Origin of the sequence: Salipiger mucosus DSM 16094, assembly GCF_000442255.1 — a bacterium.
Classification (GTDB): Bacteria; Pseudomonadota; Alphaproteobacteria; order Rhodobacterales; family Rhodobacteraceae; genus Salipiger; species Salipiger mucosus.
The window spans coordinates 423,712-480,338 of record NZ_KE557275.1 but is presented as its reverse complement, the minus strand read 5'-3'; the positions used below and the strand labels follow the sequence as shown (position 1 = coordinate 480,338).

The 56,627-nt window shown below is 69.2% G+C and carries 50 protein-coding genes and 1 pseudogene (1 of these 51 running past the window's edge); 29 read left to right on the top strand and 22 right to left on the bottom strand.

Annotation, left to right across the window (positions count from 1 at the left end; translation table 11 throughout):
- Both infB and SALMUC_RS31075 read left to right on the top strand, forming a co-directional pair.
- A protein-coding gene (infB, locus tag SALMUC_RS11595) for a translation initiation factor IF-2 (protein WP_020040517.1) crosses the window boundary here: on the top strand, nt 1–851 show its end. 1,645 nt of this gene lie to the left of the window's left edge; only the last 851 of its 2,496 coding nucleotides appear in the window; the start codon falls outside the window, past its left edge; its stop codon occupies nt 849–851.
- A 41-nt stretch (nt 852–892) separates the two neighbouring features.
- Nucleotides 893–1,795: a VPLPA-CTERM sorting domain-containing protein gene (locus SALMUC_RS31075; protein WP_245584696.1), complete on the top strand. Its 903-nt coding sequence runs from the start codon at nt 893–895 to the stop codon at nt 1,793–1,795.
- Nucleotides 1,796–1,884: 89 nt separating this feature from the next.
- On the opposite strand, the gene SALMUC_RS31535 is transcribed toward SALMUC_RS31075, so the two are convergent.
- From SALMUC_RS31535 to SALMUC_RS11570, 4 genes are all read right to left on the bottom strand, one after another.
- Nucleotides 1,885–2,013, bottom strand: a complete 129-nt coding sequence (locus SALMUC_RS31535; protein WP_020040519.1) for a hypothetical protein — start codon at nt 2,011–2,013, stop codon at nt 1,885–1,887.
- Nucleotides 2,014–2,175: 162 nt separating this feature from the next.
- Complete coding sequence (gene mutT / locus SALMUC_RS11580) at nt 2,176–2,577, bottom strand: 8-oxo-dGTP diphosphatase MutT (RefSeq protein ID WP_037371737.1); 402 nt, start codon at nt 2,575–2,577, stop codon at nt 2,176–2,178.
- Between the two features lie 82 nt (nt 2,578–2,659).
- Nucleotides 2,660–3,889 (bottom strand): bifunctional glutamate N-acetyltransferase/amino-acid acetyltransferase ArgJ, encoded by a 1,230-nt coding sequence (argJ, locus tag SALMUC_RS11575; protein ID WP_020040521.1) that lies wholly within the window; start codon nt 3,887–3,889, stop codon nt 2,660–2,662.
- On the bottom strand, nt 3,890–4,741 hold the full coding sequence (locus tag SALMUC_RS11570) for a peptidylprolyl isomerase (RefSeq protein WP_020040522.1): 852 nt from the start codon (nt 4,739–4,741) through the stop codon (nt 3,890–3,892).
- A gap of 192 nt (nt 4,742–4,933) precedes the next feature.
- Here SALMUC_RS11570 and secA point away from each other — a divergent pair, with 192 nt between their 5' ends.
- The 3 genes from secA (at nt 4,934) to SALMUC_RS11555 (ending at nt 10,338) form a co-directional block, all read left to right on the top strand.
- Nucleotides 4,934–7,672: a preprotein translocase subunit SecA gene (secA, locus tag SALMUC_RS11565; protein ID WP_020040523.1), complete on the top strand. Its 2,739-nt coding sequence runs from the start codon at nt 4,934–4,936 to the stop codon at nt 7,670–7,672.
- A gap of 113 nt (nt 7,673–7,785) precedes the next feature.
- The gene (locus tag SALMUC_RS11560) at nt 7,786–8,757 is read left to right on the top strand and encodes a hypothetical protein (RefSeq protein ID WP_020040524.1); all 972 of its coding nucleotides are present in this window, start codon (nt 7,786–7,788) and stop codon (nt 8,755–8,757) included.
- 24 nt (nt 8,758–8,781) lie between these two features.
- Entirely contained in the window at nt 8,782–10,338 is a 1,557-nt protein-coding gene (locus SALMUC_RS11555) for a phosphate ABC transporter substrate-binding/OmpA family protein (RefSeq protein ID WP_020040525.1), read from the top strand.
- A 6-nt stretch (nt 10,339–10,344) separates the two neighbouring features.
- Here SALMUC_RS11555 and radC read toward each other — a convergent pair whose 3' ends face one another.
- The 3 genes from radC to dnaK form a co-directional block, all read right to left on the bottom strand.
- Nucleotides 10,345–11,103, bottom strand: a complete 759-nt coding sequence (gene radC / locus SALMUC_RS11550; RefSeq protein WP_021120272.1) for a RadC family protein — start codon at nt 11,101–11,103, stop codon at nt 10,345–10,347.
- Between the two features lie 423 nt (nt 11,104–11,526).
- Nucleotides 11,527–12,681 carry a molecular chaperone DnaJ gene (dnaJ, locus tag SALMUC_RS11545; protein WP_020040527.1) on the bottom strand — a complete coding sequence of 385 codons (1,155 nt, stop codon included), beginning with the start codon at nt 12,679–12,681 and terminating at the stop codon, nt 11,527–11,529.
- A 76-nt stretch (nt 12,682–12,757) separates the two neighbouring features.
- A complete protein-coding gene (gene dnaK, locus SALMUC_RS11540; protein ID WP_020040528.1) occupies nt 12,758–14,686 on the bottom strand; it encodes a molecular chaperone DnaK in 1,929 nt (642 codons plus the stop codon).
- Between the two features lie 220 nt (nt 14,687–14,906).
- Between dnaK and SALMUC_RS11535 the strand changes: the two genes are divergently transcribed.
- On the top strand, nt 14,907–15,512 hold the full coding sequence (locus SALMUC_RS11535; RefSeq protein WP_021120271.1) for an alpha-ketoglutarate-dependent dioxygenase AlkB family protein: 606 nt from the start codon (nt 14,907–14,909) through the stop codon (nt 15,510–15,512).
- 7 nt (nt 15,513–15,519) lie between these two features.
- Here SALMUC_RS11535 and SALMUC_RS11530 read toward each other — a convergent pair whose 3' ends face one another.
- Both SALMUC_RS11530 and SALMUC_RS11525 read right to left on the bottom strand, forming a co-directional pair.
- Nucleotides 15,520–16,125, bottom strand: coding sequence for a COG3650 family protein (locus SALMUC_RS11530; protein WP_021120270.1), 606 nt, complete (start codon nt 16,123–16,125; stop codon nt 15,520–15,522).
- 24 nt (nt 16,126–16,149) lie between these two features.
- A complete protein-coding gene (locus tag SALMUC_RS11525) occupies nt 16,150–16,980 on the bottom strand; it encodes an ABC transporter permease (protein WP_020040531.1) in 831 nt (276 codons plus the stop codon).
- Between the two features lie 127 nt (nt 16,981–17,107).
- On the opposite strand from SALMUC_RS11525, the gene cysQ reads away from it, so the two are divergent.
- From cysQ to SALMUC_RS11485, 8 genes are all read left to right on the top strand, one after another.
- Nucleotides 17,108–17,905, top strand: a complete 798-nt coding sequence (cysQ, locus tag SALMUC_RS11520; protein WP_020040532.1) for a 3'(2'),5'-bisphosphate nucleotidase CysQ — start codon at nt 17,108–17,110, stop codon at nt 17,903–17,905.
- A gap of 6 nt (nt 17,906–17,911) precedes the next feature.
- Nucleotides 17,912–19,192 (top strand): glycosyltransferase family 2 protein, encoded by a 1,281-nt coding sequence (locus SALMUC_RS11515; protein WP_021120269.1) that lies wholly within the window; start codon nt 17,912–17,914, stop codon nt 19,190–19,192.
- A gap of 85 nt (nt 19,193–19,277) precedes the next feature.
- The gene (gene galU, locus SALMUC_RS11510) at nt 19,278–20,174 is read left to right on the top strand and encodes a UTP--glucose-1-phosphate uridylyltransferase GalU (protein ID WP_020040534.1); all 897 of its coding nucleotides are present in this window, start codon (nt 19,278–19,280) and stop codon (nt 20,172–20,174) included.
- Nucleotides 20,175–20,180: 6 nt separating this feature from the next.
- Nucleotides 20,181–21,164, top strand: coding sequence for a UDP-glucose 4-epimerase GalE (gene galE / locus SALMUC_RS11505; RefSeq protein WP_020040535.1), 984 nt, complete (start codon nt 20,181–20,183; stop codon nt 21,162–21,164).
- Nucleotides 21,145–22,335 carry a glycosyltransferase family 4 protein gene (locus SALMUC_RS11500; protein WP_037371733.1) on the top strand — a complete coding sequence of 397 codons (1,191 nt, stop codon included), beginning with the start codon at nt 21,145–21,147 and terminating at the stop codon, nt 22,333–22,335. The genes galE and SALMUC_RS11500 overlap by 20 nt, the downstream gene beginning before the upstream one ends.
- A 41-nt stretch (nt 22,336–22,376) precedes the next feature.
- Complete coding sequence (locus SALMUC_RS11495; protein ID WP_020040537.1) at nt 22,377–23,387, top strand: glycosyltransferase family 2 protein; 1,011 nt, start codon at nt 22,377–22,379, stop codon at nt 23,385–23,387.
- A complete protein-coding gene (locus SALMUC_RS11490; protein WP_020040538.1) occupies nt 23,384–25,084 on the top strand; it encodes a DUF5927 domain-containing protein in 1,701 nt (566 codons plus the stop codon). The genes SALMUC_RS11495 and SALMUC_RS11490 overlap by 4 nt, the downstream gene beginning before the upstream one ends.
- A gap of 6 nt (nt 25,085–25,090) precedes the next feature.
- Nucleotides 25,091–26,521 (top strand): nodulation protein NodH, encoded by a 1,431-nt coding sequence (locus SALMUC_RS11485; RefSeq protein ID WP_020040539.1) that lies wholly within the window; start codon nt 25,091–25,093, stop codon nt 26,519–26,521.
- Nucleotides 26,522–26,746: 225 nt separating this feature from the next.
- On the opposite strand, the gene SALMUC_RS11480 is transcribed toward SALMUC_RS11485, so the two are convergent.
- From SALMUC_RS11480 to SALMUC_RS11455, 6 genes are all read right to left on the bottom strand, one after another.
- Nucleotides 26,747–27,211, bottom strand: a complete 465-nt coding sequence (locus tag SALMUC_RS11480; RefSeq protein ID WP_020040540.1) for a PTS sugar transporter subunit IIA — start codon at nt 27,209–27,211, stop codon at nt 26,747–26,749.
- A gap of 55 nt (nt 27,212–27,266) precedes the next feature.
- Nucleotides 27,267–27,833: a ribosome hibernation-promoting factor, HPF/YfiA family gene (hpf, locus tag SALMUC_RS11475; RefSeq protein WP_020040541.1), complete on the bottom strand. Its 567-nt coding sequence runs from the start codon at nt 27,831–27,833 to the stop codon at nt 27,267–27,269.
- A gap of 245 nt (nt 27,834–28,078) precedes the next feature.
- Nucleotides 28,079–28,837 carry an LPS export ABC transporter ATP-binding protein gene (gene lptB, locus SALMUC_RS11470; protein ID WP_020040542.1) on the bottom strand — a complete coding sequence of 253 codons (759 nt, stop codon included), beginning with the start codon at nt 28,835–28,837 and terminating at the stop codon, nt 28,079–28,081.
- Between the two features lie 4 nt (nt 28,838–28,841).
- Nucleotides 28,842–29,330, bottom strand: coding sequence for a lipopolysaccharide transport periplasmic protein LptA (gene lptA, locus SALMUC_RS11465; RefSeq protein WP_020040543.1), 489 nt, complete (start codon nt 29,328–29,330; stop codon nt 28,842–28,844).
- Nucleotides 29,331–29,340: 10 nt separating this feature from the next.
- Entirely contained in the window at nt 29,341–29,949 is a 609-nt protein-coding gene (locus tag SALMUC_RS11460) for a hypothetical protein (protein ID WP_020040544.1), read from the bottom strand.
- 2 nt (nt 29,950–29,951) lie between these two features.
- Nucleotides 29,952–30,566, bottom strand: a complete 615-nt coding sequence (locus SALMUC_RS11455) for a ribonuclease D (protein ID WP_020040545.1) — start codon at nt 30,564–30,566, stop codon at nt 29,952–29,954.
- Between the two features lie 903 nt (nt 30,567–31,469).
- Here SALMUC_RS11455 and SALMUC_RS11450 point away from each other — a divergent pair.
- Nucleotides 31,470–32,150 carry a sugar transferase gene (locus tag SALMUC_RS11450; protein WP_020040546.1) on the top strand — a complete coding sequence of 227 codons (681 nt, stop codon included), beginning with the start codon at nt 31,470–31,472 and terminating at the stop codon, nt 32,148–32,150.
- A gap of 3 nt (nt 32,151–32,153) precedes the next feature.
- On the opposite strand, the gene SALMUC_RS11445 is transcribed toward SALMUC_RS11450, so the two are convergent.
- The 3 genes from SALMUC_RS11445 to SALMUC_RS11435 form a co-directional block, all read right to left on the bottom strand.
- On the bottom strand, nt 32,154–32,951 hold the full coding sequence (locus SALMUC_RS11445) for an HTD2 family dehydratase (RefSeq protein WP_020040547.1): 798 nt from the start codon (nt 32,949–32,951) through the stop codon (nt 32,154–32,156).
- 73 nt (nt 32,952–33,024) lie between these two features.
- Entirely contained in the window at nt 33,025–33,693 is a 669-nt protein-coding gene (locus SALMUC_RS11440; protein WP_020040548.1) for a YiaD family glycine zipper/OmpA-like lipoprotein, read from the bottom strand.
- A gap of 122 nt (nt 33,694–33,815) precedes the next feature.
- Entirely contained in the window at nt 33,816–34,685 is an 870-nt protein-coding gene (locus SALMUC_RS11435) for a methylated-DNA--[protein]-cysteine S-methyltransferase (RefSeq protein WP_020040549.1), read from the bottom strand.
- Between the two features lie 104 nt (nt 34,686–34,789).
- Here SALMUC_RS11435 and nth point away from each other — a divergent pair, with 104 nt between their 5' ends.
- The 5 genes from nth to SALMUC_RS11410 all read left to right on the top strand — a co-directional run bounded on the left by nth (nt 34,790) and on the right by SALMUC_RS11410 (nt 40,608).
- The gene (gene nth, locus SALMUC_RS11430; RefSeq protein WP_020040550.1) at nt 34,790–35,434 is read left to right on the top strand and encodes an endonuclease III; all 645 of its coding nucleotides are present in this window, start codon (nt 34,790–34,792) and stop codon (nt 35,432–35,434) included.
- Nucleotides 35,431–36,420 (top strand): adenosine kinase, encoded by a 990-nt coding sequence (locus SALMUC_RS11425; RefSeq protein ID WP_020040551.1) that lies wholly within the window; start codon nt 35,431–35,433, stop codon nt 36,418–36,420. The genes nth and SALMUC_RS11425 overlap by 4 nt, the downstream gene beginning before the upstream one ends.
- A 123-nt stretch (nt 36,421–36,543) precedes the next feature.
- Entirely contained in the window at nt 36,544–37,737 is a 1,194-nt protein-coding gene (locus SALMUC_RS11420; protein WP_020040552.1) for a S8 family peptidase, read from the top strand.
- 155 nt (nt 37,738–37,892) lie between these two features.
- Nucleotides 37,893–39,293, top strand: a complete 1,401-nt coding sequence (locus SALMUC_RS11415) for a membrane protein (protein ID WP_020040553.1) — start codon at nt 37,893–37,895, stop codon at nt 39,291–39,293.
- A gap of 10 nt (nt 39,294–39,303) precedes the next feature.
- The gene (locus SALMUC_RS11410) at nt 39,304–40,608 is read left to right on the top strand and encodes a glycosyltransferase family 4 protein (protein WP_020040554.1); all 1,305 of its coding nucleotides are present in this window, start codon (nt 39,304–39,306) and stop codon (nt 40,606–40,608) included.
- On the opposite strand, the gene SALMUC_RS11405 is transcribed toward SALMUC_RS11410, so the two are convergent.
- A complete protein-coding gene (locus tag SALMUC_RS11405; protein ID WP_020040555.1) occupies nt 40,602–41,108 on the bottom strand; it encodes a serine acetyltransferase in 507 nt (168 codons plus the stop codon). The two genes, SALMUC_RS11410 and SALMUC_RS11405, sit on opposite strands and share 7 nt — an antisense overlap.
- 224 nt (nt 41,109–41,332) lie before the next feature.
- On the opposite strand from SALMUC_RS11405, the gene SALMUC_RS11400 reads away from it, so the two are divergent.
- From SALMUC_RS11400 to SALMUC_RS11390, 3 genes are read left to right on the top strand one after another with little or no spacing between them, the layout of a single operon-like run.
- Entirely contained in the window at nt 41,333–43,363 is a 2,031-nt protein-coding gene (locus SALMUC_RS11400; protein ID WP_020040556.1) for an acyltransferase family protein, read from the top strand.
- A complete protein-coding gene (locus SALMUC_RS11395) occupies nt 43,360–44,928 on the top strand; it encodes a GMC oxidoreductase (RefSeq protein ID WP_020040557.1) in 1,569 nt (522 codons plus the stop codon). The genes SALMUC_RS11400 and SALMUC_RS11395 overlap by 4 nt, the downstream gene beginning before the upstream one ends.
- Nucleotides 44,925–45,692, top strand: coding sequence for an SDR family oxidoreductase (locus tag SALMUC_RS11390; protein ID WP_020040558.1), 768 nt, complete (start codon nt 44,925–44,927; stop codon nt 45,690–45,692). The genes SALMUC_RS11395 and SALMUC_RS11390 overlap by 4 nt, the downstream gene beginning before the upstream one ends.
- Nucleotides 45,693–45,698: 6 nt before the next feature.
- On the opposite strand, the gene SALMUC_RS11385 is transcribed toward SALMUC_RS11390, so the two are convergent.
- On the bottom strand, nt 45,699–46,463 hold the full coding sequence (locus SALMUC_RS11385) for a WecB/TagA/CpsF family glycosyltransferase (RefSeq protein ID WP_020040559.1): 765 nt from the start codon (nt 46,461–46,463) through the stop codon (nt 45,699–45,701).
- A 285-nt stretch (nt 46,464–46,748) separates the two neighbouring features.
- Between SALMUC_RS11385 and SALMUC_RS11380 the strand changes: the two genes are divergently transcribed.
- The 6 genes and pseudogenes from SALMUC_RS11380 to SALMUC_RS11355 all read left to right on the top strand — a co-directional run bounded on the left by SALMUC_RS11380 (nt 46,749) and on the right by SALMUC_RS11355 (nt 54,520).
- Complete coding sequence (locus SALMUC_RS11380) at nt 46,749–47,930, top strand: Gfo/Idh/MocA family protein (RefSeq protein ID WP_021120264.1); 1,182 nt, start codon at nt 46,749–46,751, stop codon at nt 47,928–47,930.
- Nucleotides 47,857–48,681, top strand: coding sequence for an NAD-dependent epimerase/dehydratase family protein (locus SALMUC_RS11375; RefSeq protein WP_245584701.1), 825 nt, complete (start codon nt 47,857–47,859; stop codon nt 48,679–48,681). Before SALMUC_RS11380 ends, SALMUC_RS11375 begins: the two co-directional genes overlap by 74 nt.
- Nucleotides 48,678–49,925 (top strand): glycosyltransferase, encoded by a 1,248-nt coding sequence (locus SALMUC_RS11370; protein ID WP_020040562.1) that lies wholly within the window; start codon nt 48,678–48,680, stop codon nt 49,923–49,925. Before SALMUC_RS11375 ends, SALMUC_RS11370 begins: the two co-directional genes overlap by 4 nt.
- Entirely contained in the window at nt 49,922–50,878 is a 957-nt protein-coding gene (locus SALMUC_RS11365; RefSeq protein ID WP_020040563.1) for a glycosyltransferase family 2 protein, read from the top strand. Before SALMUC_RS11370 ends, SALMUC_RS11365 begins: the two co-directional genes overlap by 4 nt.
- Nucleotides 50,879–50,888: 10 nt before the next feature.
- Nucleotides 50,889–52,995: pseudogene (locus tag SALMUC_RS11360) on the top strand (NAD-dependent epimerase/dehydratase family protein).
- A 406-nt stretch (nt 52,996–53,401) separates the two neighbouring features.
- A complete protein-coding gene (locus SALMUC_RS11355; RefSeq protein ID WP_156883477.1) occupies nt 53,402–54,520 on the top strand; it encodes a CpsD/CapB family tyrosine-protein kinase in 1,119 nt (372 codons plus the stop codon).
- Between the two features lie 18 nt (nt 54,521–54,538).
- On the opposite strand, the gene SALMUC_RS11350 is transcribed toward SALMUC_RS11355, so the two are convergent.
- Nucleotides 54,539–55,867: a GumC family protein gene (locus SALMUC_RS11350; protein ID WP_020040566.1), complete on the bottom strand. Its 1,329-nt coding sequence runs from the start codon at nt 55,865–55,867 to the stop codon at nt 54,539–54,541.
- Nucleotides 55,868–56,101: 234 nt separating this feature from the next.
- Nucleotides 56,102–56,627, bottom strand: a 526-nt coding sequence (locus tag SALMUC_RS11345) for a 4'-phosphopantetheinyl transferase family protein (protein ID WP_020040567.1), incomplete at its 5' end; no start/stop codon positions are given.

Here is a 56,627-nt window from a genome sequence, read left to right as displayed (position 1 = left end):
CGCTCATCAACGACAAGGGCGAACGCGTCAAGGAAGCCGGTCCCTCGGTTCCGGTCGAGGTGCTGGGTCTCAACGGCACGCCCGAGGCGGGTGACGTTCTCAACGTCACCGAGACCGAGGCGCAGGCCCGCGAGATCGCCGAGTACCGCCAGAACGCCGCCAAGGAGAAGCGCGCCGCCGCAGGTGCCGCGACGACCCTCGAGCAGCTCATGCAGAAGGCGAAGGAAGACGAGAACGTCTCCGAGCTTCCGGTGCTGGTCAAGGCGGACGTCCAGGGCTCGGCCGAGGCGATCGTGCAGGCGCTGGAGAAGGTCGGCAACGAGGAGGTGCGCGTCCGCGTGCTGCACTCGGGCGTCGGCGCCATCACCGAGACGGATATCGGCCTGGCCGAAGCCTCGGGCGCGCCGGTCATCGGCTTCAACGTCCGGGCCAACGCGCCCGCGCGCAACTCGGCCAACCAGAAGGGCGTCGAGATCCGCTACTACAGCGTGATCTACGACCTCGTGGACGACGTGAAGGCGGCGGCCTCGGGCCTGCTGTCGGCAGAGGTCCGCGAGAACTTCATCGGCTACGCCGAGATCCGCGAGGTCTTCAAGGTCTCGGGCGTCGGCAAGGTGGCGGGCTGCCTCGTCACCGAGGGCATCGCGCGCCGCTCGGCCGGTGTGCGCCTGCTGCGCGACGACGTGGTGATCCACGAGGGCACGCTGAAGACGCTCAAGCGCTTCAAGGACGAGGTGGCCGAAGTCATCTCGGGCCAGGAATGCGGCATGGCCTTCGAGAACTACGAGGACATCCGCCCCGGCGACGTCATCGAGATCTTCGAGCGCGAGGAGGTCGAGCGCACGCTCTGACAGGTGTCGCGGCGGCCCTGGGCCGCCGTCCCGATCATCCATTGGATCGCGCCGCTCCCACGGGGGGCGGCGCGATTTTCTTTGGCACCGTGGCACTTTCGTCCAGTGCCGACGGGTCCGGCGACTTGTCCATCCGCGCCACCTCAGCTAGTTTTTCCTTGTTTTTGTCACAAACTGAAATGGCTTACACGATCATGTTCAAGTACCTGCAGGCTGCGGCCTGCGTTGTTCTGATGCCGCTGGCCGCCCAAGCCGCCACCGTCTCCTCCTTCTACGATTCGAGCTATGTCGATACCAGCCGCGAGGCGCTGAACATCCGTTCCCAGGCCACAACCCTGGGCAACAGCGTCTCGACCTTCACCGGCACGGACCAAGCCAACTGGGCCGCCGCCATGACCGGCGTCGACGCGCTGCTGATACCGGAGCTTGAAAGATCTGCCCTGACGTTGGATTCGGCCACCCGATCCGATGTGGCCGATTTTGTCGGATCCGGCGGCAACCTCGTCGTTTCGGCCTCCTACGCCAACAACGAGGCCGCCCTTCTGAACGCCATCTTCGGCTGGTCGCTTACCGGCGGCAGCGGCTCGGGCGCGATGCAGCTGCAGTCCGCGGCCGCAGGCACGGATTTCGCGGGCGGCCCCGCAACGCTGGCGAGCCTCAACGGAACCTACGACCTGCTGTTGTCGTCGCTGCCCTCGTCGGCCACGGCGATCTACGCCGACAGCAACAGCGCACGCGTCTTTTCGGCGGAGGTCGGCGCGGGTTCGGTCACCTTCCTGGCCTATGACTGGTACGACACCGCCACCGACGCAGACTGGGGCGCCGTGCTGAATACCGCGCTGAACGTCGACGTTTCGCCGGTTCCGCTACCGGCGGGCCTGCCGCTGCTGCTGGCGGGCCTTGGCGGCCTTGTCGCGCTGCGCCGGCGGCAGAGCCGCGACTGATACCGAGCCCTCGGCAGGGCAACGAAAAAGGGGAGGCCGCGCGGCCTCCCCTTCTGTATTTGGCGCTGTTCGCGCGGTTTCCGTGGGGCTTACGCCGCCACCGGATGACCGGTGAAAAGCTGGGTGCCGACGCGGACCGCGATGCGGCCGTCCGGCAAGGTATTTTCGAGAAGTCCCTGAACAGACACGCAGCTGCCCAGAACGATCGTTCGCAACATGTTTCGGTTCCCCATCCAACTATGACGAAAAGATGAATACGGCATAACCGTTAACAAAGCTACAAGCATGGGGCGAATTAATGCCGAAGTATTAAGCAAACGCGCTGAAATTTCAGTATTTTCTGCGCTGCAGCAGGAAATGTCTGGACATTCCCCGAATCGTCAGAGCCAGTCCCGCAGGATCGGGATCAGCGGCAGGTCGGCCGGCGGCATGGGGTAGTCGCGCAGCTCGCGCACGCCGACCCATTTCAGGGCCTGGCCCTCGCGCGATTGCGGCTGGCCCTGCCACTTGCGGCAGGCGAAGAGCGGCATGAGCAGGTGGAAGTCCTCGTAGGCATGCGAGGCGAAGGTCAGCGGCGCGAGGCAGCTTTCCCAGGTGTCGATGCCGAGCTCCTCGTCGAGCTCGCGGATCAGCGCGGCCTCGGGGGTTTCGCCCGCCTCGACCTTGCCCCCGGGGAATTCCCAGAGCCCCTCCATCGACTTGCCCTCGGGCCGCTGCGCGATCAGCACGCGGCCGTCGACGTCGATCAGGGCGACGGCGGAGACGAGGATCATTCGGGACATGCGGCGGCTCCGGTCAGGTGGCGCGCGACGGCGGGACGTCGCGCAGCTTTGCGTATTTGGAGAAAGATGAAGGGGCGGGGCCTCAGGAGCGGTAGTCGGCGTTGATCGAGATGTAGCCGTGCGTGAGGTCGCAGGTCCAGACGGTCGCGCGCCCTTCGCCGAGGCCGATGTCGACCGAGATCTCGATCTCGGGCTGCTTCATCAGCTCGGCGCCGGCCTCCTCGCGGTACTCAGGCGAGACCCAGCCGTTCTCGGCCACGAGCAGCGCGCCGAAGTGGATGGTGAGGCGGTCGCGGTCGGCCGCCGCGCCGGACTTGCCCACGGCCATGACGATGCGGCCCCAGTTGGGGTCCTCGCCGGCGATGGCGGTCTTGACCAGCGGCGAATTGGCGATGGAGAGCGCATGGGTGCGCGCGTCGGCGTCGCTGGCGGCGCCGGTGACGTTGACGGTGATGAACTTGGTCGCGCCCTCGCCGTCGCGGACGACCTGCTGGGCGAGGTCGAGCATGACGCGCTCGAGCGCCTCGGCGAAGGGAGCGTCCTGCGCGGTGACACTGACGCCGGAGGCGCCGGTGGCGCCCATGAGCAGGGTGTCGGAGGTCGAGGTGTCGCTGTCGACGGTGATGCAGTTGAAGGTGCGCGCGTTGATCGCACTGACCATCTGCTGCAGCTCCGCGCGGTCGATCTTCGCGTCGGTGAAGAGGTAGACCAGCATGGTCGCCATGTCCGGGGCGATCATGCCCGAGCCCTTGGCGATGCCGGCGATGCGCACCTCGCCCTGCGGCAGGCTCACCGTCTCGGTGGCGCCCTTGGGGAAGGTGTCGGTGGTCATGATCGCCTGCGCGGCGCCGGCGATGCCCGCGGGGTCGAGCGCGGCGGTCAGTTCGTCGAGCCTGGCGGTGATGCGGTCATGCGGCAGCGGCTCGCCGATGACGCCGGTGGAGGAGGAGAAGACGCGCGCCTCGGGCAGGCCGGTGGCCGCGGCCACGGCCGAGGTCACGGCGCGGGTGGCCTCTTCGCCGTTGCGGCCGGTGAAGGCATTGGCGTTGCCCGAGTTGACCACGATGGCCGCGCCCGCGCCCGACTCGGCACCGATCTTGGCCTGGCAGTCGAGCACGGGGGCGGCGCGGGTGGCCGAGCGGGTGAAGACGCCCGCCACGGTGCTGCCGGGGTCGAGCACCGCCAGCATGACGTCGGTGCGCCCGGCGTAGCGGACGCCCGCCGCGATGCTGGCGAAGCGCAGCCCGCCGATCACCGGAAGGTCGGGAAAGGCGGCGGGCGCCAGCGGCGATCGGGCGAGCGTCCTGGCCACTCAGTCCTCCAGCAGGCCGAAGTCGTTCAGGACCGAGGTGTCGACCTCGGCCTTGTCGGTGCGGGTGACCTCGGCGCTGCCGACCTGGGCGTCGATGTACTCGCGCACGACCTGTTCCTGCACCTGCTGCTCGATCTCGCCGCGCACCTCGTCGAGCGACGGGGCCTCCTGCTGGCGGGTCTCGTTGAGCTTGATGACGTGCCAGCCGAACTGCGTCTGCACCGGGTCGGAGATCGCGCCGGGCTCGAGCCCCTCGACCGCCTCCTGGAAGGCCGGGACCATCATGCCCGCGCCGAACCAGCCGAGCGAGCCGCCGTTGGGGCCGGACGGGCCGGTGGAGTTCTCCCGGGCAAGCTCGGCGAAGTCGGCGCCGCCGCGGGCCTCCTCGGTGAGGGTCCGGGCCTCTTCCTCGGTCTCCACGAGGATGTGGGCGGCGTTGTATTCCTGCCCGGTCTCGCCTGCGGCATATTGCTCGTCGTAGGCGGCCTGCACGGCCTCTTCCGTAACGGCATCCTCGGCGATGGCGGAGATCGCCTCGGCGGCGAGGAGCGCGCGGCGCTCGTTCTCGATGGCGACGCGGACGCGGGTGGTTTCCTCGGCGTTCTCGCTCTGCGACAGAACGGTCTGCTGCACCAGCTGGTCGAGGATGCCCTCCCAGAGGACATCCGGGCCAAGTTGCTGGTATTGCTCGGGGAGGTTGGCGCGGATCACCAGCATGTTCCCCAGCGTGATGTCCTGGCCGTTCACCGTGGCGACCACCGTGTCGGCCGTCATCTCGTCCTGGGCCTGCGCCGGCAGGGCCAGCGCGAGGGCCACGGCGGCGGCGGACAAGGTCTTGAGCGTCTTGGCCATTGTCGGGTCCTTTCCGGGTCTGTCCTGGGTGCCGCCCGGGCGGGCAGCGTTGACACTATTCGGCCCGCCCCTTACATGGCGCCAGAGGCTCTGCAAGGCCGATCGTTCCCCTGTGTCATATGGGCTGTGTGCGAGGCGGGCAAGCAGGTGCCGCGCGCGAAACACGACTTTGTCAGACAGGACGCACAGGCCATGCTCGGGATCGGAAAGCTCACGCGGAAGGTGTTCGGAACGCCCAACGATCGCAAGATCAAGGCGACCCGTCCGCTGGTCGAGAAGATCAACGCGCTGGAAACCGAATACGAGGCGCTGGATGACGCCGGTCTGATCGCGCGGACCGAGGATTTCAAGAAGCGCATTGCCGATGGCGAGAGCCTGGACGCGCTGCTGCCCGAGGCCTTCGCCAACTGCCGCGAGGGCGCCAAGCGGGCGCTGGGGCTGCGGGCCTTCGACGTGCAGCTCATGGGCGGGATCTTCCTGCACCAGGGCAACATCTCGGAGATGAAGACCGGCGAGGGCAAGACGCTGGTCGCGACCTTCCCGGCCTACCTGAACGCGCTCACGGGCAAGGGCGTGCACATCGTCACGGTGAACGACTACCTCGCCCGGCGCGACGCCGAGTGGATGAGCAAGGTCTACGGCGCGCTGGGTCTGACCACCGGCGTGGTCTACCCGCAGCAGCCCGAGGACGAGAAGCGCGAGGCCTATGCCTCGGACATCACCTACGCGACGAACAACGAGCTGGGCTTCGACTACCTGCGCGACAACATGAAGTCCGAGCTGAACCAGATGATGCAGCGCGGGCACAACTACGCCATCGTCGACGAGGTCGACAGCATCCTGATCGACGAGGCGCGGACGCCGCTCATCATCTCGGGGCCGGCGCAGGACCGTTCGGAGCTCTACCAGTCGATCGACCGGCTGATTCCCGAGCTGACCGACGAGCACTTCACCATCGACGAGAAGACGCGCAACGTCACCTTCACCGACGACGGCAACGAGTTCCTCGAAGAGCTGCTGCACAGCCGCGGGCTGCTGCCCGAGGGCCAGTCGCTCTACGATCCCGAGAGCACGACCGTCGTGCACCACGTGAACCAGGGGCTGCGGGCGCACAAGCTCTATACCCGCGACAAGGACTACATCGTCCGCGACGGCAGCGTCGTGCTGATCGACGAGTTCACCGGCCGCATGATGGTGGGCCGGCGCCTGTCCGAGGGTCTGCACCAGGCCATCGAGGCCAAGGAAGGCTGCAAGATCCAGCCCGAGAACGTCACGCTCGCGCAGGTGACCTTCCAGAACTATTTCCGCCTCTACGGCAAGCTCTCGGGCATGACCGGCACGGCCACCACCGAGGCCGAGGAATTCGCCGAGATCTACGGCCTGGGCGTGGTCGAGGTGCCGACGAACAAGCCGATCGCGCGCGTCGACGAGGACGACAAGGTCTACCGCACCGCGCAGGAGAAATACGACGCCATCGTCGAGGAGATCCGCCTGGCCCACGACAAGGGACAGCCGGTGCTCGTGGGCACGACCTCGATCGAGAAGTCGGAGATGCTGTCGCAGCTGCTGACGCAGGCCAAGCTGCCGCACAACGTGCTGAACGCGCGCCAGCACGAGAAGGAGGCGCAGATCGTCGCCGACGCCGGCAAGCTGGGCGCCGTGACCATCGCGACGAACATGGCCGGCCGGGGCACCGACATCAAGCTGGGCGGCAACGTCGATTTCCAGGTCATGGAGGCCATCGCCGCCGATCCCGAGGGCGATCCCGAGGAGATCCGCAAGCGGATCGAGGCGTCCCATGCCGACGACGAGAAGAAGGTGATCGAGGCGGGCGGCCTCTTCGTGCTCGCGACCGAGCGCCACGAGAGCCGCCGCATCGACAACCAGCTGCGCGGCCGCTCGGGCCGCCAGGGCGACCCGGGCCGCAGCTCGTTCTTCCTGTCGCTGGACGACGACCTGATGCGCATCTTCGGCTCGGAGCGGCTGGACAAGATGCTGTCGCGTCTCGGCATGAAAGAGGGCGAGGCCATCATCCACCCTTGGGTGAACAAGTCGCTGGAGCGGGCGCAGGCCAAGGTCGAGGGGCGCAACTTCGACATCCGCAAGCAGCTGCTCAAGTTCGACGACGTGATGAACGACCAGCGCAAGGTGATCTTCTCGCAGCGGCGCGAGATCATGGAGGCCGAGGACCTCTCGGAGATCGTGCAGGACATGCGCCACGAGGTCATCGACGAGCTGGTCGACATCCACGTGCCGCCGAAGACCTACCACGACCAGTGGGACACGCAGGGGCTCTATGCCGCCTGCCTCGAGAAACTGGGCATCGACGTGCCGGTGATCGGCTGGGGCGAGGAAGAGGGCGTCGACCGCGAGGTGATCCGCGAGCGGCTCGAGGAAGCCTCGGACGAGTTCATGGCCGAGAAGACCAAGGCCTTCGGCGAGGACTCGATGCGCCAGATCGAGAAGCAGGTGCTGCTGCAGACCATCGACCAGAAGTGGCGCGACCACCTGCTGACGCTGGAGCACCTGCGCTCGGTCGTGGGCTTCCGCGGCTACGCGCAGCGCGACCCGCTGAACGAGTACAAGAACGAGGCCTTCCAGCTGTTCGAGAGCATGCTCGAGTCGCTGCGCGAGCAGGTCACAGAGCAGCTGTCGCGCGTCCGCCCGATCTCGGAGGAGGAACAGCGCGCCATGATGCAGCAGCTGGCCCAGCAGCAGGCCGAGCTGCGCCGCCAGACCGAGGCCGCACAGCCCGAGTCCGGCCAGGCGCCCGGCGAGCAGGGCGACCAGCCGGCGGCGGCCCCGGCCGAGCCGCTTGTCGCCGGCTTCGACGAGACCGATCCCTCGACCTGGGGCAACCCGGGCCGGAACGAGCTTTGCCCCTGCGGTTCGGGGCGCAAGTTCAAGCACTGCCACGGGCGGCTGACCTGATGTCCCGGGCGGGCCCGCGCGGCCTGCCCGAATGACTCCCCCCCTGTGCCCAATGGCCGCCCCTTTTCGCGTCTAGCTCTTTTGCCGAGCAGTTTTGTGAGGGGAAGCCCGACATGGCACGTTTCAAGACCTACCTTCTTGCCGCGGCGACGATCTTTGCCGCCCTGGCCATCGGCTTCGTCATGCAGCGGAGCGAGACCCCGCCGCGCGCCGGTCTCGAGGGCCCCGACCCGGTCGAGATCACCGCCATCACCGACACCTCCTCGGCGGCCACGCCCCGGCTGCCCGCCGGTCCGCAGCTGGCCGGGGTGATGCTGCCCGGCGCCCGGGTCGAGCTGACCGCGGCCGAGGCGCCCGATGCGGGCGCGCAGGCCCTGCCCCGGGAAAACGCCGCCGGCGGCTTCGACTGCGCCATCGACATGAGCGCCGAGCCGCGCGCCGGCGCCCTTGCCGTGCTGACGGTGAGCGCCCCCTGCTACGCCTCCGAACGGCTGACGATCCATCACCAGGGGCTGATGTTCACCGAGGTCATGCAGCCCGACGGCACGCTTCAGGTGGATGTTCCCGTGCTGGCGGAGCGCGCGCTCTTCATTGCCTCCTTCGACAACGGCGAGGGCGCGACCGCCACGGCCGAGGTCACCAGCCTGCCCTTCTACGACCGCGTGGTGCTGCAGTGGAAGGGCGACACCGGCCTGCAGCTGCACGCCCGCGAATTCGGCGCCGACTACTTCACCGAGGGCCACGTCTGGGCCGCTTCGAGCGGCGACATAACCCGCGCGGCGCAGGGCGAGGGCGGTTTCTTCGTCCGGCTGGGCGACGACGAGACGCCGGGCGCGCGCATCGCCGAGGTCTATACCTTCCCCGCCCAGACCGCGCAGCGCGACGGCACGGTCGAGATCAGCGTCGAAGCCGAGGTGACCGAGACCACCTGCGACCGCACCGTCGAGGCGCAGACGCTGGAACATCACGGCGACGCGGGCCTGAAGGTGCGGGACATGTCGCTCGACATGCCCGCCTGCGACAGCGCCGGGGACTTTCTGCTGTTGAAAAACATGATCGAAGACCTGACAATCGCCGCGAGATAGGGGACGGCGCGACCGAGGTCATCCATGCGATCATTCCGTGCGGCGATTTTCGCCGCACTTTTCATTGCGGTGGCCGGGGCCGCCGCCGCGCAGGACGTCACGCTGCAGTCGCGCGACGGCGGGATCGAGCTGACCGGCACGCTTCTGGGATTCGACGGCGAGTTCTACCGGCTGCGCACGCGCTACGGCGAGCTGACGGTCGACAGCTCGGGCGTCACCTGCGACGGGCCGGGCTGCCCCTCGCTCACGGACTACGTGGCCGAGCTGCAGATCTCGGGCTCCGCCACCATCGGCGAGGTGCTGCTGCCGGCGCTGCTCGAGGGTTTTGCCCGCCGCAACGGACTGCAGACGCGGCGCGAGCCGATGGAGGGGCAGCATTTCCGCTACGTGCTTTCGGACCCCGAGCAAGACCGCGACGTGGGCCGCTTCGCCTTTCACGTCACCAACACCGAGGAAGGCTTTGCCGACCTGCTCGCGGACGAAGCCGACATCGTCATGGCCCTGCGCGAGATCCGCCCGCGCGAGCGGCGCCTCGCGCGCGATGCCGGGCTGGGCGACCTTGCCGAGCCGAACCGCAGCCGGGTGATCGCGCTCGACGGGTTGATCCCGGTGGTCGGCGACACGAACCCGGTCAATGCCATCTCGCTGAGCGACCTGACGCGGGTGCTGTCGGGGCGCGTGACCAACTGGTCCGCGCTTGGCGGGCCGGACGCCCCCATCGTGCTGCACCTGCGCGACACCGGCTCGGGCCTGACGCAGGGCATCGGCGACCGGCTGCTGCAGGCCTCGGAACTGATCCGGCGACAGGACGTGCGCCGCCATGATGACAACGCAGCGCTGGCCGAGGCCGTCGCGCGTGATCCCTTCGGGCTGGGGCTGGCCAGCTTCTCCGAGATCGGGACGACGCGGCCGCTGGTGCTGACCGGGCCCTGCGGCTTTCGCCTGCGCGGCACGCGGGCCGCGATCAAGACCGAGGACTACCCGCTCACCGCGCCGATGTTCCTCTACCTGCCGGCGCGCCGCCTGCCCGCGCTGGCGCGCGATTTCCTGACCTACACGCGCAGCCCGCCGGCGCAGATCGTGATCCGCCTCGCGGGCTTCGTGGACCAGGCGCCCGAGGAACTGCCGCTGAACGCGCAGGGCGACCGGCTGGCCAATGCCATCGCGGTGGCCGAGGGCGAAGCGGGACTCGCCGAGCTTCAGCGGCTGATCGAGACGCTGGTGCCGATGCAGCGCCTGACGACCTCGTTCCGGTTCGAGCCGGGCTCCGCGCGGCTGGACGCGCAGTCCCGCTCGAACGTGCAGCAACTGGCACGGGCGCTGGAGACCGGCGACTACGACGGGCGGGGACTGGTCTTCGTCGGGTTTTCCGACGGACAGGGGCCGGCGGCGGGCAATATCGAGATCGCGCGAGAGCGGGCCGAAGCCGTGCGGCAGGCCGTCACCGCCGCCGCCGAGACGGCGGACCTGGCGCGCGTGACGCTCGACACCGAGGCCTTTGGCGAGGCCATGCCCATGGCCTGCGACGACACCGTCTGGGGCCGGCAGGTCAACCGGCGGGTGGAGGTCTGGGTGCGCTAGGCGCGCTCACAGCAGCCCCTCGGCGCGGAAGCTGAGCTCGCGCGATTTCCCGATCACGAGGTGATCGTGCAGGGTGACCCCCAGCGCCTCGGCCGCCACCTGGATCTGCGCGGTCATGTCGATGTCGGCGGCGCTGGGAGTCGGATCGCCCGATGGGTGGTTGTGCACGAGGATCAGGGCGCTGGCATTGAGCTCCAGCGCGCGCTTGACCACCTCGCGCGGGTAGACGGGGACGTGATCCACCGTCCCGCGCGCCTGCGCCTCGTCCGCGATGAGCACGTTCTTGCGGTCGAGGAAAAGGATGCGAAACTGCTCGATGTCCTGGTGCGCCATGGCGGTCTGGCAGTATTCCAGCAACGCGTCCCAGGAGCTGACGACCTGCTTCTGCATCACCCGCGAGCGGGCCAGCCGGTGGGCCGCCGCCTCGACGATCTTGAGCTCGGTCACCACGGCGTCGCCGACGCCCTTGATCCCCGCCAGCCGTGTCGCGGGGGCCGAGAGCACGCCGTTGAAGTCGCCGAAGACCTCCAGCAGGTGACGCGCCAGCGGCTTGACGTCCTGCCGGGGGATCGCGCGGAAGAGCACAAGCTCAAGCAATTCGTAATCCGGTAGCGCATCGGCGCCGCCATGGCGAAACCGCTCGCGCAGGCGCGCGCGATGGTCGCGGATATAGGAGGGCGGGCGCCGCGTGCCCGGCGCCTGTGGCGCCTCGTCCGCGTCGAAGAGCGCGGCCTGGGAATCGGAGAACTGCGAGGCGCGGGTCATGCGCCAAGCCTGCGCGTGATGGGTTAGCGAAGGGTTAACCGGGGCTTGAGGGAGGGCCAGCGCCCGTCCGCCGGGTGGGCGTTCCTGCCGGGAGAGGCCTGGCACTTTATCCCTCGGCCATATGCCCGTGCTGGATACGGCAGGCCAGACGTCGAAATGCGCCCGCCCGAGCGGGCGGACGGGCGCTGGCCCGGCGGCGCTGCGCGCCTTGATTCCGGGCCGGGCCAGGCTTGTGCGGTTTGGGAGGAGCAAAGAAAAGGCCCCGGTGGGGCCTTTTCGGTGTGTCGGTCTGTGGTGCCGGGGCTCCGCCCGTTCGGCCCTGAAACGCTCCACTGGAGCGTTTCCGAGACGGGCCTCCCTTCGGGCCGGGGCTCCGCCCGTTCGGCCCTGAAACGCTCCGCTGGAGCGTTTCCGAGACGGGCCTCACCCCTTCATCGAGTCCCAGAAGCCTTTTACGGATTTGAAGAAACTGTGCGATTCCGGGTTGTTGTCCTCGCTCAGCGCCTCGAACTCGCGCAGCAGCTCTTTTTGCTTCGAGGTCAGGTTCACCGGCGTCTCGACGGCCAGCTCGATGAACATGTCACCCGAACCGCCGCCGCGCAGGGCCGGCATGCCCTTGCCGCGCAGGCGCATCTGGCGGCCCGACTGGCTGCCCTGCGGGATCTTGACCCGGCTGCGGCCACCGTCGATCGTCGGCACCTCGATGTCGCCACCCAGCGCCGCCGTCGTCACCGAGACCGGCACGCGGCAATGCAGCTCGGTGCCGTCACGCTCGAAGAGCTCGTGCGGCCGCACCTCGATGAAGATGTAGAGGTCGCCCGGCGGACCGCCGCGCATGCCGGCCTCGCCCTCGCCGGCAAGACGGATGCGGGTGCCCGTCTCGACCCCGGCGGGGATGTTGACCGAGAGCGTCCGCTCCTTCTGCACGCGGCCGGTGCCACCGCACCCTTGGCAGGGGTTCTTGATGATCTGGCCCAGCCCCGAGCAGGTCGGGCAGGTGCGCTCGACCGTGAAGAAGCCCTGCGTCGCGCGAACCTTGCCCATGCCGGAACAGGTCGGGCAGGTCGTGGGCTCGGCCCCGCCTTCGGCGCCCGAGCCGCTGCATTCGTCGCAGGCGACCGAGGTCGGCACGTTGATCGACTTCTGGAGGCCATTGTAGGCCTCTTCCAGCGTCACGCGCAGGTTGTAGCGCAGGTCGGCGCCGCGCGCGGCACGCTGCCGCCCGCCGCCACGGCCGCCCATGAAGTCGCCGAAGAGGTCGTCGAAGACGTCGGAGAAGGCCGAGGCGAAGTCGCCCTGACCGCCGCCGAAGCCACCGCCGGGACGCGGACCGCCGCCGCCGCCCATGCCGCCTTCGAAGGCCGCGTGGCCGAAGCGGTCATAGGCCGCCTTCTTCTCGGCGTCCTTGAGAACCTCGTAAGCCTCGTTGGCTTCCTTGAACTGGGTTTCGGCCTCGGGATTGTCGGCGTTGCGGTCCGGGTGCAGCTCCTTCGCCTTGCGGCGATAGGCTTTCTTGATCTCGTCCGCCGAGGCGCCCTTGGAAAGGCCGAGCACGTCGTAATAGTCACGCTTGGACATTCATGCCCTCCTGGTTGCGGAACGAACAAGGCCGGCCCGGCGTCCGGACCGGCCCCAGATGTTCCGGGAGCCTCGCTTAGCTCCGCTTGCTGTCGTCGAGGTCCTCGAAGTCGGCATCGACGATGTCGTCATCGCCCGAGCCGCTGTTCGAGCCGTCGGCCGCTTCGGGCTCGTCCGGCGTCTCGCCGGCATCGGCCTGCGCCTTGTAGATCGCCTCGCCCAGCTTCATGGCCGCTTCGGTCACGTTCTGGATGCCCGACTTGACCTTCTCGGCGGAGACGTCCTCTTTCTCGAGGTCCTCCTTGAGGGCCGAGATCGCCAGTTCGATGGCCTCGATGGTCGAGGGGTCGACCTTGTCGCCGTGCTCTTCCATCGACTTCTCGGTCGAGTGGATGAGGCTTTCGGCCTGGTTGCGGGCCTCGACGAGCTCGCGACGCTCCTTGTCCTTCTCGGCGTTCTCCTCGGCGTCCTTGACCATCTTGTCGATGTCGTCGTCGCTGAGGCCACCGGAGGCCTGGATCGTGATCTTCTGCTCCTTGTTCGTGCCCTTGTCCTTGGCCGACACGGAGACGATGCCGTTGGCGTCGATGTCGAAGGTCACCTCGATCTGCGGCATGCCGCGGGGCGCCGGGGGGATGTCCTCGAGGTTGAACTGGCCGAGCATCTTGTTGTCGCTGGCCATCTCGCGCTCGCCCTGGAAGACGCGGATCGTCACGGCCGACTGGTTGTCCTCGGCGGTGGAGAAGATCTGCGACTTCTTGGTCGGGATCGTCGTGTTGCGGTCGATCAGGCGGGTGAAGACACCGCCCAGCGTCTCGATGCCAAGCGACAGCGGCGTCACGTCGAGCAGGACCACGTCCTTGACGTCACCCTGGAGCACGCCGGCCTGGATCGCGGCGCCCATGGCGACGACCTCGTCCGGGTTCACGCCCTTGTGCGGCTCCTTGCCGAAGAACTTGGTCACTTCCTCGAAGACCTTGGGCATGCGGGTCTGACCGCCGACGAGCACGACCTCGTCGATCTCGTCCTTCGAGATGCCGGCGTCCTTGAGCGCGGCTTGGCAGGGCTTGAGCGAGCCCTTGATCAGGTCGCCCACGAGGCTTTCCAGCTTGGCGCGGGTCAGCTTCATGACCATGTGCAGCGGCTGGCCGTTCGAGCCCATCGAGATGAACGGCTGGTTGATCTCGGTCTGGCTGGAGCTGGACAGCTCGATCTTGGCCTTCTCGGCGGCTTCCTTGAGACGCTGCAGGGCCATCTTGTCCTGCGTCAGGTCGACCTGGTGCTCTTTCTTGAACTCGTCCGCCAGGTAGTTGACGATCCGCATGTCGAAGTCTTCGCCGCCCAGGAAGGTGTCGCCGTTGGTCGACTTCACTTCGAAGAGGCCGTCGTCGATCTCGAGGATGGTGACGTCGAAGGTGCCGCCGCCAAGGTCATAGACCGCGATCGTCTTCGATTCCTTCTTGTCGAGACCGTAGGCCAGCGCGGCGGCCGTCGGCTCGTTGATGATGCGCAGCACTTCGAGACCGGCGATCTTGCCGGCGTCCTTGGTCGCCTGGCGCTGCTGGTCGTTGAAGTAGGCCGGGACGGTGATGACCGCCTGCGTGACCTCTTCGCCGAGGTAGCTCTCGGCGGTTTCCTTCATCTTGCCGAGGATGAAGGCGGAAATCTGGGAGGGGCTGTACTTGTCGCCCTTGGCCTCGACCCATGCGTCGCCGTTGCCGCCATCGATGATCTTGTACGGCACGATCTTCTGGTCCTTGGTCACCTCGGCGTCGCTGGTGCGGCGGCCGATGAGGCGCTTGACGGCAAAGATGGTGGCTTCGGGGTTGGTCACGGCCTGCCGCTTGGCGGGTTGGCCGACGAGGCGCTCGTCGTCGGTGAATGCGACGATGGAGGGGGTGGTCCGGGCACCTTCGGCGTTCTCGATCACGCGCGCCTGGCTGCCATCCATGATGGCGACGCAGGAGTTCGTGGTGCCAAGGTCGATACCGATCACTTTACCCATGTTTCGATCCCTTTCGTATTCAAGGCGATGGCACGAGGCATCCGGACCCGATTACGGCATCCTGCCCCGCTTGTGACATGCCGTTCGGCGGGGGGCCTCGCGGCGTTCGGAGGGTATATAAGGAGGGGGTTTTGGCGCTGCAAGCGCCCGCGCCCGGCTCATTCGCCCATTTGGCGGGAAATTCTTTGCACGCCCGGGCGATATGCGGAACAAAGACGCCATGTCCGAGGTGATCGAACGACGCGGTTTCAAAATCCACGCGGGCTACCTGGACCGCCCCGCGCAGGAGGCGCTGGTCGAGGCCCTGCGCGACTGCCTGCGCGTGGCGCCGCTGTTCCAGCCGGTCACGCCGCGCGGCCGCCCCATGTCGGTGCGCATGAGCGCGGCCGGCCGCTTTGGCTGGGTGACGGACCGCAGGGGCTATCGCTACGAGGAGCGCCACCCCGAGGGCATGGCCTGGCCGCCGATCCCCGACGAGGTCATGGCGATCTGGAACGACGTCTCGGGCGCCACGCGCGATCCGGAGTGCTGTCTCATCAACTGGTACGGCGAGGGCGCGCGCATGGGCCTGCACCGCGACGAGGACGAGCAGGATTTCTCGCAGCCCGTCCTCTCGGTCTCGCTGGGGGACGAGGGGCTGTTCCGGATGGGCAACCCCGAGCGCGGCGGCAAGACCGAGTCGATCTGGCTGCGTTCCGGCGACGTGGTGGTCATGGGCGGCGAGGCGCGGCTGCGCTATCACGGGGTGGACCGCATCCGCTTCGGCTCGTCCACGCTGCTGCCGCAGGGCGGGCGCATCAACCTGACACTGCGGGTCGTGACCTGAGGCGCCCTCAGCGCGGCGCGATGGAGCAGCAGCCGGTCAGCGCGCGCGAGACCTGCCCCGTGAGCACCAGCGTCGCCGAAAGGCCGAAAAGCCTGTCGGACATGCCGTCGGAGCACTGCGCGTCGGGGGTCATGACCAGCACGGCCTGACGCTCCGGCGCCCCCGCGACCGAGACGTAGGGCGCGGAATGCCCGGCGGCCCGGCGGACCGCATCGGCCTGCAGCGTCGCGGTCTCCTCGTCGACGCCGGAAAAGGTGGCGCTGCCGGATTGGGTGACCGCGTAGTTCCAGAACGGCTCGGTCCCGAAGCATGTCACCGAGGACACCTCGGGCAGCGCGCCGCCCTCCTGTGGTGCGAGGTAGGAGAGCGAGGCCCAGGCGTGCCCCTCGCCGGTGTTGACGCGGCCCCATGTGCCGTCGTCGTTCGCCGCCGTCACCTCGACCCCCGTGGCATCGGGCGCCAGCGTGCCGCGGATCTCGGCCCCGGCGTCGGGGCCCGCGCGCAGGTTCAGCACGTCGTCCGGGGCCACGCCCGTCACCGCGTGCAGCGCCGGGTAGTCCTGCGCCGCGGCGGTGCCCGCCGCCAGCATCATCGCCATTGTCGTCCGTATCATCGCCTTATCCTCTCCCTGCGGGCGTCAGCGCCGGGCCATCCAGGAGGCCGAGGCGTGCCGCCGCGTGTAGAACTCTCCCATGAGTCCGATCATGATGAGCACGAGCGACAAGTACAGCGCATATTCCCAGCTCGAGTTGCGGGGGAAATAGTTCGAGAAGGCATAACCGCGCGACTGGTCGATGGCGTGGAAGAGCGGGTTCCAGTCGAACATCACCAGCATGTAGCCGGGCAGCGTGTTGGCCACGAACATCTTGCCCGAGGCGATCATGTTGGCGCGCTGGTAGACCGTCGAGATGATGTTGACCGGCGTCGGGAACCATGGCTTGGCGGCGAGGAAGACCATGCCGATGGCCGCGCCCGAGAACCAGGCCAGCAGCATCATCGCGAGACAGCCGATGGGATCGTGGATCTCCTGCATGACGAAGGGATTGAAGGCCACGTCGTAGACGAAGAGGATCGCGAAGAGCGACAGCACCTGGATGTAGAGCGTGCTGAGCATGGCCGAGGCGATGGCGATCGCCGTGTTCATCGGCGCGTGCTGCATCATCGGGCTTGCGGGCCCCTCGGACCCGACGACCGCGCCCAGCGTCTTGGAATGGGTCATGTAGAGGAAGACGCCGGTCATGATGTAGATCATGAAGTCGCCCCGCAGCGCGCTGCCCCGCATCCCCAGCACCATGAACATGAAGTAGAAGGCCAGCACGAAGACGACCGTCTGCAGCATGTTCATGAAGATCGCCATGAAGGCGTTGCCGTGGGTCTTGCGCACCGCGCGCACCGAGTTGTGGTAGATCAACTCGCAGACGTAGAGCGCCGAGCCGAGCCGCGAGCGCGGTGCATGTGTCTGAAACATGGCCTGTCGTCCCTGAAACGCCTGCTGCGATGGCGGGTTTTCTTGCCCCTTGCGCCTGTCGGGACCATAAGGGGCGGAGACTTTCAGATCAATGAATCCGCGTCCTGCGCGGAAAAGGAGTGGCGCTTTGAATTACGAAACCCTGGTCACGGCGATGCGGCGACTGGCGCTCGAGGCGGGCGACAAGATCATGGAGATCTACAACTCCGACGACTTCGACGTGAAGGTGAAGTCCGATTCCAGCCCCGTGACCGAGGCCGACGAGGCCGCCGACGCCCTGATCTCGGCCGGCCTGCGCGACGCCTTTCCGGACATGCCGCTGGTGACCGAGGAACAGGCCGACAGCCATGACGTCGAGGCGATGACCTTTCTCATCGTCGATCCGCTGGACGGCACCAAGGAATTCGTGAAGCGGCGCGGCGATTTCACCGTGAACATCGCACTGGTCGAGGACGGCGTGCCGACGCGCGGCGTGGTCTACGCGCCCGCCAAGGGCCGGATGTTCTACACCGATTCCGTCGGCCACTCGGTCGAGGAGGTCGGCCCCTTCGACAAGGAGACGCAGGGCGAGACGACGCCGATCAAGGTCTCGGAGGCCGACAATTCCGCGCTGATGGTCGTGGCCTCGAAGTCGCACCGCGACGAGGCCACCGACACCTACATCAACAAGTACGCGGTGAAGGATTCCAAGAGCGCCGGCTCCTCGCTGAAGTTCTGCCTTGTCGCGACGGGCGAGGCCGACATCTACCCGCGGCTGGGCCGCACGATGGAATGGGACACGGCGGCCGGCCACGCGGTGCTGCACGGCGCCGGCGGCCGCGTGGTGCGCTTCGACGACCACACGCCGCTGGCCTACGGCAAGCCGGGCTTCGCCAACCCCTTCTTCATCGCCTACGCGCCCGGGGTGGACCTCAAGGAGGGCTGACCGCCCATGCCCGCGCCGGTCAGCGTGGTGATCGTCAGCCGGGGCCGCCCGGCGGCGCTGGACCTGTGCCTGACCGGCGTGGCGCAACTCGACCACCCCGCCTTCGAGGTGGTGGTGGTCGCCTGCCCCGAGGGCGCGGCGCGCGTCCGGTCGAGGCCGGACGCGGCGCATCTCAAGCTCGTGGCGTTCGACGAGGCCAACATCTCGGAGGCGCGCAACCGCGGGATCGCGCGGGCTGCGGGCGGGATCGTGGCCTTCCTCGACGACGACGCGGTGCCCGAACCCACCTGGCTGACCCATCTCGCGGCGCCCTTCGCCGAGGCGCGGGTGGCGGCCGCCGGCGGCTACGTGCGCGGGCGCAACGGCATCGACTTCCAGTGGCGCGCGCGCACCGTCACCGCGACGGGTGACGAGGCCGAGCTGCCGCTGTCCGGCGCCGCGCCGCGCGTGGTCGCCCCGTCCGAGGCCACGCTCAAGCTGCAGGGCACGAACATGGCCTGGCGCCGGTCGGTGCTGGCGGAACTCGGCGGCTTCGACCCGGCCTTCCGGTTCTACCTCGACGAGACCGACCTCGACCTGCGCCGCGCTGACGCCGGGCTCTCGGCTGCCGCCGTGCCGCTGGCGCAGGTGCATCACGGCTACGCCGAAAGCACGCGCCGGAGCCGCGACCGCACCCCGCGCGACCTGACCGAGATCGGCGCCTCGATGGCGGTTTTCCTGCGCAAGCATTGCCCCGAGGCGCAGCGCGACTCCGCCTGGCGCACCTTCCGCGCCGCGCAGCGGCAGCGCCTCGTTGTCCTGATGCAGCGCGGCCCGCTGGGACCCGACGACGCCTGGCGCCTGTTGCGCGGCCTCGACCGGGGCGCCCGCGAAGGGGCGCGGCGGGCGGCCGTCACACCAGCCCCGCTCTCGGCATCGGAAACCCGCTTCCAGCCCTATCCCGGGCGCCCGGGCGCCCTGCGTTCAGTCGTTGCCGGCCGGGCCTGGTCGCGGGCTGCATTGCGCCGCGAGGCGGCCGCGCGGGCGGCCGCCGGAGAGATCGTCAGCCTGTTCCGTTTCTCGCACACGACACTCTACCATACCGTGCATTTCCACCCCGACGGGTACTGGGAACAGGCGGGCGGCCTTTGGGGCCGCAGCACCCGGCTGGGACGGCTGATTCGGCCCGGGCTCTTCCGCCGGCGGCTGCAACTCGAAGTTGTTCGCGTCTCCACGGTGCGCGGCATCGACACCACTGCACAAACGGGCATCCCGGGCACCGGCAAAGACACACGCGAGCGCATTTGAACGGTGTCACCCGACGCGATAAAGTGTTAGTGATCGAACAGTATTCGGCGCCCCCGCGCCACAAGTTGATCAAGGAAGACGTCTGATGCGCAACAAGGTGACCAAAGCAATCTTCCCGGTGGCGGGACTGGGCACCCGTTTCCTCCCGGCGACCAAGTCTGTTCCCAAGGAAATCATGACCCTGGTCGACCGCCCGCTCGTCCAGTACGCCATCGACGAGGCGCGCGCGGCCGGGATCAAGGAATTCATCTTCGTCACCTCGCGCGGCAAGGGCGCGCTGGAGGATTACTTCGACCGTGCCCCGCAGCTCGAACAGGAGCTCAAGAACAAGGGCAAGGACGAGCTGCTGGAAATTCTCGAATCCACCAACATGGAATCGGGCGAGGTCGCCTACCTCCGCCAGCACAAGGCGCTGGGTCTCGGCCACGCGGTCTGGTGCGCCCGCCGGCTGATCGGGGACGAGCCCTTCGCCGTCATCCTGCCCGACGACGTGATCGCCGCCGACACCCCCTGCCTGCAGCAGATGACCGCCGCCTACGAAGAGACCGGCGGCAACATGGTCGCCGCCATGGAGGTGCCCGCCGACAAGGCCTCGTCCTACGGCATCCTCGACGTCGAGCAGGACATGGGCAACCTCGTGTCGGTCAAGGGCATGGTCGAGAAGCCCAAGCCCGGCACCGCGCCCTCGAACCTCGCCGTGATCGGCCGCTACATCCTGTCGCCGCAGATCCTGCGCAACCTCGACGAGAAACAGACCGGCGCCGGGGGCGAGATCCAGCTTACCGACGCCATCGCGCGGCAGATCGGCAGCGAAACCGACGGCGTCTTCGGCTACCGCTTCAACGGCCAGCGCTATGACTGCGGCTCCAAGGCGGGCTTCCTGCAGGCGACGGTCGCCTTCGGGCTCGACCGCCCCGACCTGCGCGACGATCTCGAGGCCTACCTGCACGAGGTCGTCTCGGCCCGCAAAGCCGCGGAGTAAGACATCTTGACGAACGTTCTGGTCACCGGCGGTGCGGGCTATATCGGCTCGCACGCCTGCAAGGCGCTGCGCGCCGCCGGATATACCCCCGTCACCTACGACAACCTCGTCACCGGCTGGCGGGACGCGGTGAAGTTCGGCCCGCTCGAAGAGGGATCGCTGTCCGACCGCGCGCGGCTGGACGAGGTCTTTGCGCAGTATCAACCCGTGGCGGTCATGCATTTCGCCGCGCTCAGCCAAGTGGGCGAGGCCATGGCCGAGCCCGGCCTCTACTGGCGCAACAACGTCGAGGGCTCGCTCACGCTGATCGAGGCGGCCTGCGCGGCGGGCTGCAAGAGCTTCGTCTTCTCCTCGACCTGCGCCACCTACGGCGAGCATGACAACGTCGTGCTGGACGAACACACCCCACAGGAGCCGCTGAACGCCTACGGCGCCTCCAAGCGCGCGGTCGAGAACATCCTGCGCGACTTCGAGGCGGCGCACGGGCTGAAGCACGTGATCTTCCGCTACTTCAACGTGGCGGGTGCCGACCCCGAGGGCGAGGTGGGCGAACACCACCGCCCCGAGACGCACCTGATCCCGGTGATGCTCGAGGCGATCGACGGCAAGCGCCCGGCGCTGACGATCAACGGGACCGACTACGACACGCCCGACGGCACCTGCGTGCGCGACTACGTCCACGTCATGGACCTCGTCGACGCCCACGTGCTGGGGCTGGAGTGGCTGCGCGAGGACAAGGGCAGCCGGGTCTTCAACCTGGGCACCGGGGACGGCTTTTCCGTGCGCGAGGTGATCGACGCGTCGCGCGCCGTCACCAACCGCGAGGTGCCGCACTCCGAGGGGCCGCGCCGCGCCGGCGACGCGACCAAGCTGGTCTCGGGCTCGACCCGCGCGGCGGCCGAGCTGGGCTGGACGCCCGGACGTTCGACCATGCCGCAGATGATCGCCGACGCCTGGCGCTGGCACCAGAATGGACACTACGAGGGCTGACCCTCCGGCGCGACTTCTCGACCTGACGCGGCTCGTCTCCCGCGCCGGGCGGCCCTTCACGGGCGTCGACCGGGTGGAATACGCCTATCTGTCGCGGCTGCTGGCCGAGGACGTGCCGCTTTTCGGGCTGGTGCGGTCGACGCTGGGATTCATCCTGCTCGACGCGGCGGGTTGCGCCGATTTCAGGCGCCGGCTGGATGCGCAGGACTGGGCGCCGCCGGACCGGCTGTCGCGGCTGCGCCGCGGCACCGATCCGACCCGCGCCCGGGCCGAGGCGGGCCTGCGGCGGGTGGCGCTGGCGCGGACGCTGAAGGCGCAGCTGCCCGAGGGCATCGCCTATATCAACACCGGCCACACCAACCTGACCGACCGCACCGTCGCCGCGCTGAAGGGCATCCCGGGCGCGCGGATCTCGGTGCTGCTGCACGACACGATCCCGCTCGACTTTCCCGAATACGCGGCCGAGGGCGTGCCCGAGCGGTTCCGCGCCTTCCTGGAGCTGGCGGGGGCCGAGGCCAGCCTGCTGATCTGCAATTCGCATGTGACCGAGGCCGACGTGCAGCGGCTGCTGGCGCCGCAGGGCCTGCACCCCGAGACGGTGGTCGCGCCGCTGGGCCTCGATCGCCCGCAGCCGGGGCGCGCCCCGCGCGGGCCCTGGACGGGGAAGCCCTTTTTCGTCGTTCTGGGCACCATCGAGCCGCGCAAGAACCACGCGCTGCTGCTCGACATCTGGGAGCGCGAGCGCCCCGAGGCGCATCTGCTGATCTGCGGCACGCGCGGCTGGAACAACGCCGATGTTTTTGCCCGCCTCGACCGGGGGATCCCGGGCGTGCACGAACGGCCCGGCTGCAGCGACGCCGAGGTCTTTGCCCTGCTCGCCGACAGCGCCGGGCTGCTCTTTCCCAGCCACGCCGAGGGCTACGGCCTGCCCCCGCTCGAAGCCGCCGCCCTGGGCGTGCCGGTCGTCGCATCCGACCTGCCGGTGGTGCACGAGACGCTGGGCGATATTCCCGTTTACGCCGCGGTGACCGACCGGTATCGTTGGATTGAAACGATAAAACGCTTGACCGAGGAGCATCGGGCGGCCCCGGACACACGCGACGACAGGGCCGGCGGCTTCGCGCCGCCGACGTGGGACAGCCATTTCAAGACGGTGTTAACCCTCACCTGATAGCCGCGAGGCACGAGCCAGCCGATCGAGGAACACGTCTTTTGGGCGCATGGCAGTCATATCGGCTGAGGCTACAACGCAGGCGCTGGCGCCTCCGCGCCTTCCGCAAGCGGCGCGAGCTGAAGCCGGTCGCGAACCGCACCGACGCGATCCGCGCCTCGGACCTGCTGGTCTTCTGCACCCAGCGCAACGAGGGCGTCCGCCTGCCCTACTTCCTGAAATACTACCGCGACATGGGGGTGAACCACTTCCTCTTCGTGGACAACGACAGCACCGACGGCTCGCTCGACTACCTTGCGCGGCAGCCCGACGTCTCGGTCTGGTCCACGCGCGCCAGCTACAAGCGCGCGCGCTTCGGGATGGACTGGATCAACTGGCTGCTGCGCCAGCATGGCCACGGCCACTGGACGCTGACCGTCGATCCCGACGAGTTCTTTCTCTACCCATTCTGCGACACCCGGCCCCTGCGGGCGCTGACCGACTGGCTGGATGCCTCGTCGATCAAGAGCTTCTCGGCCATGCTGCTCGACATGTATCCCAAGGGCCGGATCGACGCGCAGCCCTACGAGGCCGGGCAGGACCCGCTGCAGATCGCCTCGTGGTTCGATGCGGGCAACTACACCACGCGGCGCAACCGGCGGTTCGGCAATCTCTGGATCCAGGGCGGGCCGCGCGCGCGGATGTTCTTCGCCGACCAGCCGGAACGCGCGCCGGCGCTCAACAAGATCCCGCTGGTGAAATGGGACCGGCGCTATGCCTTCGTGAGTTCGACCCACATGCTGCTGCCGCGCGGGCTGAACCTCGTCTACGACGAGTGGGGCGGGGAAAAGGCCAGCGGGCTGCTGCTGCACACCAAGTTCCTCGACACCTTCGGCACCAAGGCCGAGGAAGAGCTGCAGCGCCGCCAGCACTACGCCGGGTCCAAGGAATACCTCGCCTACGCCGAGGGCATCCGCGAGAATCCCGACCTGTGGTGCCGCTTCTCCGAGACCTACATCAACTGGCGCCAGCTCGAGATCCTCGGGCTGATGTCCAAGGGGAACTGGGCGTGAGCCTCGGCATCGTCATGCTGGTGCACACCGCCTTCGGCCGGGCCGAACAGGTGGCGCGGCACTGGAGCCGGGCGGGCTGCCCGGTGGTGATCCACGTCGACCGCAGCGTCGCGCCGCGCGTCTACCGTGCCTTCGTCGAGTCGCTGTCCGACCTGCCCGACGTGCATTTCTCGCGCCGCCATCGCTGCCAGTGGGGCACCTGGGGCCTCGTCGCCGCGAGCCAGGACGCCGCCGAGCTGCTGCTCGACCGCTATCCCGGCGTGCGGCACGTCTACCTGGCCTCGGGCGCCTGCCTGCCGCTGCGCCCGGTGGACGAGCTGATCGCCTACCTCGACGCGCGGCCGCAGACCGACTTCATCGAAAGCGCCACCACCGCCGACGTGCCCTGGACGGTGGGGGGGCTCGACCGCGAACGTTTCACACTGTTCTTCCCCTTCTCGTGGCGCGGCAACCGCTATCTGTTCGACCGCTTCGTCGAGGTGCAGCGCCGGCTGGGGCTGGCGCGGCGCATCCCGCGCGGGATCGTGCCGCACATGGGCAGCCAGTGGTGGTGCCTGACGCGCAAGACGCTCGAGGCGATCCTGCACGCGCCCGACCGGCGCCGCTTCGACCGCTACTTCCGCCGCGTCTGGATCCCGGACGAGAGCTATTTCCAGACGCTCGCGCGGCTGCATTCGGAGCACATCGAGAGCCGCTCGCTGACGCTGTCGAAGTTCGATTTCCAGGGCAAGCCGCACATCTTCTACGACGATCACCTGCAGCTGCTGCGGCGCTCGGACTGTTTCGTCGCGCGCAAGATCTGGCCCCATGCCGACCGGCTCTACGACGCATTCCTCAACCATCCCGAAGGTGCGGCCAACCGGCAGGAGCCCAACCCCGGCAAGATCGACCGCATTTTCGCCAAGGCGGTGGACCGGCGGACGCGCGGGCGCGCGGGGCTCTACATGCAGTCGCGCTATCCCAACCAGGGCTGGGAGAACGGCGTCACGGCGGGCAAGTATTCGGTCTTCTGCGGCTTCTCCGACCTCTTTCGCGAGTTCGAGGACTGGCTCGCGCGGGCAACCGGCGCGCAGGTGCACGGGCATCTCTACGCGCCGGAGCGGGCCGAGTTCGCCGGCGGACAGCGCATCGTCAACGGCGCGCTCAGCGACACGGCGGGCCTGCGCGACGCCAACCCGAAGGCCTTCCTGACGAACCTTGTCTGGAACACCCGGGGCGAACGGCAATGCTTCCAGCACGGCCCGCGCGACGCGCAGGCGATCAACTGGCACATCACGCGCGATCCCAACGCGCAGATCAGCGTCATCACCGGCGCCTGGGCGGTGCCGCTCTTCAAGTCGGACGAAAGTTTCGCGGTGTTGCGCCGCGAGGCGGCCGCGCTGCAGAAGATCGAGCGCCGCATGCTGGACGAGCTGCATTCGCCCGAGGCCAAGGCACGCATCCGCATCTGGTCGATGGCCGAGTTCATCGAGGCGCCGATGGAGCCGTTGCAGGTGCTGATCGACGAGATCGGGCAGGCCTCGGGACGGCGGCTTGCCGAGGCGCCGGTGATGGAGGACCTGACGGGCTTCGGCCAGTTCCTGCAGAACCTCAAGAACCAGGGGATGCACCCCTATCTCATGGGCGACTTCCCCGTCGAACCCGCCCCCCGCGACGCCCGCCCGCGGGCGCGCAAACCGTATATCGTCAACCAGTAGGGGCGCATGTCCGACCGCTTCGACCTTTTCGTCATCTTCGCGGAAATGCGGACCGGGTCCAATTTCCTCGAGGCCAATCTCAACGCCATCGACGGGCTGACCTGCCACGGCGAGGCCTTCAATCCGCATTTCATCGGCTACCCCAACGCCGACGAGATCCTCGGCATCCCGCAGGACGAGCGTGACCGCGACCCGGGTCGCCTGCTGACGCAGATCCGCACGGCGACGCCCGGCGGCATGGGGGGCTTTCGCTATTTCCACGACCACGATCCGCGCGTGCTGCCCGCGATCCTGCAGGACCCGCGCTGCGCCAAGATCGTGCTGACGCGCAACCCGGTCGACAGCTACGTCAGCCGCAAGATCGCGCAGTCCACCGGGCAGTGGAAGCTGACCAACGTGCGACGGCGCAAGGACGGGCTGGCGCGGTTCGATCCGCAGGAGTTCGAGGCGCACCTGGCGGAGCTGCAGGACTTCCAGGTCATGCTGACCAATGCGCTGCAGGTGAGCGGGCAGACCGCCTTTCACGTCGCCTACGAAGACCTGCAGGACGTCGCGGTGATGAACGGGCTCGCGACGTGGCTGGGCGTGCCGGGGCGGCTGGAGAGCCTGAACACGGCGCTCAAGCGGCAGAACCCCGAACCTGTGTCCGAGAAGGTGGCGAACTTCGACGAGATGGAGCAGGCGCTGGTGCGGCTCGACCGGTTCAACCTGTCGCGCACGCCCAACTTCGAGCCCCGGCGCGGGCCGGTGGTGCCCTCCTACGTGGGCGCCGCGCGAACGCCGCTTCTCTACATGCCGATCCGCTCGGGACCAGAGGCGGCCGTGCGCGCCTGGTTCCGGGCGCTGGACGACTGCGGCGATGCCGATCTCGTGCGGGATTTCAGCCAGAAGACCCTGCGCCAGTGGAAGCGCGAGCGGCCGGGGCATCGCAGCTTCACGGTGCTGCGGCACCCCGTGGCGCGGGCGCACGATGCCTTCTGCGCGCGGATCCTGACGACCGCCAAGGGCAGCTTTGCCGGCATCCGCAAGACGTTGCGCCGGGCGCACAACCTGCCCATCCCCGAGGGCGAGCCCGGCGGCGACTACGACGTCGCGGCGCATCGCGAGGCCTTTTCGGCCTTTCTCGCCTTTCTCAAGGCGAACCTCGCCGGGCAGACGGCGGTGCGGGTCGACGGACACTGGGCCAGCCAGGCGCAGTGCCTTCAGGGCATGGCCGAGTTCACCCTGCCCGACATGATCGTGCGCGAGGACGAGATGGCCGCCTACCTTCCGGCGCTGGCGATGCAGGTGGGGCATGGCGCCCCGCCCGACCCGGTACCGGTCCCCACGGCAGCGCCCTTCTCGCTGGCCGAGATCTACGACGCCGAGATCGAGGCCCTCGCGCGCGAGGCCTACGCCCGCGACTACATCATGTTCGGCTTCGACGACTGGGGGTGAGGCCCGTCTCGGAAACGCTCCAGTGGAGCGTTTCAGGGCCGAACGGGCGGAGCCCCGGGCCGAAAGGCAGGCCCGTCTCGGAAACGCTCCAGTGGAGCGTTTCAGGGCCGAACGGGTGGAGGCCCAGCCACCTTTCAAGGCAGCGGGCCGGCGACCGACAAAAGCAGCGCGGCCCGGAGCATGCTTGCTCCGGGCCGGCTGTCATTGACTTGTCGGGGATGACCCTCAGGCGGCCTGCGAGGCGCGGCCTTCGGTCAGCAGGGCGTGCAGGGTCGCCGGGTCAGGGTTCGCCCGCAGCTTGTTGCACAGCGTGGTGTCGCGCAGCGTGCGCGACACCAGGGCGAGCGCCTTGAGGTGCTCGACACCCGCGTCCTCGGGCGCGAAGAGCGCCATGACCACGTCGACCGGCTGGCGGTCGACCGACTCGAACTCGACCGGTTTCTCGAGCAGGATGAAGACACCGCGCACCGCGTCGAGCCCCGACAGCCGCGCATGCGGCAGTGCGACCCCGTGGCCCACGCCCGTGGGCCCCAGGCTTTCACGTTCCATCAGGGCCTCGACGGCCAGCGGGGCACGCACCCCGTAGGCGGTTTCGGCGAGTTCGGCGATGTCGTGCATCAGCCGCTTCTTGCTGCTGGCCGCGGCCACGACTTTCACGGCCTCCGGCTTCAGTAGTTTCAGAAAGGTCATGAGACGCCCTTCTATCTCTGGTCAGGAGCGCTGATGCACGGCCATTGCGGCGGATTTACGGATCAATCCACCCGATGTTGCCATCATCGCGCCGGTACACGACGTTCACGCCGTCCTTCTTCTCGTTCCGGAACACGAGCACCGGGGCGCCGGCCAGTTCCATCTGCATCACGGCTTCACCCACGGACAGCGATGGAATCCGTGTCTCCATCTCGGCCACAATGATGGGCTGCAGCGAGTCGGGCTCTTCGTATTCCTTCGAGTCCTCTTCGCGCGCGAGCACATACGAGACCGCTTCCATGATTTCAATGGGCTCGGTGCGCTCCTTGTGGTGGTCCTTCAGACGGCGCTTGTAGCGGCGCAGCTGCTTGTCGATCTTTTCGCAGCATGCGTCGAAGGCCGCGTAGATCTCGACCGCCTTGGCCTTGGCCGAGACGTTCAGCCCGGTCGAGAGGTGCACCACCACCTCGCAGGCATATTCATGTGCGCTCTTGGAAAAGATGACGGTCGCATCGGTGGGCCGGCCCGGATACTTCTCGATGGTCGTGCCCAGCTCGGTCTGCACGTGCGTCTGAAGGGCCTCGCCGATGTCGATCTGCTTTCCAGTGATCTGATAGCGCATTTTCGTTCCTTCTCACTTTGGACCCGGCGCCGGTCCGGAGACCGCGCTCCGGGTGATCTGGCGTCGGATCAGGAAAGACGCAAGGCTGCTGCACGTTGCCGACCGTCCCTCTCCTCGGGGAACCGCTTGGCCGGGCGTGCAGGGATGCGCTGCGTCATATTGTCATTTGAGGTGACTCCCCGTCGTCTTGTCAATGATCTGTCTCAAACCGGTCGTTACCGGCTGGTTAATCGCAGGGGGCCATTTCAGCCGATCCGGAAGTTCTCGCCCAGGTAGACACGGCGCACGTTCTCGTTCTGCACGACCTCGGCCGGGGTGCCGGACATCAGGACGTGGCCGTCGTGCAGGATGTAGGCGCGGTCCACGATCTCGAGCGTCTCGCGCACGTTGTGATCGGTGATGAGCACCCCGATTCCGCGCTTGCGCAGGTCGGCCACGAGGTGACGGATGTCGCCCACGCTGATCGGATCGACCCCGGCGAAGGGTTCGTCCAGCAGCAGGTACTTGGGATTCGCCGCCAGGCAGCGGGCGATCTCGACGCGCCGCCGCTCGCCGCCCGAAAGCGCCAGCGCGGGCGCGCGGCGCAGGTGCTCGATCGAGAAGTCGCCCAGCAGCTCCTCGAGGCGTTCGCGCTGGCGGTGGCGGTCCGAGATCGCGATGTCGAGCACCGCGGCGATGTTGTCCTCGACCGAGAGCCCGCGGAAAATCGACATTTCCTGCGGCAGGTAGCCGATGCCCAGCCGCGCGCGGCGATACATCGGCAGGTAGGTGACATCGCGGCCGTCGATGCGCACCTCGCCGCCCTCGGGGTTCACGAGCCCGGCGATCGCGTAGAAGGTCGTCGTCTTGCCCGAGCCGTTCGGCCCCAGCAGCGCGACCACCTCGCCGCGGTCGAGATCCAGCGTCACGTCGCGGATCACCACCTTCTTGCGGTAGCTCTTGCGCAGGTGACGCACGCGCAATCCGCTGTCGCCCTCGGTCACTGTCAGTTCGGGTTCGGCCATCGGCCTACTCGTCGCCGCCGCTCTGGATCACGGTCCGCACACGGCCCGCCATCTCGGCGGTGCCGTTCTCGAGGTCCACGATCATGCGCTCGGATGTCAGCGCGTTCTCGCCCTGGGTCAGCAGGACGTTGCCGGTCATCTCGATGATCCCGGCCTCGATGTCGTAGTCGGCGCGCTCGGCCTCGGCGGCCTCGTCGCCGCTGACCAGCGTGACGCCGCCGGTGGCCTCGAGCCGGTCGATGCGGCCCTGCCCCTCGACGTAGACGACCAGCACGCGCGGCGCGGCGAGGCGCATCTCGCCCTGCCCGATCACCACGTTCCCGGTATAGAGCGCGGTGCCGTCGGACTGGTTCACCTGAAGCTGGTCGGCGCTGACCTCGACCGGCGCGTCGGGATCCTGCGTCGCGCCGCCAAAGGCGACCTGCGCTCCCTGCGCGAGGGCGGGAAGGGCCAGCACGGTCATCGCGGCAGCGGCGGTCAGCGTTCGAAGCATGGGGCAGCACTCATTGTTTTTCAGGCTCGTATACCAGATTTACCCCATCGGTGAAGAGCAGTTGCACATCGCCTTCCTTCTCACCCGAGGTGATGCGCAGACGGCCGGCGGTGAATTCCCCCGCGGGCCCCGAACCGCTGACCGGCCCCAGGGTGTCCGCCTCGATCCGGTCGAGCGCGGTGCGCATGCTGTCGGACCGCATCACGTAGCCCGTCGAACTCTCGATGACGACCCCGTTCTCGAGCAGCGCGCTGGCATCGGAATCGTCCAGCGTGGCCCGCGCCGCCTCGAGCGTGATGCGGCTGCCGTCGGCAAGATCGAGCTGCGCGGTCATCGCCTCGGCGGCGAGATCGCCTTCGCCATCCGCCAGCGGCCGGGCCGCCCGCGCGGTCATGGTCAGCGCGTCGCCACTCTCGGTGGTGCCGGTATAGTAGGGCGCGGTCACCTGCTCGGAGGGTCCGCCGTCCTCGGGCAGGCTGCCGCCGATCGGCATGTTGTCCATCGGATCGCCCCCCCGCGGCAGCAGGAAGAGCGTCGACAGCATGGCCAGCGCGGCCATCGGCAACAGGATCTTCAGCCAGGCGATGATGCTGGAATATGTGTCGCCGCCGCGCGCCATGCTCAGGAATGCGCGAAGATGTCCGTCTCGGGCCAGCCGGCCAGATCGAGACGCGCCCGGGTCGGCAGGAAATCGAAGCAGGCCTGCGCCAATTCGGTGCGGCCCTCGCGCGCGAGCATCCCGTTCAGCGCGTCGCGCAGGCGATGGAGGTAGAGCACGTCCGAGGCGGCATAATCGAGCTGCGCCGCGCTGAGCTCCGTCGCGCCCCAGTCGCTGGACTGCTGCTGCTTCGAGATGTCGACACCCAGCAGTTCCTGCGTCAACGCCTTGAGCCCGTGCCTGTCGGTGTAGGTGCGCACGAGGCGGCTGGCGATCTTGGTGCAGTAGACCGGCCCGGCCAGCGCGCCGAAGGTGTTGTACATGGCGGCGATGTCGAAGCGCCCGTAGTGGAACAGCTTGAGCACCTGCGGGTCCTCGAGAAGCCGGGCGAGGTTGGGCGCTGCGGTCTGGCCGCGCGCGACCTGCACGAGATGCGCGTCGCCGTCGCCGGCCGAAAGCTGCACCACGCAGAGACGGTCACGCTGCGGATTGAGCCCCATCGTCTCGCAGTCGATGGCGACCTCGGGCCCGAGATCGAGACCGTCGGGCAGATCGCCCTGGTGAAGATGGTTGGCCATCGCCACGCTCCTGATGCTGTGTTGCGCGAGGCAGGACATAAGCCGAGCCCGCCGCACAAGCAACGGCCGCGGGCCCGGGCGGAGCTTGGCTGCAGGCGGGCGCGGCGGGACGGGCGGCATGGGCCGGGGTCGATTCGTCGAAAATCGGGCCGGAAACGGGCAGAGATTAACGGGCTGAAATATTTCGTGAGCTCGCCACTCGACCTCTGCGTGTCATTGCCTCCGGCGCTTCGAGGACCCGCGGCGACGGGCACCTTGAGGGCTGGGTCGGGAGCGCGCGGCGCCGGGCGAGATCGCCGGCAGGAGGCGCCCGGCGCAAACTGTTTCCAAAGGCGGCCGATCGTCGGCCGACTGCCCTGGCACGCCATTCGGAGGCCGGGGCCTCGCCGTCAGGTTCGGGCACAATTTTTGCAGATCGTGAATATTGTCGCAAATAATGGGACAATTCATCCGGAGTTCTGGAAGAATTGTTTACGCCCTCCGCTTGCTGCAATCGAGCAAAGGCGCAACCCAAGGGTGCATAGATATCATTGAAATCATCCATTGCATATAACGGCTATCCGTCCGGCCATGACGCACCACGCCTTCGAAGCAAAGGAGACGGAAAAAAGGCAGCCACTACCATAAGTTGTGACCTAAAGGTTTTGTTGACGATACCGCAGCACAAAGGCATAACAATTCCAGTCAACTAAAGGACACATTCTCGACACATTGAGGCACCTGGGGGCTGGTGCCGAGAATTGGGAGCTGCCAGCACGGCAATTCGCCGCCTGTTCGGATCACTTCGCATGTCGACCGAGTCATGACCGCCACGATTCCGGCGGACTGGCTGATCCGTGCAATCCGAAGCCGGCGAAACGTCGTGCCTCCCGCCCACCCGCGCCTCCAGGAGGTCATACGACGATGCAATTTCGCCCGACCGTTCAGACGACCGACATCAAGCCCCTTTTCGAGACCGCCGCCCGTGCGCCGCGCGAGGCTTTCTACCATGCCGTAGCAAAGCGCGCGCTCGACGTCTGCCTGGTGTTGCTGGCCGCGCTGCCGGCGCTGATCGTCGTCTCGGTCCTCGCGGTTCTCGTCGCCCGGGACGGGCATTCGCCCTTCTATCGCCAGGACCGGCTGGGCCTGAACGGCCGCGTCTTCCGTCTCTGGAAACTGCGTTCGATGGTGCCGGACGCCGAGGCCCGGCTCGAGGCGCATCTCGCCGCCGACCCCGAGGCGCGCGCCGAGTGGGACCACGCGCAAAAGCTGCGCCACGATCCGCGCATCACGCCCGTCGGGCGGTTCATCCGCAAGTCCTCGCTCGACGAGCTGCCGCAGCTCTGGAACGTGCTGCGCGGTGACATGGCCCTCGTGGGGCCGCGCCCGATGCTGGTCGAGCAGCGCGCGATCTACCCCGGCACCGCCTACTATGCGCTGCGTCCCGGCATCACCGGCTTCTGGCAGACCTCGGTCCGCAACGAGTCGAGCTTCTCCGAACGCGCCGAGTTCGACGCCGACTACCTGTCGCGGATGTCCCTCGCGACCGACCTCCGGGTCCTGCTCAAGACCGTGCGCGTCGTCGTCCGCGGCACCGGCTGCTAGGATTCAGGCCGCCTCGGCCTGCATGCAGAGCCGCCCGTCGGCGCCGCGCACCCAGAGCGCCGTGCCCGAGCGGCAGAAGCTCACCCTCTCGCCCGAGATGACCGGCGCCGTGGCGCGAAAGCGGAACCGTGCCAGCCCGCCCTGCCCCGCCGCCATGAGCATCAGGCGCTGCGCCAGCAGCGGACCGTGCACGACAAGTCCGGCATAGCCCTCGACCGTGCGGGCATAATCCGCGTCGTAGTGAATCCGGTGCCCGTTGAAGGTCAGCGCCGAGTAGCGGAAGAGCAGCGTGCTGTCGAAGGTCTCCTCCACCGCCTCGGCCTCGTCGGTCCGGGCTTCGGGCGGCACCGGGGCCGGGGCCGCCGGGTCGGGGTCCTCGCGGTAGACGAGATCCTGCCGCTCCTCGACGCGAAGCCGGCCCTCCTGCCGTATCTCGTGCAGCAGCGAGACGAAGGCCAGCGGCCCCGAACGGCCCGTCTTGCGCGTCACCGAGGTGCAGCGCGCGCGTTTCTCGGCCGGAACGCCCGCCAGCAGGGGCGCGTGAAACGACAGGTCGCCACCCGCCCACATGCGGCGCGGCAGCCCGAGGTCGGGGACCAGCCCGCCGACGCGCGGATGCCCGTCGCGGCCCAGCGCAACGGGCGGCTGCGGCTCCCAGAAATGCACCTGGTGAAAGAAGGGCGGGAGCGGCGTGCCCGCCTCGATGGTCGGCGCAAGGCCCAGCGCCACCTGCAGTGCCCGTCCCCGCGCGGGGTCCATCATGTCGGTGACAGTCTCAGTGGGCGACCCGGCTGCGGTCATGACCTCTCCTCGCAAAAAAGCGCCGCGGAGAGCCCCCGCGGCGCCGTATCCTGTCCTGCCTGTCGGCGGAGCCTCAGCTCGTCGGCAGGATGATGATCTCGACCCGGCGGTTCTGGCGCTTGCCCGCGGCGGTCAGGTTGTCCGCGATCGGCTGGTTCTCGCCCCGGCCGATGGACTGAACGCGGTAGGAGGGCACGCCCTCGGAGACCAGCAGGCTGGCCACGGCCTGCGCGCGGCGCTGCGACAGGCCCATGTTGTAGTCGGCGTCGCCGTCGCTGTCGGTGTGGCCCACGACCTGCACGGTGGTGTCCGGGTACTGCTGCAGCGAACGGCCGACGGTGCGGATGTCCGACTGCAGCTGCGGCTGCAGCGTGGCGCTGTCGGTGTCGAACAGGATGTCCTGCGGCATGGTGACGATCAGGCGGTCGCCGGTGTTGCGGATCGTCGAGTTGTTGCCCAGCTGCTGGCGCAGTTCGGCTTCCTGCTTGTCGAGCTGGTTGCCGTAGAGCGCGCCGCCCGCGGCGCCCAGCGCGGCACCGGCCGCGATGGTGCGGTTGCGCTCGGCCCGGTCGTCACCGCCGACCACGGCGCCCGCGAGCGCCCCGCCCACGGCACCCAGCAGAGCGCCCTGCTTGGCGTTCCGGTTCGGGTCGGTCTCGTCGAACATCTGGCCGTTCTCGCAGGCGCTCAGCGCCAGAACCGCGGCCAGGGAAAGGAAAATTGGGGATTTCGCCCGGATCATGTCTTGCCTCGTTCCGTTTTGCGCCCGTTGCGGGCGTCCACCTCCGTCATAGACCGAACCTGCCTGTCACCAAAGTGGTTGTCACGGGGAAATCGGCGGCTCTCCGCCCATCCCGGAACACGTTACAGTGCGTCGCGCTGTGCCGCCTCGCGGGCGAGGATCGCGCGCTTGACCGGCAGGCCCCAGTGATAGCCGCCCAGCCCGCCCGACTTGCGCAGTGCCCGGTGGCAGGGGATCAGCAGCGAGATCGGGTTGCGCCCGACCGCCGTGCCCACCGCGCGCACCGCGCCGGGATTGCCGATGGCGCGGGCGATCTCGGAATAGGTGGTGACCTCGCCCGAGGGGATGCGCATCAGTGCCTCCCAGACCTTGATCTGGAACGGCGCCCCGATGAGGTGCAGCGGCACCGTCCCGCCATCGTCCAGAGCACCGAAGGCCCGCTCGGCCCAGGGGCGCAGTGCCTCGGGCGCCTCGACGTAGGCGGCCCGGGGCCAACGCCGCTGCAGGTCCTCGAAGGTGGCCTCGGCGGTGGTCTCGGCCGAAAAGCCGATGCCGCAGAGGCCCTTGTCCGTGCCCATGACCAGCGCCGGACCGAAGGGGCTGTCGAACCAGCCCCAGCGGATCGTCAGGCCTTCGCCGCCCCGCGCGTAGTCGCCGGGGCTCATCGCCTCCCACCGCAGGAAGAGGTCGTGCAGCCGTCCGCTGCCCGAGAGCCCGGCGGCATGCGCGGTCTCGAGCGTGCTGAAATGCTCCTGCAGCAGCGCCTTGGCATGGCCCAGCGCGAGGTATTGCTGGAACCGCTTGGGCGAGACCCCGGCCCAGCGCGAAAAGAGGCGTTGGAAATGCGCCGGGCTCATCCCCATGCGCTCGGACAGCGCCTCGAGCGAGGCCTGCGGACCCATCTCGTCCACCAGGTCGATGGCACGGCGCATCACGGCAAAGTGGTAGCCGCTCTCGCCCATGGGCGCCATGTCAGTCGTCATTTCCGTCATTTTCGCCACTCCCGCGACCATCCGAGGCCCCAGTATCGCGGTTTCGCGATCCCCTTGCGACCCGGATGTTGCGCATCCGTCCCCCCGCAGGCATAGACGCCCCCATGGCGAAACAGCTCGACTATCACAGCCTGCGGGAGGTCTTCACCCGCTTTCAGGACGCTGAACCCGAACCCCGGGGCGAGCTGGAGCACGTCAACGCCTTCACCCTCGTGGTCGCCGTCGCGCTTTCGGCGCAGGCGACGGACGCGGGGGTCAACAAGGCGACGCGCAGCCTCTTCAAGATCGCCGACACGCCGGAAAAGATGCTGGCGCTGGGCGAGGAGGGACTGGTCGAGCACATCAGGACGATCGGCCTCTATCGCAACAAGGCGAAGAACGTGATGAAGCTGTCGCGCATCCTCGTCGAGGACTACGACGGCGAGGTTCCCAACTCCCGCGCGGCCTTGCAGTCGCTGCCGGGAGTCGGCCGGAAGACGGCCAATGTCGTGCTCAACATGTGGTGGCACTACCCGGCGCAGGCGGTGGATACGCATATCTTCCGCGTCGGCAACCGGACCGGCATCTGCCCGGGCAAGGACGTCATCGCCACCGAGCGCGCCATCGAAGACAACGTCCCCGTGGATTTCCAGCAGCACGCGCACCATTGGCTCATCCTGCACGGACGCTACACCTGCGTCGCGCGCAAGCCGAAGTGCCCCGCCTGCCTGATCCGCGATCTCTGTCAATTCGAGGAAAAGACCCTATGAAGAAGTACCAGGTCGTCGGCATCGGCAACGCCGTCGTCGACGTGATCACCCGTTCCGACGATGCCTTTCTGGAGAAGATGGGCATCGAAAAAGGCATCATGCAGCTGATCGAGCGCGACCGCGCCGAAAGCCTCTTCGACGCCATGGAAGAGCGTGTTCAGGCCGCGGGCGGCTCGGTCGCCAACACCCTCGCGGGCCTCGGGAATCTCGGCCTGCGCACCGGCTTCATCGGCCGCGTGCGCGACGACGAGCTGGGCACCTCCTACGTCGCCTCCATGAAGGAAGGCGGCACCGACTTCGTCAACGCGCCCGTGCCGGGCGGCGAGCTGCCCACCTCGCGCTGCATGATCTTCGTCTCGCCCGACGGCGAGCGGTCGATGAACACCTACCTCGGCATCTCGGCCGAGCTGGGCCCCGACGATGTCTCCGACGAGGTCGCGGGCGAGGCCGAGATCGTCTTCCTCGAGGGCTATCTCTTCGACAAGCCCAAGGGCAAGGAAGCCTTCGAGCGCACCGCGCGGACCTGCCGCAAGGCCGGTGGCATGGCGGGCATCGCCATCTCCGACCCCTTCTGCGTCGAGCGTCACCGCGAGGACTTCCTCAAGCTGATCGAGAACGAGCTCGACTTCGTGATCGGCAACGAGGCCGAGATCCGCTCGCTCTTCCAGGACGACAACCTCGACGCCGACCTTGCCCGCGTGGCCGAGATCTGCCCGCTGGTGGTCTGCACCCGCTCGGGTGACGGCGTGAGCATCATCCGCAACGGCGAGCGCACCGACATCGCGGTCGACAAGATCACCCCGGTCGACGCCACCGGTGCGGGCGACCAGTTCGCCGCGGGTTTCCTCTACGGCCTGGCCCACGGCAAGGACATGGAAACGGCGGCGCGCATGGGCACCGTCGCCGCGCGCGAAGTCATCAGCCACATGGGCCCGCGCCCCGAGACCAGCCTGCCCGCCCTCTTCCGCGAGGCCGGCCTGGCCTGAGCCAAGCCAGAGGCACCCGAACGGGGCGTTATTCACGCCCCGTTCACGACGACCCGCTTCCCGCACACAACCTTCGGTCGTATCCTGTTATCGTGTAGCGATATCCGGTCGGCAGGAGGCAACATGGCACGGTTCATCATGCTGCGGGACGACAACGCCGCTCCGCGCGCCCCCGTGGGGCGCCTGCCGGAGGAGGCCCCGATGTTCGCGGCGCCGCCCCGGCCGCGCCTCGAAACCCACGACATGAGCCCGCACGATCTGCGCGACGCGCAGCGCGACCCCTCGGTGCTGACGCTGGCGCGGGCGATGCCGACGCGCCTGATCGAGCCCGAGCCCCTCGACGACGTGCGCGAGGCCGAGGCCGAGCCCGCATGGGGCATCGAGGCCATCGGCGCGACGCTGACCGACATGACGGGGGCGGGCGTGCGGGTGGCGGTGCTGGACACCGGCATCGACGCGGACCACCCGGCCTTCACGGGCGTGACCCTCACCCGGGCCGACTTTGCCGGCACAGGCGACCAGGACGCCAACGGCCACGGCACCCACTGCGCCGGCACGATCTTCGGCCGCGACGTGGCGGGCACGCGAATCGGCGTGGCGCGCGGCGTGACCGAGGCGCTGATCGGCAAGGTGCTGGCCGACGACGGGCGCGGTTCCTCCGAGATGCTCTTCGACGGCATGCGCTGGGCCGCCGACCAGGGCGCGCAGGTGATGTCGATGTCGCTGGGCTTCGACTTTCCCGGTCTCGCCGAACGGCTGGTCGAGGACGGCTACCCCGTGCTGCTGGCAACCTCGGTCGCGCTCGAGGGCTATCGCATGAACCTGCGCATGTTCGACGCGCTCATGGACATGTTCCGCGCGCAGGCGGCCTTCGACGGCGGTTCGGTGGTGGTCGCGGCCTCGGGCAACGAGAGCCGGCGCCAGGTCTCGCCCGATTTCGAGGTCGGCGCCTCGGTCCCGGCGGCGGCCTTCGGCGTGATCTCGGTCGGCGCGCTGGGACAGGGCGAGGCGGGGCTCAGCGTGGCACCCTTCTCGAACAGCAACCCGGTGCTCTCGGCGCCGGGCGTGGGCATCGTCTCGGCCGCGGCGGGCGGCGGGCTGCGCGCGCTCAACGGCACCTCCATGGCCTGCCCGCACGTCGCCGGCGCCGCGGCGCTCTGGTGGGAGGCGCAGGCCCGCAGCGGACGGCCGCTGACCGCCGCCGCCGTCGCAGCGCGGCTGCAGAGCTCGGCGACGCTGGCGGGGCTCGACCCGGCGGCCGACCGCATGGACGTGGGCCAGGGGCTGGTGCAGGCCCCACCGGCCGCCATGGGCTGAGGCGGGGCCGGCCACCTGTGCCAAATCTGTCAGCCTTTGCGTGCCCTTGCATGGCGGGAGGCGACACGGGGCGGCGGGCCTGCTAGGCTGCGCGCAGCATTCCGGGCTTGGGGGGCCGGAGGGATGCCGCGACTCCGGGACGTGCGACACGAAAGATGCCGAACCCTCTCGCCTACCTGGCGCTGGCCATCTGGCCCATCGTGACCATCGTGCTGTTCCGCCGGCTGCCGACGGACCGTGCGCTGATCCTGTCGATGATGCTGGGCTACCTCTTCCTGCCCGAGCCGCCGGCGATCTTCGACCTGCCGCTGATGCCGCCCCTCAACAAGCACAACATCCCGGCGCTGACCGTCTTCGCGGTCTGCCTCTGGCGGCACGGGCGCCCCGGGTCGATCCTGCCGCAGAACCCGCTGGGCAAGGTGCTGCTGCTGGTCTTCGTCTTCTCGCCGCTGGCGACGGTGGCGACCAACACGGCGCCGGTGGTCTTCGGGCAGGTCGGGCTGCCGGGGCTGGGGCCCAAGGACGCCATCGCGCTCATGGTGCAGCAGTTCCTGCTGGTCCTGCCCTTCCTGCTCGCGCGGCAGTTCCTCGCCACCGGGGGCGCCCAGCGCGAGCTTCTGCGCGCGCTGATGTGGGGCGGGCTGGTCTATTCGCTCTTCATGCTGATCGAGATCCGGCTTTCGCCGCAGCTCAACAACTGGATCTACGGCTACTTCCAGCACAGCTTCGCGCAGTCGATCCGCTTCGGCGGCTACCGGCCGGTCGTGTTCCTCTACCACGGGATCTGGGTCGCCTTCTTCACCATGACCGCCACCATCGCGGCCTGGTCGCTCTGGCGGCTGGGAGGCGAAGGCAAGCCGTCCCTGCTGATCGCGGCCCTCTACCTCACCGCGATCCTGGTCATGGCCAAGTCCTTCGGCGCGATGATCTTCGCCGCGCTGCTGATCCCGGCTGTGCTGTTCCTGACGCGGCTCATGCAGATCCGCGTGGCCATCCTGATCGGCCTGCTGGCGATCGGCTATCCCACGCTCAAGGGCGCCGAGCTGATCCCCGAGGAGCGGATCCTCGCCGCCGCCGGCGCGGTGGCCGAGGATCGTGCGAACTCGCTGCAATTCCGCTTCGACCAGGAGGGCACCCTGCTGGAGCGGGCCAAGGAAAAACCGCTCTTCGGCTGGGGCAGCTGGGGGCGGAACCACATCCTCGACCCGGTGACCGGCTTCATCCTGACGGTGACCGACGGGCGCTGGATCATCGTTCTGGGCGTCTACGGCTGGGTGGGTTTCCTGGCCGAGTTCGGCCTGCTCGTGCTGCCGCTGGTGCTGCTGTGGCGCGAATCCGTGGCGGCGCCGCACGAGCGCATCTCGCCCTTCATCGCGCCGCTCTCGCTGCTGCTGGCGATCAATGTCTTCGACATGATCCCAAACGCGACGCTCACCCCGCTGACATGGCTCATGGCCGGCGCGCTGACCGGCTATGCCGAGGCGTTGCGGGCCGAACGGCTGCGGCTTGGACGCACGAAAAAGGACAAGGGGCTCAAGTGGCAATCCATCATGTAGGCAGGGGACGATGACCGCAGACGGCACGCCCGCAAAACCGCGAGTCCTGCTGGTCGCGGACGAATGCAACCCCGAGTGGCCCTCGCTGCCGATCGTGGGCTACAAGTACGCGCGCGAGATCGCGGCACTTTGCGACGTGACCGTCGCCACCCACGTGCGCAACCGCGAGAACATCGAGGCGGCGGGCGACGCGCCCGAGATGGTCTATATCGACACCGAGTGGATCGCGGGGCCGATGTATCGCATCGCCCGCGTCCTGCGCGGCGGGGACGAAGTCGGCTGGTCGACCTCGATGATCTTCAATTACCTGCCCTACCTCGCCTTCGAGCATGGCGTCTGGCGCCGTTTCGGCGCCGACCTGCGCGCCGGGCGTTACGACATCGTGCACCGCATCACGCCGATGTCCCCGACCCTGCCGAGCTGGCTCGCGCACAAGGTGCCGGTGCCCTTCGTCATCGGTCCGCTCAACGGCGCGCTGGACTGGCCTGCCGCCTTCGCCGCCGAGCAGGCCCGCGAAAAGGAAGGGCTGCGCCGCCTGCGCGATGCCTACAAATACCTGCCCTACGCCCGCAGCACCTTCGACGACGCGGCGGCGGTGCTGGCAGCCTTCTCGCACACCCGCGCCGATCTGCGCCGGGTCGAGGACGCGCGGCTGGTGCCCTTCCCCGAGATCGGCTTCGACCCGGCCATCTTCCACGCCGAAGGCACGCTGCCGGCCGGGCGGCGCAGCGGCGACGGAGAGCTGCACTTCCTCTATGCCGGGCGGCTCGTGCCCTACAAGCTGCCGGAACTGCCGGTGCGCGCCTTCGCCGAATCCGAGGCGCTGCGGCAGCACCATCTGCACATCGTCGGCGACGGCCCCGAGCGGCCGCGCATCGAGGCGCTGATCGCCGAGCACGGGCTGCAGGACCGCGTCACGCTCGAGGGGCGCCGCTCGCAGGCCGAGGTGGCGAAGATGATGCGCGCCTGCGACGCCTTCGTCTTTCCCTCGATCCGCGAGCTGGGCGCCGGGGTGGTGATCGAGGCCATGGCCTGCGGCATGCAGGTGCTGGTCGCGGATTACGGCGCGCCGGGCGACCTTGCGGGCGAGGAGCGCGGCGTGCGGGTGCCGATGGCCCCCTTCGACGCGATGGTCGAGGGCTTCCGCACCGAGATGGAGCGCTGTTGCGCCACGCCCGAGCTGATGGCCGGGATGGCCGATACCGGCCGCGCCTATGCCGAGGGCAATTTCCCCTGGCGCCTCAAGGGCGAGAAGACACGCGACATCTACGAGGCGGTTCTGGCGGGCCGCCCGCTCGACGGGCTGGGCTACTGAGCCGCCGTTTCGGCGCGCGAGATCACCCGCGCCGGGATGCCGGCCACCGTGGCCCCGGCGGGCACGTCATGCGTCACGACCGCGTTGGCCCCGATCACAGCGTGATCGCCCACGCGCAGCGGCCCGATCAGCTTGGCCCCCGCGCCCACGTCGACATGCCCGCCCAGCTCGACCGCACCGGCCAGCGTGACCTGGTGGAAGATCATGCAGTTGACCCCGATCCGCGCCTCGGGGTGGACGATGATGCCGGTGGGATGGGTCAGCCGCAGCCCGCCACCGACCTGCGTGTTGAGATGCAGCTCGCTCTGGCAGATCGTCGACCAGAAGAGGTGGTTCGCCGCCCAGTATTTCGCCGCAAGCCGCGCCAATGCCCCACCCCGGGCGCGCGCCGCCTGGTAGCGGCGCAGCGCGCGCAGCAGCTTGGGCCCCGGGTCCCAGAATCGCCGCACGTCCTCGCGCGACCAGTCCGCCACCTCCGCCGAAATGCCGTCGTCCGTCATCGCCTGTCCCTGCCTGCCGCTCGCGGGCAGCATGGGCGATTTTCAGCCCCGCCGCCAGAGCGCGCAGATCGGCAACAGCCCTGCGCGGAATCGCGATGCGCCCGCGCTTTCGCTTGTTCCGAGGCCATTGGCGGCGCTATACAAAACAGGCGTGCGTGGGGGCGTGACGCTGAACGAGTGCTGCCATGACCCTGACACCCCTGCCCCACGGACGGCCCCTCTAGATGCCGACGCCCGAGAACAGGTCGCTGCCCTACCGCAGCGAGATCGACGGGCTGCGCGCCATCGCCGTGATCGCGGTGGTGCTCTATCACTTCGGCGTGCCGGGGCTCTCGGGTGGCTTCGTCGGCGTCGACGTCTTCTTCGTGATCTCGGGTTTCCTGATCGGCGGCATCCTCTGGCGCGAGTATGACGCCACCGGGCGTATCTGGCTGCGGCACTTCTACATGCGCCGCTTCCGCCGGCTGGCGCCCGCCTTCTTCACGATGGCCGCGGTGACCACGCTGCTTGCATGGGCGCTGCTGCTGCCCTTCGAATTCCGCGAGTACGGCAAGGCGCTGATCTCGGCCACGGTCTACCTGTCGAACGTGCTGTTCTACCGGCAGGCCGGCTATTTCGACACCGCCTCCGAGGACAAGCCGCTGCTGCACACCTGGTCCCTGGCCGTCGAGGAGCAGTTCTATATCTTCCTGCCGCTCTTCATCCTGCTGCTGTCGCGCAACCGGCGCGCGCTGCTGCTGGCGCTTGCGGGATGCTGGGCGGCCTCGCTCGCGGCTTGCATCTGGCTCACGCCAACGCATCCCTCGGCGACCTTCTACCTCTTTCCCTTCCGCGCGTGGGAGCTTCTGTCGGGCGTCCTGCTGGCCATCTGGGGCATCGAGACCGGGCGGCGCTGGCGCGGCTACGCGGTGCTCAGCTGGCTGGGGCTGGCGCTGGTGCTGGCTTCGGTCCTGCTGATTCCGGCCGGGCGGCACTTCCCAGGCCTGCTGGCCATGGCGCCGGTGCTGGGGACCGTCCTGCTGCTGGCGAACGGGACCGGCATGAACCCGGTGAACCGCCTGCTCTCGGCGCCGGGGCCGGTGTTCTTCGGGCGCATCTCCTATTCGCTCTACCTGTGGCACTGGCCGGTGCTGACGCTTTCGCTCTACCTGCGGGGCGGCTATTCCAGCTGGGCCGAGACGCTGGCCTGGATGGCGGTCTCGGTGGTGCTGGCCTGGCTCTCGTGGCGCCTTGTCGAGGCGCCGATGCGCCGCGCACGGCTGCCGGGATTCGTCTTCCTCGGCGGGACGGTGGCGGCCTCGGCGGCGATGCTGGCGGTGGGCGGGTGGCTCTACGTGAAAGACGGCCTTCCGGGCCGGTTCGGCGCGGAGGTCCGGCCTCATATCGCCGCCTCGGGCGACTTCCTGCAGGACTGGAGCCGCTGCCATCGCCCGACCGAAGGCCCGCTCATGGGGCTCGAGGTCTGCCCCATCGGCCCCGAGGGCGCGCCGCGCGTGCTGGTCTGGGGCGACAGCCACGTCCGCGCCGTGAAGGAGGGCCTCGATCGCACCGCGCATGAGGCCGGCACGCCGGGCCTGATTCTCTGGCGCGCGGGCTGTCCACCGCTCTTCGGCCTGCGCAAGACCGAGAGCGCCGCCACTCCGGCGCAGGACACCGCCTGCACCCAGGCCAACCTGCAGATCCGGCAGGCGCTGCCCCGGCTCGACAGCCTCGACAAGGTGCTGCTGGTGGGCCGCTGGGCCTATTACGCGACCGGCACCGGCGTCGGGCTGGACGAGGCCAACCGCATCGCCATCCATCCGGCCGAGGCGCCGAGGCAGGTGGGCGTGCCGCAAGTCGAGACGCTGACCGAGGCGGCCGAGACGACCGTCTCGGGCCTGCTGGACCACTTCGACGAGGTCATCGTCCTGCGCCAGCCGCCCGAGGTCGCGCAATACGACAGCCGCCTTGCCGCGCGCGAGGCCGCGCACGCAGGCTGGCCGCTGGCCCGCGCGCCGGTGACGGAGACGGCGATCCCCCGCACCGCGCTGTCCGCCCGCGCGGACGCCGCAGACGCACCCTGGCAGGACATGGCAGAGGCCGGCGCGATCAGCTGGATCGACCCCTGGCCGAGGCTGTGCGACGATGCGGCCTGCCACGCCTTGGTAGAGGGCACGGGTTACTACTTCGACAACAACCACCTGACCAACAGCGCCGCGCTTGCGCTGCGCGGGCTTTTCGCGCGGGTCTTCACCCCCGAGGGCGCGGGCTCATGAGCCATCCGGCGCTGCATGCCGACTGGGACGTCATCGTCATCGGCACCGGCATGGGCGGCGGCACCGCCGGCCGCGCGCTGGCCGAGGCCGGGCTGCGGGTGCTCTTCCTCGAACAGGGCGCCGCCGGGCGCCGGACCGAGCGCAACGGTCTCTCCGAGGTCTTCGTCCCCGAGGCCCGGCTGGCGCGCGGGCTCTGGCCGCAGCCGCTGAATGCCCGCGTCGATGGCATCGACAGCACCTTCTACGCGCCGCTCGGCGCGGGGGTCGGCGGCTCCTCGGTCTTCTACGCCGCGACGCTGGAACGGCCCGAACGGCACGACCTCGACGACAGCGCCGAACGCCCGCATCCGACCGGCGGCTGGCCGGTCGGCTTCGACGGCTTCCGGCCCTGGTATGACCGCGCGGCGCGGCTCTACCGCGTGCATGGCACGCCCGATCCGCTGTCGGACGAGCCCCCGATCCCGCTGCGCGATCCACCCGCGCCAACCGCGACCGAGGCGGCGCTGACGCAGGCCTTCCGCACCGCCGGGCTGCATCCGTACCACGCGCATACCGCCATCGACCGCACCGAGGGCTGCCTGAGCTGCCTCGGCACGAAATGCCCGAGGCGCTGCAAGATGGACGGCCGCTCGGCCGGGGTCGAGCCCGCGCTGGCCACCGGCCGCGCGGCGCTGATCGACCGGGCCGAGGTCACGCGGCTGCACGCCGGCCCCGACCGGATCGAGGCCGTCGAGATCCGCGTCGCGGGCGAAACGCACCGTCTGCACGCCCCGCATGTGCTGCTCGCGGGCGGCGCGCTGGGATCGCCCCGGCTGCTGCTCGCCTCGGCCTGCGAGGCCTGGCCCGAGGGCCTCGCCAACCGCTCGGGCCTCGTGGGGCGCAACCTCATGTTCCACCTCAACGAGATGCTGGCGCTTTGGCCGCCACGCGGGACGCCGGATAGCGGCGCGACCAAGGCCCTGTCGCTGCGCGACCTCTACCACCGCGAGGGTGCACGCCTCGGCACCGTGCAGGCCATGGGCATCCGCGCCTCCTATGGCGAGATCGTGCACTACCTGAACCTGATGCTCGGCCGCAGCGCACTGCGACGCCTGCCGGGGCTGCGCCACCTCACCCGGCTGCCCGCCGCGCTGGCGGTGCGGCTGCTGGGGCAGGCGCAGATCTTCGTCGGGCTGATGGAGGACCTGCCCTACCCCGAAAACCGCGTCACATATGATCCCAATGCGCCCGAGCGCCTGTCGGTCGACTACCGGTTTCACGACGAGTTGCTGCAGCGCCGCCGCATCTTCCGCCGCGCCATGCGCCGCGCCTTCCGGGGGCAGCGGCACCTGTTCCTGGGTCTGGGGCCGGAACTGAACTTCGGCCATCCCAGCGGCACGCTGCGCTTTGGCGAGGATGCGACACGTTCGGTGCTCGACCGCGACTGCCGCGCGCACGGGCTGCGCAACCTCTGGGTCGCGGATGCCTCCTTCATGCCGACCTCGATGGCGGTGAACCCCAGCCTGACCATCGCGGCCAACGCCCTGCGCGTGGCCGACGCCATCACCAAGGAGGCCGCCGCATGACCCGGCTCAAACCGCAGGACGGCATCGCCGTCGTCACCGGCGCGGGCGGCGGGCTGGGCCGCGCGCTGGCCCTCGGGCTCGCCCGCGAGGGGTTCGAGGTCGTGGGGCTCGGCCGCCGCGCCGAAGCGCTGCAGGAGACGGCGGCAGAAGCCGCCGAAGGCCGATTTCACGCTTGGCCGCTGGACGTGGCCGATCCGGCGGCGGTGGACCGTGCCTTCGAGGAAATCCGCGCCAAGCATGGCCCCGTGGCGCTGCTGATCAACAACGCCGCCGTCTACCCGCGCCGCGACATCCTCGACGAGAGCGGCACGAGCTTCATGCAGACCGTGGCGGTGAACCTCGGCGGCACGGTCGCCTGCACGCGCGCCGCGCTCGAGGACATGTGCGAGACCGGGCGCGGGCGCATCCTGAACGTCGCCACCTTTGCCGATCTGAACCCGCTGCCCGCGTCCTCGGCCTATTCCGTCTCGAAGGGCGCCGCGCGCATCTGGACCCGGGCGCTGATCGCGGACCTGGCCGACCGCTTCCCGGAAATCGTCATCGGCGACTGGATGCCCGGCATGTTGCGCACCGGCATGGGCGTGCCCGACGGGCTGGCGCCCGAGACCGCCGCCGCCTGGGGCGTGGAACTGGCGCTGCGTATGGACCCGGCGCTGACCGGCGCGGTCTTCGAGATGGACACCGAGGTGCTGCCGCCGCGTGGCCTGAAGTCCAAGCTCAAGGACACTCTGCTCCTGCGCCGCAGGAAACCCCGGCGTCTCTAGCCGCGCTCAGATCCGGCGCGAGCGGAAGCGCAGCACCATGGCGCGCAGCACCTGCCCCGGCAGGATCGCGACGCAGCTCAGGTAGCGCCGGCCCAGCCGGCCCGGATCGCTGATCGCGCGCCAGAGCCATTCCATCGCGAAGCGCCGCGCCCATTCCGGTGCGCGTGGCTGCACCCCGGCGAGGAAATCCAGCCCTGCGCCGATGCTGACAAAGCCCACGGCGGGCGCGTGCCGGCGCCCGGCGGCAGCGAAGATCTCCTGCTTGGGCGCGCCCAGCGCGACAAAGCACAGCCCCGCACCCGAAGCGCCCACCTGGCGCAGGATGTCGGCGGCCTCCGGGCTGTCGGGATCGAAGCCCATGGGCGGCGAGATGGTGCAGACCACCTCGAGATCGCGCACCTCGCGTTCGAGGTAGGTCCGCGCGCGCTGCAGCGTAACCTCGGTGGCCCCCACCAGCGCCACAGGCACGCCCTGCCGCGCGGCGATGCGCGAGAGCGGCAGGATCGCGTCCGAGCCTGGGATCAACTCGACCGGGCGCTTGGCCAGCCAGGACATCCACATGATCGGATGCCCATCGGCCGTCACGAAGTCCTGCGCGGCATAGGCAACGCGGAACCGCTGCGAGGCCCGCAGTTTCACGAGATGGTCGAGGTTGATGGTCGCAAGGGCAAATCCCTGCTGCTGCGCCAGGCGTTCGGCCACGCGCGCACGCAACGCAGCCCAGGTGGGCACGTTGACCGCAATACGCGCTCCGCCGATGTTGAACTCCATAACGACAGCATCTCCCTCGGCCGAAATCCTAGCGAAACAATGCGCGAAAAGATGCCGTTATTCAGGCGATTCCATGCCGACCGTGGCGCGAAGGTCGCAGGTGCCCGTCCCGACCGGCTGCAGTGGCACGATTTCGACCTCTGCCGAATTATCGACAGATTTTGCGGCGCATAAAGGGCCACGCCAGGGATGCCGAAGAATCGGATACGGAACCGACATGATCGTCACAGCCACGCGCCGCGCCAGCCGAGCGACCGGGTCCGGCCGGCCGATGGGGGTGTGCCGATGAAACAGGTCTCGCTGCTGGGCTGCGGCTTTGTCGCCGATCTCTACATGCGCTCGCTGCAGGTCATGCCGGGGATCACGGTCGCGGCGGTCCACGACCGCGATGCGGATCGGCTGCGCGAATTCTGCGCGCACTGGGGGCTGACCGCCTGCGACACCTTCGAGGAATTCCTGGCCGCCGCGCCCGCGGGCGGGCTGATCCTGAACCTCACGAACCCGGCCGCCCACTACGCGCTGAACCTCGCCTGTCTCGAGGCGGGGCATCACGTCTACTCGGAAAAGCCGCTGGCGCTGGAGATGGACGAGGCGCGCGCCCTGCACGCGCTGGCCACCGAGCGCGGCCTGATGCTGGCCTCTGCGCCCTGTTCGGTGCTGGGCGAGGCCGCGCAGACGCTGGGACAGGCGCTGCGCCGGGGCATCGCCGGCACCCCGCGCGCGATCTATGCCGAGCTCGACGACGGCTTCATCCCGCAGGCCCCGCACGCCGACTGGTTCAGCGAAAGCGGCGCCCCCTGGCCCGCCGGGGACGAGTTTCGCACCGGCTGCACGCTGGAGCACGCGGGCTATTACCTGGCCTGGCTGATCGCCTGGTTCGGCTCGGTGCGCACGGTGGTCGCGGCCTCGGCCGACACCGGGGCGGACAAGGGCGTCGCGGGGCCCGTGGCGCCCGATCTCGCGGTCGCGACGCTCTTCTTCGAGGACGGGCCCGTGACGCGGCTGACCTGTTCGATCGTCGCGCCGCACGACCACTCGATCCGCATCGTCGGCGACAAGGGCGTGCTGAGCTGCGGCGCCGCCTGGGACAATGCCGCCAAGGTCCGCTTTGCCCGGCGCCTCACGCTGCGGCGGCGGCTGATGGAGCATCCCTTTCCGCGCCGCCTCCGTCTGGCGAAGCCCACGCACCCCAAGGTCAAACGCTGGGGCGCGGCGGCGATGAACTTCATGCTCGGCCCCTCCGAGCTGCTGGACGCGCTGGACGAAGGCCGCCCCTGCCGCCTCTCCTCGGATTTCGCGCTGCACCTGACCGAGGTCACGCTGGCGATCCAGAACGCGGGCGAAGATGCCGGCGCGCAGCGCCCCGCCCGCGGACTGGGCGCAGGACGGCGGAATCTCGGTCCTGCGCGGCGACCTCGCCGATCCCGCCGGGCACGCGGCCCTCGCGGATGCGGCCCGCGCCTGTGACGCCGTGATCCATGCTGCCGCGCACCTCGGCGGCGACGCGGTGGCGCATACCTCGGACACGCTGCGCGCCACGCGGCAGCTGCTGGACGCGATGCCGCCGGGCCAGCGCCTGGTGCTGGTCAGTTCCATCGCGGTCTACGACACGATGCGCGTGGCGCCGGGCGGCACGCTGGACGAATCCGCGCCGCTCGAGGACGCGGCGCAGCCGCGCGACGCCTATGCCGCCGCCAAGCTGGGGCAGGAGGCGCTGGTGCGCGACAGCGGGCGCGCGGCCTGGCTCATGCGGCCGGGCGTGGTCTGGGGGCCGGGACGGACGTGGCACGCGCTCATGGGATTTCGCGTCGGGCCGCTCTTCGTGCAGGCGGGCTCTGACGGGGAGCTGCCGCTGGCGCATGTCGGCCGCGTGGCCGAAACGCTGGTGCGCGCAGCGCTGACCGACCCCGGCGGCGTGAAGGCTCTGAACGTCATCGATGACGACCGCCCCGACCGCGCGCGCTTTCTTTCCGCCCACCGCCGCGCCGCCGGATGGCCGCGCGCCGCGCTTTCGCTGCCCTGGCCGCTCTGGCTGGCCGCCGCCCGCGCCCTGCGTCCGCTGGGCGAACGGCGCCCCGGCCTGCTGCGCGAGCCCGTCTTGCGCGCCCGCCTGATGCCGCTGCGCTACCCGAACGCCGCCCTGCGCGCCGCGCTCGGAGGCGCCGATGCCGCGCCCTTCGAGACTACGCTGCAACACGCAGTAGAGGCGGCACCATGAGCCGGCCCAGGCTCGCCTACCTGACCGGGGAATATCCCCGCGCCTCGGACACCTTCATCCAGCGCGAGGTCGCGGCCCTGCGCGCGCTGGGGCACGAGGTGCTGACCTGCACGATCCGCACCACCGGCGCCGAGCATCTCGTCGGCCCCGAGCAGCGCGCCGAACACGCCAGCACCATCCGCGTGCTCGACTCGGCGAAACGCCCCCTGCGGCTGGCGCGCGCGCACCTGCGCTGGATCGCGACGCGGCCCGGAGGCTACCTCGCCGCCCTGCGTCTCGCGTGGACCACCGCGCCCAAGGGCCTGCGCGGGCGCCTCTACAACCTGCTCTATTTCCTCGAGGCCGGGGTGCTGGCCGAGGTGCTGCGCCACGAGGGCGTCGAGCATCTGCACAACCACATCGCCAAGGCCTCCTGCACCGTCGCGATGCTGGCGAGTGCGCTCTCGGGCGTGCCCTACAGCTTCACCATCCACGGGCCGGACATCTTCTTTGAGCCGCATCACTGGCGCATCGACGAAAAGACCGCCCGCGCCCGCTTTGTCGCCTGCATCAGCGACTACTGCCGCGCGCAGCTCATGTGTTTCGCCTCGCCTGCCGACTGGGATCGCCTGCATGTGGTGCACTGCGGGATCGAGCCCGAACGCTATTCCGTCGCCCCGCATGACGGCAAGCGCCTCCTCTTCGTCGGGCGTCTGGCGGGGGTCAAGGGCGTGCCCGTGCTGCTCGACGCCGTGGCGGCGCTGCGCGCGCGCCATGCGGACCTGCGGCTCGACCTCATCGGCGACGGGCCCGACCGCGCCGTGCTCGAGGCACGCGCCGCCACGCTGGGGCTGACCGATGCTGTGCGCTTTCTCGGCTACCGCAGCCAGGACGAGGTGGCCGGGGCACTGGCCGGGACGGACGTCTTCGTGCTGCCCAGCTTCGCCGAGGGCGTGCCCGTGGTGCTGATGGAGGCCATGGCCTCGGGCGTCCCGGTGGTGACGACCCGGATCGCGGGCATCCCCGAGTTGGTCGCGGACGGCGAGAGCGGCCTTCTGGTGCCGCCCGGTGACGCTCCGGCGCTTGCCGCGGCGCTGGACGACCTGCTCGCCAGCGCCGACCGGCGCCGCGCCCTGGGCGCGGCCGGGCGCGCGACGGTCGAGGCCGGCTTCTCGGTCCGCACCGAGGCGGCGTGGCTGTCGCGCCTGATCACGACCTATGCCGAGGGCGACCCGCCCCCGGCCAAGCGCGCGGTGCCGGAATGAGCGCTGTCGACGTGGTGCTCATCGGCCGCAACGAGGGCGCGCGTCTGGTCGCGGCGCTGGCCGCGACGCGGGGCGCGCGGCAGGTGGTCTACGTCGACAGCGGCTCGCGCGACGACAGCGTGGCGCGCGCCCGCGAGGCCGGGGCGACGGTCGTCGAACTGGATCGCTCTGCGCCCTTCACCGCCGCCCGCGCGCGCAACGCAGGCTTCGCGGCGCTGGAGGCGCCCGACCTCGTGCAGTTCGTCGACGGAGACTGCGCGCTTGTCCCCGGCTGGCTTGACGCCGGCCGCGCGCATCTGGACGCGCACCCGGAGCTTGCGCTCGTGACCGGCTGGCGAGCCGAGATCCATCGCGATGCCTCGCTCTACAACCAGCTGGCAGACGCCGAGTGGCGCCGCCCCGCCGGGCAGATCCGGGCCTGCGGCGGCGACATGATGGTGCGCGCCGCAGCCTTTCGCGCCGTGGGCGGCTTCGACCCCGGCGTCATCGCCGCCGAGGACGACGAGTTCTGCACCCGCCTGCGCAAGACCGGCGGGCAGCTCGAGCGCCTCCCGCAGGAAATGACGCGCCACGACGCCGACATGCACCATTTTGGCCAGTGGTGGCGGCGCGCGGTGCGCACGGGCCACGGCTTTGCGCAGGTGGGCCACCTGCACCCCGACTACTTCGTTGCCGAACGCCGCCGCGTTCTGGCCTACGCGCTCGCCCTGCCGCTGGCGATCCTGCTGGCCGCGACGTTCTCGGGCTGGCTGGCGCTGGCGATGGCCGCGCTCTACCCGCTCAACTGGTGGCGCACCGCGCAGGGACTGTCGCGCGACGGCCTGCCCAAGCCAGAGGCGCGGCGGCAGGCGGTTCTGCTCACCCTGTCGAAATTTCCGAACCTGATCGGCATGGCGACCTTTCATCTTCGCCGGCTGAGACGCGCGCAGATGCGCCTTATCGAGTACAAGTAAAGGAACCGTTATGTCAGACCCCATCCGCGTGGGCCTCATCGGGGCCGGATACATCGCCGCCTGGCATGCCGACGCGCTTGCCGCCACGCCCGAGGTCAGGCTCGCCGCCGTCTGCGACCTGTCGCAAAGCGCGGCCCAGGGGCTGGCCGAGGCTCACGGCGCGCGGGCCTTCACCACGGTCGAGGACATGATCGAGGCGGGCTGCTGCGACGCGGTGCACATCCTGACGCCGCCGCAGCTGCACAGGCCGCTGGCGCTGCAATGCCTCGAGGCGGGCCTGCACGTGCTGGTCGAGAAACCCGTCGCCGAAAGCGCCGCGGAAACGCGCGAGATCGCCGCCGCCGCCGAAACCGCCGGCAAGCGCTTTCATGCAGGGCACAATTTCCTCGGGCTGCCGGGCTGGCTGCGGATGAAGGAGATGGCCGACGCGGGCGAACTGGGCCGCGTCTCGGGGGCCGAGATCACCTGGGCGCTGCCGCTGGCGCCGCTGCGTTCGGGGCCCTTCAACCTGTGGCTGCTGCGGGAGCCGAAGAACCTGCTGCTGGAACTGGCACCGCACCTGCTGGCCTTCGTGGTGGACCTTTTCGGGGCACCCGAGATCCTGCACGCAGAGGCCGGCAAGCCCGTCGCGCTGCCGGGCGAGGACATGCGCCCGCAGGCCATCCGCATCCTCGCCCGCGCCAGCGGGGTCGAGATCACGATCACGCTCTCCTTGGTCGAGACCATCGACGACCGCTCGGTCACGCTGCGCGGCTCCTCGGGCCGGGCACGGCTGGACTTTGCCGCCGACGTGCTGACCGTCGAGCGCGAGAACGCCTCGGATCTCGTGGTGAACCCGCTGCGCCGGCAGCTCGACCTTTCGGCGCAGCACCTGCGCGAGGGGCTGCGCAACGCCTGGGTGCAGGGTAGATCATTGAACCAGAAGGGCCCCTACGCGCTCAGCTTTCGCGGCATGATGGCCGGCGTCTACGGGTCGCTCGCCCACGGCCGGGCGCCCGACTCGCGCTTTGCCGGCGCGAGCGCCAGTGCCGTGATGCAGGCCATTGACGACGCAATCGCCCGCTTGCCGGCCGAGGTGCTGGCCACCGCCGCGCCGGCCGTGCAAACGCGCCAGCCGAAGCCCTCCGCCATGGTCATCGGCGGTACCGGCTTCATCGGCCGCGCACTGACGCGCCGGCTGGTGGCCGACGGCCACGACGTGCGCGTGATCTCGCGCGGGCGGCACGGGCCCTTTCCCGACCTGCCGGACCAGGTCGAGACCCTGCCCGTCTCGCTGCATGACCTCGAGGCCCTGACCGGGGCGATGCAGGGCATCGACGTGGTCTTCAACCTTGCCAAGTCGCTCGACACCTCATGGGCCGATGCGCTGGTCAACGACGTGGGCGTCGCCACCCGGATCGGCATGGCCTGCGTGCAGGCCAATGTCTCGCGCCTCGTCTACACCGGCACCATCGCCAGCTACGACATGTCGGACCCAGGGCAGACCATCACCGAGGACACGCCCTTTCCCGCCGACATGAGCGACCGCAACCTCTATGCGCGGTCCAAGGCCGAATGCGAGCGTCAGCTGATGAAGCTGCACCGCGAGCGCGGGCTGCCGCTGACCATCGCGCGGCCGGGCATCGTCGTGGGCCCCGGCGGGCCGCTGCAACACTGGGGCATCGGGCGATGGCACGGCGCGGGCGCGGTGCGAATCTGGGGCCACGGGCGCAACACCCTGCCCTTCGTGCTGATCGAAGACGTCACGGACGGGCTGGTGCGCATGGCCGCGCGGCCCGGTGCGGTGGGTGAAAGCTTCAACCTCGTGGGGCCGCCTATGATGTCGGCGCGCGACTACTTCGACGCGATCCACGAGACGCGTGGGCGCCCGCATCCAGGTCAGCCCCGGCAACCTCACGGCCTTTTACGCCGCGGACGCGGTGAAATACGGCCTCAAGAAATACGCTCTACGCAAGCGCGGGGTGGTTCGCCCCTCGCTCGCCGACTGGAAAAGCCGCGCGCACTTCTCGCCCTTCGACAACACCAAGCCGCGCGAACGGCTGGACTGGGCGCCCGAGACCGACCGCGTGCGGTTCGTCGATCAGGCGATCACCCGGGCGGGCCTCTTTGGGTTCTGAGGCTGGGCATGCGTCAACAATCCCCCAATTCGGACCTTATTCCTGCCCCGTTCGTTTGGTCCTATCCTTGCGACGGACACACGAGGCGGCGGTATCCCCGGATATGCGCCGGGAATCGGCACCCCATGTATCGGACCGCGCCATTGACATATTCTGAACACGGCCCCGTTTCGGCGCCGCGCCGCTTGAAGTGGTGCGAGATCGCCGAGGGGGCGGAGTCCTGACGATGGCCGAACGCCGGAAATTCCAACGCCGGAAGCGGCGCCTCTCCGAGGACGTGGCGCCCGAAACGCCGATCGCCGAGCCTCGGCCGGAGGACAGGATCGATCCCGCTGAGCCCAGACGCCCGGAGCAGGACCTCCGCGCAGATGTGGAGCCGGCCCACCGGGAAAGGGCTCAGGCGACGATGCGCAGGATCGCCGACGCCCGCCGGGCCTCGGAGGCGCGGCTGAAGGCGCAGCAGGCACACGAGGCGGAGAAGGCGCGGGCCGCCGAAGCTGCGAAGGCCGCAGAAGAAGACGCCGCGCGCGCTGCCGAGGCCGCCCGTGAGGCGGAGGCCGAACGGAAAGCAGACGCCGCCCGGACGGCAGCTGCCGAGCAAGCCGCCGAGGTCGCTCGACAGAAAAACGCCGCGCGCGAAGCCGAGGCCGCTCAGGAAGCCGCCCGCGCTGCGGAGCAGGCAGACCAAGAAGCGGCGGTCGCGCACGACCCCGAGCCGGACGCCGATGGTGCCGCGCCCGCCGCGCCCACGCAGGCGGAAGCGCCCGTCGCGAAAAACAGCGCCAGGGGCACCACGACCGCCGATCCCTGGGACGCGCTGCGCAGCATCTCCGTCGATGAACGGCAGCTCGACCGCAACCGTGTCATCACCGCCGGGCGGCACGATCCGGCACATACCGCCTTCGACGTGCTGCGCACGCGGCTGCTGCAGGCGCTGGCCGAACACGGCTGGACGCGCGTCGCGATCACCTCGCCCACCAAGGACTGCGGCAAGACCTTCACCGCCGCGAACCTCGCCATCAGCCTGTCGCGGCAGGAAAACTGCCGGACGCTGTTGCTGGACTGCGACCTGCGGCGGCCCAGCCTGCACCGCGTGCTCGGCGTCGAACCACCCGGCGCGATGGGCGACATGCTGCGCGGCGTGGTGCCGCCCGAGCAGCACATGCTGCGGATGGGACCGAACACGATCCACGCCGGGCACAACATTGCCTTCGGCTTCAACACCGAAAGCGAACCCTACGCCTCGGAGCTGCTGCAGGACCCGCGCACCGCCGCGACGCTCGACGACCTGCAGACGCGCTTCGCGCCCGACGTGATGCTCTTCGACCTGCCGCCGGCGCTGTTCTACGACGACGTGATCGCCTTCCGGCCGCTTTTCGACGGTGTGCTCATGGTCGTCGGCGGCGGCATCACGACGGAGCGCGAGGTCCGCGAGGTCGAACGCCGCCTTGGCGACAGCACGCCCCTGCTGGGCACCGTGCTCAACCGCGCCGAGGACACGCAGATCCGCAAGTATTCCTACTGACCCCGCCGCGCGGACCGGTCAGGAGGACTGCACGCTGCGCGGCAGGATCCGTTCCAGAAGACCCTGCAGCGGCCCGAGATCACCGACGAACCGCAGCCCCGCCCAGACCGCCCCGGCCAGCAGCGCGACCAGCGCCAGCAGGCCAAGACCGCGCCGCCGGTGATGGCCGCGCGAGCGGATCACCGGGACCGCGATCACCGGCTGGATTCCAAGGCTGCGCTCCATCTGCGCGGCGCTGCGGATCGCCGGGTTCATCAGCTCTGCCAGGAAGGCGATGCCAAGGCCGGCCAGCAGGCTGGCCACGCCGCCCGCCATCGCCAGCTTGCGCCGGCTTTGCGAGGCGGGCACCTCGGGGACCAGCGCTGTTTCCAGCACCTCGAAGCGGTCGGTCTGCTCGCGGTCTTCCAGCATGCTGCCCATCTCGGCCTCGGCCTTGCGGCGGGTGATGACGGAATACTGCTCCTGCAGGCTGCCCAGCTGGCGTTCCATCTCGTTCAGCTCGCGCTCCACGTCGGGCGCGCGGCGCAGCGTGTCACGGATCGTCTCCGAGCGCTGCGCGATCAGCGCCTTCTGCTCCTGCAGAAGCGCGACCTGCCGGTCGAGCACGTCCTCGCGCTGGCGGGCCGAATTGGTCCGCAGCGCGACGATCTCGCGGTCGAGTTCGAGCTCGTTCTCCTCGAGGGTGACGAGCTGGCTGCGCAGCGAGGTGATGCCGCCCGGCAGCGCCTCGGCGTTGGCGCGCTTGAAGTCGGCCAGGCGCGATTCCTGCTCCGAGATTTCGGCCCCGATGCGGGCCTCTTCCTTCTCGAAGAACTCCAGCGTGTCCCGCGCGCTCGAGGCGCTGCGACTGCGCGACTGTTCGATCACCGTGGTCATCAGCTCGTTGGCGACATCCGCGGCCTTCTGCGGATCGCCCAGCCGAACCGTGATGGTCAGGCCCGAAGGCACCTCCTGCGAGGCCTGGAAGCTGCCGGAATTGCTTCGGATTTCCTCGATTCTCGCGGCCATGCGCATCTGGTAGACACGCTCGTTCATGGTCATCTCGGGGGCATCCGTGAAGAGGTCATGCTCTTCCATGATCCGCATGAGGTTGTCGCGCGACATCAGCCGCTGCTCGATCAGCCGGACGCGGCGCGCGGCATCGGCGTTCTGAGCGGCGCCGCCGGTCAGGCGCTCGGGCACACGGGCCTCCTCGATCTGAACCACGGCCGTCGCCTCGTAGGCCTTGTCCTGGTTCAACGCGACCCAGACCGACAGGGCACAGCCCACGACGGTCACGAGAATGATGATCCAGGCCCGGCGACGCAGCGCGGCGAACACGGATTCGATCGACTGGAACTGTGTCACGGCGGAGTCCCCCGCAAGAGTGTGGCCCCCACCCTGCGAACGCCGGCGGCCCGATGTCGGTGCGCATTGCGCCCGTAGTGAGCCGCCTTCGCGTCAACATTTAGCCTTTCCGCCCAATTTCGGCCATGATTATCGGCGGGATATTTGGAAACATACCGTGTCCGGATCGGAATTTCCGAACACTTTTTTGCCATTATTGTCGATCGTGGCCTGCCTGCGCGTTCGGACCTGCGCTCAGCGCGGCCAGGCGCAGAGCGACACCACCAGCCCCGCGCCGACCCATTGCCGCATCGGCAGCAAGGTCCCGGCGCCCGGGCCAAGGTCGGCAACCATGCGCATGGTGCCTCCCTGCAGGTCGGCCGTCATGGCCTCGAAGCCGAACATCGCGCCGGTCTCGGGGAACTGCGCCTTGAAGGCGGCTTCCTTGGCCCCGAAGACCCGCAGTGCCGCCGCGCCGCGCGACAGCGGGGCGAGAGGGGCAAGATCTTCGAGCGTGGCGATCTCGGGGATCAGCGCATCCTCGAGCGGGGAATCGGCCGCGAGGTCGATGCCCAGCCCACGCCAGGTGTCGGTGCGGCCCGCCACCGCGAGGCACAGACCGCAGGCATGGGTGATGCTGCCGGTCAGGCCCTCGGGCCAGACCGGGGCGCGGTCCGCGCCCATGGGAAGCGGCGCTTCGGGCAGGCCGAACTGCCCAAGCGCGCGGCGCGCGGCGCGGCGGCCCCCGGCGAAATCGGCCACCCGCGCGGGCACCGCGCGG

Excerpts from the sequence above, each read along its gene's own strand:
- SALMUC_RS11395 (WP_020040557.1), top strand. The coding sequence starts at position 43,360 with ATGAGCCATCCGGCGCTGCATGCCGACTGGGACGTCATCGTCATCGGC.
- lptB (WP_020040542.1), bottom strand. The coding sequence starts at position 28,837 with ATGGCCGAACCCGAACTGACAGTGACCGAGGGCGACAGCGGATTGCGC.
- SALMUC_RS11355 (WP_156883477.1), top strand. The coding sequence starts at position 53,402 with ATGCGCAGGATCGCCGACGCCCGCCGGGCCTCGGAGGCGCGGCTGAAG.
- SALMUC_RS11425 (WP_020040551.1), top strand. The coding sequence starts at position 35,431 with ATGAAGAAGTACCAGGTCGTCGGCATCGGCAACGCCGTCGTCGACGTG.
- SALMUC_RS31535 (WP_020040519.1), bottom strand. The coding sequence starts at position 2,013 with ATGTTGCGAACGATCGTTCTGGGCAGCTGCGTGTCTGTTCAGGGACTT.
- SALMUC_RS11515 (WP_021120269.1), top strand. The coding sequence starts at position 17,912 with ATGCCCGCGCCGGTCAGCGTGGTGATCGTCAGCCGGGGCCGCCCGGCG.
- SALMUC_RS11370 (WP_020040562.1), top strand. The coding sequence starts at position 48,678 with ATGAGCCGGCCCAGGCTCGCCTACCTGACCGGGGAATATCCCCGCGCC.
- SALMUC_RS11555 (WP_020040525.1), top strand. The coding sequence starts at position 8,782 with ATGCGATCATTCCGTGCGGCGATTTTCGCCGCACTTTTCATTGCGGTG.
- lptA (WP_020040543.1), bottom strand. The coding sequence starts at position 29,330 with ATGCTTCGAACGCTGACCGCCGCTGCCGCGATGACCGTGCTGGCCCTT.
- galU (WP_020040534.1), top strand. The coding sequence starts at position 19,278 with ATGCGCAACAAGGTGACCAAAGCAATCTTCCCGGTGGCGGGACTGGGC.
- SALMUC_RS11570 (WP_020040522.1), bottom strand. The coding sequence starts at position 4,741 with ATGGCCAAGACGCTCAAGACCTTGTCCGCCGCCGCCGTGGCCCTCGCG.
- SALMUC_RS11460 (WP_020040544.1), bottom strand. The coding sequence starts at position 29,949 with ATGGCGCGCGGCGGCGACACATATTCCAGCATCATCGCCTGGCTGAAG.
- radC (WP_021120272.1), bottom strand. The coding sequence starts at position 11,103 with ATGACCCGCGCCTCGCAGTTCTCCGATTCCCAGGCCGCGCTCTTCGAC.
- SALMUC_RS11435 (WP_020040549.1), bottom strand. The coding sequence starts at position 34,685 with ATGACGGAAATGACGACTGACATGGCGCCCATGGGCGAGAGCGGCTAC.
- SALMUC_RS11560 (WP_020040524.1), top strand. The coding sequence starts at position 7,786 with ATGGCACGTTTCAAGACCTACCTTCTTGCCGCGGCGACGATCTTTGCC.
- SALMUC_RS11530 (WP_021120270.1), bottom strand. The coding sequence starts at position 16,125 with ATGATACGGACGACAATGGCGATGATGCTGGCGGCGGGCACCGCCGCG.
- SALMUC_RS11410 (WP_020040554.1), top strand. The coding sequence starts at position 39,304 with ATGACCGCAGACGGCACGCCCGCAAAACCGCGAGTCCTGCTGGTCGCG.
- SALMUC_RS11385 (WP_020040559.1), bottom strand. The coding sequence starts at position 46,463 with ATGGAGTTCAACATCGGCGGAGCGCGTATTGCGGTCAACGTGCCCACC.
- nth (WP_020040550.1), top strand. The coding sequence starts at position 34,790 with ATGGCGAAACAGCTCGACTATCACAGCCTGCGGGAGGTCTTCACCCGC.
- SALMUC_RS11365 (WP_020040563.1), top strand. The coding sequence starts at position 49,922 with ATGAGCGCTGTCGACGTGGTGCTCATCGGCCGCAACGAGGGCGCGCGT.
- SALMUC_RS11400 (WP_020040556.1), top strand. The coding sequence starts at position 41,333 with ATGCCGACGCCCGAGAACAGGTCGCTGCCCTACCGCAGCGAGATCGAC.
- SALMUC_RS11500 (WP_037371733.1), top strand. The coding sequence starts at position 21,145 with ATGGACACTACGAGGGCTGACCCTCCGGCGCGACTTCTCGACCTGACG.
- mutT (WP_037371737.1), bottom strand. The coding sequence starts at position 2,577 with ATGTCCCGAATGATCCTCGTCTCCGCCGTCGCCCTGATCGACGTCGAC.
- SALMUC_RS11380 (WP_021120264.1), top strand. The coding sequence starts at position 46,749 with ATGAAACAGGTCTCGCTGCTGGGCTGCGGCTTTGTCGCCGATCTCTAC.
- SALMUC_RS11445 (WP_020040547.1), bottom strand. The coding sequence starts at position 32,951 with ATGACCGCAGCCGGGTCGCCCACTGAGACTGTCACCGACATGATGGAC.
- SALMUC_RS11415 (WP_020040553.1), top strand. The coding sequence starts at position 37,893 with ATGCCGAACCCTCTCGCCTACCTGGCGCTGGCCATCTGGCCCATCGTG.
- SALMUC_RS11405 (WP_020040555.1), bottom strand. The coding sequence starts at position 41,108 with ATGACGGACGACGGCATTTCGGCGGAGGTGGCGGACTGGTCGCGCGAG.
- SALMUC_RS11480 (WP_020040540.1), bottom strand. The coding sequence starts at position 27,211 with ATGACCTTTCTGAAACTACTGAAGCCGGAGGCCGTGAAAGTCGTGGCC.
- hpf (WP_020040541.1), bottom strand. The coding sequence starts at position 27,833 with ATGCGCTATCAGATCACTGGAAAGCAGATCGACATCGGCGAGGCCCTT.
- secA (WP_020040523.1), top strand. The coding sequence starts at position 4,934 with ATGCTCGGGATCGGAAAGCTCACGCGGAAGGTGTTCGGAACGCCCAAC.
- SALMUC_RS11455 (WP_020040545.1), bottom strand. The coding sequence starts at position 30,566 with ATGGCCAACCATCTTCACCAGGGCGATCTGCCCGACGGTCTCGATCTC.
- SALMUC_RS11390 (WP_020040558.1), top strand. The coding sequence starts at position 44,925 with ATGACCCGGCTCAAACCGCAGGACGGCATCGCCGTCGTCACCGGCGCG.
- SALMUC_RS11440 (WP_020040548.1), bottom strand. The coding sequence starts at position 33,693 with ATGATCCGGGCGAAATCCCCAATTTTCCTTTCCCTGGCCGCGGTTCTG.
- SALMUC_RS11535 (WP_021120271.1), top strand. The coding sequence starts at position 14,907 with ATGTCCGAGGTGATCGAACGACGCGGTTTCAAAATCCACGCGGGCTAC.
- SALMUC_RS11420 (WP_020040552.1), top strand. The coding sequence starts at position 36,544 with ATGGCACGGTTCATCATGCTGCGGGACGACAACGCCGCTCCGCGCGCC.
- SALMUC_RS11485 (WP_020040539.1), top strand. The coding sequence starts at position 25,091 with ATGTCCGACCGCTTCGACCTTTTCGTCATCTTCGCGGAAATGCGGACC.
- dnaK (WP_020040528.1), bottom strand. The coding sequence starts at position 14,686 with ATGGGTAAAGTGATCGGTATCGACCTTGGCACCACGAACTCCTGCGTC.
- SALMUC_RS11525 (WP_020040531.1), bottom strand. The coding sequence starts at position 16,980 with ATGTTTCAGACACATGCACCGCGCTCGCGGCTCGGCTCGGCGCTCTAC.
- SALMUC_RS11450 (WP_020040546.1), top strand. The coding sequence starts at position 31,470 with ATGCAATTTCGCCCGACCGTTCAGACGACCGACATCAAGCCCCTTTTC.
- dnaJ (WP_020040527.1), bottom strand. The coding sequence starts at position 12,681 with ATGTCCAAGCGTGACTATTACGACGTGCTCGGCCTTTCCAAGGGCGCC.